Source organism: Winogradskyella tangerina, from assembly GCF_003260205.1.
Classification (GTDB): Bacteria; Bacteroidota; Bacteroidia; order Flavobacteriales; family Flavobacteriaceae; genus Winogradskyella; species Winogradskyella tangerina.
In genome coordinates this window covers 173,015-230,685 of record NZ_QERF01000001.1, presented here as the reverse complement: position 1 = coordinate 230,685, position 57,671 = coordinate 173,015, and the positions used below count along the sequence as shown (strand labels likewise).

The window sequence follows — 57,671 nt, the reverse complement described above, 5'->3', positions numbered from 1 at the left end:
AACATTAAACCTTAGTGGAGAAGCCTTTTTCGATGTAGAAAAAGGAATGCGATTTGATGTAAATACAGACTTTGGAAAAGTTAGTGTTCTGGGCACTGAGTTTAATGTTCTCTCAAGAGACAGTGTTTTTAAAGTCTCTTGCTATGAAGGTTTGGTTCAAGTTATTTATGATAATGGCGAAGTGAAATTACCAGCTGGCACTGAGTTTATTTTGTCTTCTGGCGAGGGTAAAAAGTCAAATATCACAGTTGCAGAACCCTATTGGCTTAAAAACATGAGTGTTTTTGAAAATGCACCTATTATTGATGTTGTCAAAGAATTGATAAAACAATATAATGTTGTTGTCAGTTATCCTTCAGAAATGAATTTACGTTTTACAGGTGCCTTTGAGCACAATAATCTTGAAAATGCCCTTGAATCTATCACAAAACCCCTTAATTTGACCTATACTGTCCAAAATAATAAAAAGGTCATAATAAGGAATGGACAGAACTAAATTTTACATACTTTTCCTGGTTTTGAGCATTTCGTTCTTGAAGCTCCATGGGCAAACTGAAGTTCAAAAAATTCCAATAGCAGAAGTTTTAAAAGATGTCGAAAAACAGCATTCAATTATATTCAATTATGAGAGTAATGTCGTAAATAATGTAATGGTAAACCCTATACCAAAAAACTTGAGTTTATCATTAATACTAAAAAATCTTGAAAGACAAACTGGTTTAGTTATTGAGAGGCTGAGTGATTTAGTTTATTCTATTTCTAACACCGTTAAGTTATGTGGCTATATTAAAGATTCTGACTTGCAAGAACCTCTTTCGGGAGCAACCATTAATGGCAAGCTTGCATATGCTGTTACTGATGACGAAGGGTACTTTGAAATTGAACTGAGATCCTTAGATGAGCTATTGACTATTAGACATATTGGACTAAAAACCATAGAGAGACAAGTAAAGTATTTCAATTTGGATAATTGTGAGACAATAATAATGCTAGTAGAACAAGAAATCATCGCTCCTGTGCTCATCGAAACATATCTCGTTCGTGGGATTGACAGAAGACAAGATTGGACAACTTCAATAGATTATAAGCGATTTAGTCTTTTGCCTGGTCTTATTGAATCTGATGTACTTCAGACTGTCCAGGCATTACCAAGTGTTTTAAGTGTTGATGAAACTGTTTCGAATATTAATATTAGAGGTGGTTCCAACGATCAAAATTTAATTCTTTGGGATGATATCAAAATGTATCAGACTGGACACTTTTTTGGGTTAATTTCTAGTTTTAATCCTCTTATGACACAGAATGCCAGTGTTATAAATAATGGTTCTGATGTGTCTTTAACAGATGGAGTTTCGGGAACGATACATATGAAGACCGACAAACAAATCGACTCAAAAGTCAATAGTATTTTTGGGCTAAACTTCATAAATGCAGAACTATTTTCAAATATTCCTATCGGCAATAAATCATCCCTTCAGATTGCATCTAGAAAATCCTTAGATGATTTTGTTAGAACACCTACTTATGAAGTTTATTTCGATAGAGTAACTCAAGATACGGAAGCGGAAAATAATGTTGCGAATGTGACAAATTCTGATCAGGAGTTTAACTTTTATGATGCTTCTTTACGTTGGCTATACCAACCTTCAGATAAAGATTTTATTCGATTAAATTTTTTATTGATAAATAATGATTTAGGATTCAATGAAACTGCTGATATTAATGGTGCATTAAGAACAAGACGTAGTAACATCTCTCAAAACAGTCTTGCTGTTGGTTTAAACTATAAAAGACAATGGAATGATAAATTATCATCAACTTTGAACGTTTATGATAATGAATATAAACTTGAAGCCCTTAATGCAGATGTCTTGAGCAATCAGTTACAATTGCAAGAAAACGTGGTTTCAGAAACAAGCATTCAATTAAAAAACTCATACAAGCTAAATCAATGGCATTTTGATCTTGGTTATCAATTTACAGAAACTGAAGTGATTAATCTAAATGACATTGACCTACCAAGATTTGTAAGAAGAGACGAAGAGGTATTAAGAGAGCATGTAGCTTTCGGTCAGGCTTGGTATAAGAGTTTAAATAATGATTTTTCGATTAGAGGCGGTTTCAGAGCAAATTACTTAACCAGATTTCAAGAATTAATTATCGAGCCAAGATTAAGTATAAGACAATCCATTGGTGAAAACATTGAAATTGAAGCACAAGGAGAATTTAAGCATCAAAGTACCTCTCAGATAGTTAATTTCCAGAATGATTTTCTTGGTATTGAAAAAAGACGATGGCAATTAACTGATAACGACAGTATTCCAATTTTGAAGAGCAAACAGGCTTCAATTGGAATTTTATATAAGAACAGTGGTTGGCTATTAGATGCAAAGGGATATTATAAAGCAGTTGATGGAATAACCACCCAAAGTCAAAGTTTCACTACTAAATATGAATTTACGAAGGAAAAAGGCAGCTATAATGCCTATGGATTTGAGTTCTTGTGCCGAAAGACAACCGGAAATTTCAATAGCTGGTTAAGTTATTCATATATAAATAATACTTACACTTTTGAAGCACTGAATGAAATTGAGTTTCCAAGTAATTTTGATATTACGCATTCGGTAACATTGGGAACAACATTTAGCAATGAATCATGGAACATTTCCGCAGGAGTCAATTATAGAAAAGGGCAACCCACGTCAATTCCTCTACTTGGTAATGAAATAGCTGATGATAATGTAAATTTTGACGAAGCCAATAATGAACGATTATTAGATTATTTAAGGGTAGATGCTTCTGCTATTTATAAATTCAAGATAAGTAATACATTCAGGTCAGAAGTTGGAGCATCAGTCTGGAATGTTTCTAACAGGGAAAATGCCATTAATGATTATTATAGAGTTGACCAAAATGATGTAGTAAATAAGTTTTCGCGATTTTCTCTTGGTTTAACTACGAATGCTGTATTTAGACTGTATTTTTAAACGTAAGATTTCAAATAGTATGTTAAAATGGATTTTGATAGAAGTATATTATCATTTTTAAAGCAACCACTATTGGATAAGGTACTTGCAGAATCTTCAATAAAAGTATTTCCAAAAGGTGCTGAGATTTTAAGGGAAGAGCAATACGTTAAAGTTTTACCTATTGTGCTTGAAGGAATCGTCAAAGTCTATTCTAGATTCAACGATAAAGAACTACTACTTTACTACATACAACCATCTCAAAGTTGTGTAATGACCTTTTACGCATCTTTGAAAAATACCCCTAGTAAAGTTTATGCATCAATTGAAGAAGAAGCAAAAATTCTACTAGTTCCAGTCCGATTACTTCCTAAATGGTTAAAAGACTTTCCAGATTTAAATCAACTTTTTTATGACCAATTTAATCTACGCTATTCAGAATTACTAGATACTATTGGTCATTTGTTGACGGATAGAATGGACAAAAGACTTTATGAACATCTAAAAAATAAAGTAGAGATTATGAATGGTGAGTCTATAAAAATGAGTCATAATCAAATAGCTAATGAATTAGGAACTGTAAGAGAAGTAGTTACGAGGGTATTAAAAAAATTAGAGATAGAAGGTAAGATAAGGCAAGACTCAGGAGAAATAAAACTTATTTAGTTGTGACTAAAGTCACTGGATAGCTAATATTGATTAGCAATCTTTGTATTATAAATTTAAAACTAAATAAGATGACAAAAAATATGGGAACAGCAGATAGAATTATTAGGATTATAATCGCTGCTATAGTGGGAGTATTATATTTTAACGAGGTGATTTCTGGAACTTTGGGAATTATCCTATTAATAGTGGCAGGTATATTTGTGTTAACCAGTTTTATTAGTTTCTGCCCTTTGTACGCTCCATTTGGAATAAAGACTTGTTCTTTGAAAAATAAACAATGATTTAAGATTTTATTACTCAGTGGTTTAATTTATAGTATAAAGCCTTTATTAATCTGCCATAATTTTTTTCTTAACCAATTAATTGTGACAATAGTGGAGTTGAATCGATTAGCAAGTCGAGTTATTAGAAGCAACAAAAATAAGTTGCAAATAGTCGTACTCAACAAGTATAATTTGAAAAATAGATTCGATTGTAGGTTGTCCCTGTAATTGTCTCTTAAAAACCAAAAAACCCTGATAATCAAAAGATTACAGGGTTTTAAAGTGGTGCCTCCAGGAATCGAACCAGGGACACAAGGATTTTCAGTCCTTTGCTCTACCAACTGAGCTAAGGCACCAGTTGCTTAATTAAGCGGATGCAAATATAAATTCATTTTTAGTATTACCAAAAAGAAATTTGTAAAAATTGATTTTATAAATTTGTGCAATTGCATGGCTTATGAACCTTATTGTTGATGTTGGAAATACCTTTGTGAAGTTTGCTGTTTTTGATAATGACGAACTTATACATAAGGTCAGTTTTAAAATTGAAGATTTCAAAAAGCACTATAAAAGCCTGAGAAAGGAGTTTTCAGATATTGAGTCGGCTATTATTTCTTCAGTAGGCCGATTAACTAAAAAACAACGCGAGATCATCGAAGAAGATCTCAATGTTCTTGAGTTAAACCATAAAACAAAGCTTCCTTTTGAAAACAAATACAAGACACCAAAAACACTCGGTGTTGACAGAATTGCTCTGGCAAGCGCATCTGTAAAGCAGTTTCCAGATCGTAATGTACTTATTATAGATGCCGGAACCTGTATTACCTATGATTTTGTAACCAAAAAAAATTCGTATCTTGGTGGAGCTATTTCGCCAGGAATACGCATAAGATACCAAGCATTACATAATTTAACGGCGAACCTTCCGTTATTAGAAAAAAACCAGCCAAAAACTATCATTGGCAACACAACAGAATCTTCTATCCATTCTGGTGTTATCATTGGCGCAATCAAGGAAATAGATGGTGTTATAGATCAATATAGGTCTAAATACCAAGATTTAACAGTTATTTTAACAGGTGGCGACGCCAATTTTTTGTCAAACCAATTAAAAAATAGCATATTTGCGAACTCGAATTTTCTGTTAGAAGGTTTGAATTTTATTCTGGAATTTAATTCGAAGTAATGATTAAACAAATCATTGTAATTTGTATTGCGTTATTTAGCCTTAGCGCATATTCTCAACAAGGAACGACTTCACCGTATTCATTTTATGGTATTGGAAGCCTGAAATTTAAAGGTACCGTTGAAAACCGTTCAATGGGTGGTATTAGCGTATACTTAGATAGTATCCATGTGAACTTAAGAAATCCGGCAGCCTATGTTGGAAAGAATGTTGAGGCCATCCCATTTGATAATGAAAGCCGACCTGTAAAGTTTGCTGTAGCTGGTACTGCAACAAGTTCTACCTTAAAAAGTAGCTCTGGTGAAGCAGAGGCAAATAGCTCAATTTTTGATTATATAGCGATATCTATTCCTGTTGGAAAGTTCGGATTTGGATTCGGATTATTGCCATTTACTTCTGTAGGTTATCGTTTGGAAAATATAAACGACAATAATGAACTAGTTAATAGATTTGATGGTGAAGGTGGTGTGAATAAGGTGTTTGCAGGTTTTGGATATCAATTAACTGATAAACTAAGTCTAGGAGTTGATGTCAATTACAACTTCGGAAATATTCAGAATACGGCAATAGACCTTGAGTATACACCAGAAGGCGAATTAGTTCAATATCAAACACGTGAAGAAAACCGCTCTGATCTCAGTGGTCTCAATGTAAATTTCGGTTTAGCTTTTAAAACCATGTTAAATGACAAACTCGAGTTGTCTTTAACAACAACCTATTCGCCAAAAAGTACATTAAGTTCGCAAAATGAAAGATCATTTTCAACGGTTTCGTTAGAAGCGAATTCATTAGATGTCATAAGAGTTTGGCAAACTGAAGAGGCAAACCTAGCAGAACAGAATTTAGAAAAAACAGAACTCACTTTACCATCACGTTTCTCATTTGGAGGAGGTATTGGTAGGCCAAAATCATGGTTTGTAGGTGCAGAATACACTTTACAAACTACTAGCGATTTTTCAAATCCGGTGTTCACAAACTCGGTGACCCGTTATGAAAATTCATCTCAAATTTCTGTTGGAGGATTCTTTATTCCTAATTATAATGCCTTTTCTGGCTACTTTAAACGTGTGGTTTACAGGGCGGGATTCAATTATTCTAATACCGGATTGGTTATAAAAGATCAACCAATAAATGAGTTTGGCATATCTTTTGGGTTAGGATTACCAGTTGGTAGCCGAAGTTTATTTTCTAACGCAAATATTGGCGTAGAATACGGACAGAGAGGAACAACTAACGAAAACTTAATCCAAGAGAATTTTATAAACTTTAACTTAAGTTTATCTTTGAACTCTAGATGGTTTAAACAAAGAAAGTACAACTAACAATAATAATTAACAAGATGAAGACGAAAATAACCATATTATTAGCAGCTCTTTTTGTGAGTTTCAACATTGGTTTCGCTCAGCAAGATGAAGAGTGCATGAATAATCTATCAATATTTGATAGTTATGTAAAAAGCAAGAAGTACGATGATGCTTATGGACCTTGGAATATTGTTCGTAATAAGTGTCCTAAGTTCAATAGAGCTATTTATGCATACGGTGAAAAAATTCTAATGCATAAAATAGAAAACTCTACAGGTGCCGATCAAGTAGCACATATCAATGATCTAATGTTACTTTATGATCAAAGTAGAGAAAATTTTCAGTCTAAATATGATTTAGGTGAAATTTTAGAAGACAAAGCTAATTTGGCTTATAAGTATCAAAAGGAGTTAGGTAAAAATCAGCAAGACCTATACAATATGTTCGATGCTGCTTTTACTAAAGACGCTAAGAACTTTACAAATCCAAAAGCTCTATATACTTATTTTTCTTTAGCAGTAGACCTTTTTGATGCAGGTAAAATGCCAGCACAATCAATGTTTGATAAGTACGATGATGTTATCGAGATTATTGAAGGTATCGTTGGTACAAACACTGTTAAATTGAATAAATTGGCAGCAAGAGAAGAAGCTGGTGAAACGCTAAGCAAGAAAGATGCTAAACGTAAATCGAGTTACGAATCTTATATCGATGCTTTTGAAACTAAGATCATTCCAAGTATGGATAAAAAATTAGGTGATAGAGCAACTTGTGAAGTGTTAGTGCCATTATATGAAAAGAGTTTCGAGGAAAAGAAAGACGATAAGCTTTGGTTGCAACGTGCTATGAACCGTATGTATGCCAAAGGTTGTAAAGAGGATCCTTTATTCTTAAAGTTAGTAGAGCAGAAGAATAGCATTCAGCCAACAGCTGATACAGCATATTACTTATATCTATTGACTGGAGAGCAAAAGTATTTTGATCAATCATTAGAACTAGAGCCAGATCCATTAAGAAAGGCAAAACTTTACAAAAAGTTAGCTAATGATTTAAAAGATAAAGGAAGCTATGGTAGAGCTAGACAGTACTACCAAGAGTCAATGAGTCTTAACCCTTCTGATGGTTCACCATACTTGGCAATTGCAGCAATGTATGCTAAGAGTGCAAATAACTGTGGTAGCGACAACTTCTCTAAAAGAGCAGTGTTCTGGTTGGCAGCTAGTACAGCAGAAAGAGCAGGACGAGTTGATGGTCGTTTAAAATCAGCAGCAGCGAAGTCTGCAGCAAGCTACAGAGCAAGCGCACCGTCAAAATCTGATATCTTTACAAAAGGAAATGCTGGTGAAACCATCAACATTGGTTGTTGGATCAGCCGTTCGGTTAAAGTACCAAGCATTTAATGAGAAGTAAATTTTCACATAATATATTAAGCATAGTCACAGCATTAGTTGTGACTTTGTTTTTTTCGTGTGAAAATGATTTCAGTGAGGTTCAGAAAGTAGGAGTACTTCAAAATCAACCTATAGGAGAAGCTGAAAAAATCGACCTTAAATACACAGAGATCGTTGAAGATTCTGTTCATTTGAAAGCGAATCTCATCAGCCCGAGAATGTTAGATTACTCCAATCGTGATTTTTCTTTCTCAGAATTTCCCGAAGGTATTTTGTTGAAAGTCTACGACGATGCTGGTAAAATTACTACTATCACCTCCGAATATGCCATTTTTTATTCAGACACGGATATCATTGATCTAAGAGAAAATGTCACCATAACTACGCATGATGGTGAGGTCTTAAAAACAGATCAATTATATTACAATGAAAAGTTAGAGTGGGTGTTCACCAATCAACCTTGGGTATTTACGAGAGCTGCCGGACCGATGCATGGTGTAGGTTTTGATTCTGATAAGGATTTCAAAAACTTCCAGATGTTAGAAATGGGTGGTGACTTCGAACTCGATAATTAACTATCTTTGTACCATTAATTCCTTCATTAGCACACGGATGAAAATCTTCAAACTCTTTCAATACGCTTATATCGTATTTGCCATTTTATTCCTTTGGGATGCAATTTCAAATTGGTCTGTAGATAGAGACCGATCTTATATGTCATTGTTCTTTGTGGCATTGGCCCTATTTATGTTCTTTTTTAGAAAGCGTTTCTCTAAAAAGTTTCAGGATAGAAATAAAGAATAATCTATGGCTGTTGACATAGCTATTATTATCGTCACCTTAATACTTTCAGCCTTTTTCTCGGGGATGGAGATTGCTTATGTTTCCTCCAATAAAATTCATATTGAATTAGAAAAAAAGCAAGAAGACTTTCTAGGTAAGATCTTAACCAAGTTAACAGCAAAACCTTCAAAATACATAGCGACCATGCTAATTGGCAATAACATTGCCTTAGTAATTTATGGTCTTAAAATGGGTGATGTTTTGGTAGCGTGGTTTCAGTCCATTTTGCCTTCAGACAACGCTACATTAACCTATTTGTTAACCGATTTTCAGCTACTTACAAAAACGGTGATCTCAACTATTGTGATATTAATTACGGCTGAGTTTTTGCCAAAAGTAATTTTTCAGATTTATGCCAATACCTTACTCAAGATATTGGCATTGCCGACCTATATTTTCTATCTCATTTTTAATTGGATTTCAGATTTCGTTCTTTGGATCTCAGATGCTGTTCTGAAACATATTTTTAAAGCGAAGGGCGAAGATGTTGTATTAGCCATGACAAAGGTTGAACTTGGAAATTATATCAGTGAGCAGATGGAATCCTTTGAAGACCATGAAGAAGTTGATAGCGAGATACAAATATTTCAGAATGCTCTCGAATTTTCAGATGTGAAAGCCAGAGAAGTTATGGTGCCTAGAACAGAAATTACAGCAGTTGATATTTCTGAAACCATTGAGAATCTAAGACAATTATTTATTGAAACAGGTCGAACAAAAATTCTGGTTTACAAGGAAACGATCGACGATATTTTGGGTTATGTACATTCTTTCGAACTTTTCAAAAAGCCAAAAAATATCAAGTCTATTATTATTCCGGTGAGTTTCGTGCCTGAAACTATTCTTATTAAAGATGTGCTTAATTTACTTACTAAAAAGCGTCAGAGTCTAGCTGTGGTAATTGATGAATATGGCGGCACCTCTGGTATAATGTCTGTGGAAGATATTATTGAAGAACTCTTTGGTGAAATTGAAGATGAGCACGATTCACTAGATATGACCGAAGAACAAATCGATGAACATACGTATAGATTTTCGGCCCGTCTTGAGGTAGACTACATCAACGAAACCTATAAATTAAACCTTCCAGAAAGTGAAACCTACGAAACACTCGGTGGTTTAATTGTGAATAAAACTGAGGGCATTCCTAAAGAAAACGAAGCCATTCAGATCGATAATTTCAAGTTTACGATTGAAGAAGTCTCCTCTACAAAAATTGATATTGTTCAGCTAAAAATAATTGAACAAGATTAACACTTAAATCGCTTATAAAAACAGCGCTCAGCCTTTTATAATTTATTAGAAAACATTATTTTCGCGAACTTATTTACTTGAAATATTAGACTATGGCAATTTTAAATAAAATCAGACAACGTTCACTTATCCTAATATTGGTGATTGCATTAGCATTATTTGCTTTTGTTATTCAAGGTGTAATTGATAATCCGAATGCATTTTCAGACACTCAAGGTGTAGTAGCAACGGTAAATGGAACGGACATTGAAAGAAATGATTTTCAGCAAAAAGTAAAGAACTATCAAGATAGAGCTGGTGGTAGAATAACTTCAACACAGGCAATGAACGCTATCTATAATGAAGAGGTTCGCAAGATCATTATGGATGGTGAATATGAAGCTTTAGGTTTAGATGTTGAGAAAGATGAAATGAGAGACTTACTAAAGAATAGTCTTCAGTCGTATCCTGAGTTTCAAGATGAAAACGGCAACTTTGACGCTAATCGTTTAAATGCATTTATTGCTAACCTAAAAGATCTTAATGGCGAAACTGCGCCACTAGGTAATTCGCTTGTGAATTATGAAAGTTGGGCTATCTATGAAGACAATATCGCCGCAGGCGCAATTCAGCAATCATACTACAATATGATTAGAGCTGGTATTGGTACTACTATTGCCGAGGCTGAAGATGAGTATATGGCTGATGCCAAAAACGTTGATATTCGTTTTGTGCAAATTCCTTACACAACAGTTGCTGATAGTCTAGTAGAAGTAACTTCTGCTGATGTTAAGGCTTACATGAAAGATCACGAAGATAAATTTCAAGCAGATGCAAATCGTGAAGTGATTTATGTTGAATTTAAAGAGGAAGCTTCTGCTGCGGATGAAGAGGCATTTAAAGCAGAGCTCATCAAATTAAAAACCAACATCACAGAATATAACGAGAGTAGTGGAAACTATGATACTATTCCTGGTTTTGATACCGCAGATAATATCGAAGAGTTTATTAATTCAAATTCAGACATCAACTATAATGACACCTTTTTACGTGCTGCACAATTGCCAGCTACTGCCAAAGACAGTTTGATGAATTTGAACGTTGGTGAGTATTTTGGTCCTTATAAAGATGGTGAGTATTTCAAGCTATCGAAAATGATTGCCAAAGAGCAAATGCCAGATACTGTAAACGTAAGACACATACTAATTCCGTTTATTGGTGGCCAAAGAGCAGACGCTTCGGTAACGAAAACGCCTGAAGAAGCTAAAAAGACAGCAGATAGTATTTTAGCAAAAATTAAATCTGGGACCAAGTTTATGGACTTGATAGAATTATCTTCTGACAAGGTAAGTAATGAAAATGATGGTGAGATCGAATTCGCTTACAACGCAGGAATGGCTCCAGAATTTAAAGAGTTCTCATTCGAAAATAATGTAGGTGATGTTGATGTAGTAGGGACTTCTTTCGGATATCATGTAATTGAGATCCTCGAGCAAAAAAGTATGAACGACACCTATAAAATTGCCACCTTGGCAAGAAAAATTGAGCCTTCAGATCAAACGTTGCAGGATGTGTTCAATAAGATGTCTAAGTTCGAAATTGCTGCTAAAGATGGTGATTTCCAAGAATTGGCTAAGGAGCGTGAATTAACCGTGAAGCCAATCACATTCAAAGAATTAGACGAAAATATGCCAGGTTTAGGAAGCCAGAGACAGGTTGTGCGTTGGGCTTTTGACGAAACTACTGATGTAGGTGATTATAAGAATTTCCCAATCTCTGGATTTGGATTCATCGTTGCTAAATTAGTTGAAAAGAATGAGGAAGGTTTAATGAGCGTTGAAAATGCTTCAATTACTGCGGCAGGTGACATTAGAAGAGAGAAGAAGGCTAAAATGATCCGTGAGAGAATCACAGGTTCTACTATTGATGAGATCGCAAAAAATCAAAGTCAGCCTGTTAAAACAGCTGCAGCATTAACCTTAAAGAATACTACTCTAGCTGGCGCTGGAACAGAGCCTAAAGTAATAGGTGCAGCATTTGGTTTAGAACAAGGAAAAGCTTCAAAACCTATCGACGGAGAGAAAGGTGTTTATATTATCGAAGTGACTAAGGTTACGGAAGCTACGCCAATCGATAATTACACGGCTATTGTAAACCGTTTAAATACGACACTTAGAAATACCGTTCAAAGTAAAGTATATCAGGCATTAGAAAAAGCTGCTGAGATTGAAGACAACAGAGCTAAAACGGTTTACTAAGACATTAAAATAAAATATAAGAGAAGGCTTTGCAGAAATGTAAAGCCTTTTTTAGTTCAGTACCATTTCTTTGTAAGGAATAATGGTTTCGAAGCCTTTGGAATTAAAATATTCTGTTGGGTCAGATGCTGACGCTACCAAGATGAAATCACCTCCCCAAGCGCCTAGACTCTTTATGGTTCCTTCAAAATCATTAAACCATTTCGATTGAATTGTAGGCTGTTGTATTAATTTTGAAATAATACGTTCATGAGTTTTGATCAAAGCTTCAAATTCTGAAAGTGTTGTTGCAGCAATGATCGCCTTTGTGATCTCATTTATACTTTCGATGGTTTGATTATCAATATTGGCAAGTGACTTATAGGCCTTAATCCCATCTCTACTATTTTGCTTCTGATTGAGATAAACAAAATATAAATTGCTCTTAAATGACGGATTGAATTTTATTGGCGCCACCTTACGATCCTTCAAACTTAAAAGTTGATAGGTAATTGGCGTATCATATTGCGCACAAGCAATGTCATAACCGCTACCACCAAATGTTTTATCTAATAGCTCATAAGCATCAACATTAGCCCATCGAGCTATATTATTTATTAAGGTTGAAGATGTTCCTAAACCCCATTTTCTATTGAAGTCGAGTTTAGTGTTGATCGTATAACCTGTATGTGTATTTAAGAATTTTGGATTTAATAATTGGGCAGCTTTCAAAATTTGTTGAAGTCTCGTAGCCACTTCATCTTCATTTCTCGGAGCCTTTAGTTCACCTGAATCATCAATGTTAAATGTGCCCTCAAACCACAAAGTGCCCTGCTCGTCGTAGCTTTTCCAAATGATACTTTCTGAATCATTTTTTTCAACGTTTAGTCTTTGACTATATTTAGTAGGTATAGCTAAGGCCAGTGCACCATCAAGCACAACGTATTCACCCGTCAATAAAAGTTTGCCATTACTTTTGAAGGACTCCATCAATTTCTCATTTTTTCAATCGCTTCAACTACGGCGCTGTGGGTTACCACATTTGTTTTGAAATGTTCAATGAGCGCTGTCTTTTCATCAGTAGTAGCTTCAAACTGATTAAGAATGTTCATCAGGTGCATTTTCATATGACCTTCCTGAATCCCTGTTGTGGTTAGAGATTTTACTGCGGCAAAATTTTGAGCTAGTCCTGCAACGGCTACAATTTGCATAAGTTCTCTCGCTGAAGGTTTTTCAAGCATTTCAAGTGAAAATTTCACCAACGGATGTAAACTTGTCAGTCCACCTACAGTACCTAGGGCTAATGGGATTTCAATCCAGAATTTAAAAATGTCATTATCAATAGAGCAATGTGTTAAACTCGAATATCTACCACTTCTCGAGGCGTAGGCATGAACCCCAGCTTCAACGGCTCTAAAATCGTTGCCTGTAGCTAAAACCACGGCGTCAATACCATTCATAACGCCTTTGTTGTGGGTGACAGCTCTATAGGGCTCGATCTCTGCAATTTGAATGGCTTGCTTAAATTTCTTTGCAAATAATTCAGGATTAGAAATATCCTTACTTGCCAATTCCGAAATTTTACAAGAAACCTCAGCCTTAACCAAACAGTTAGGAACATAGTTCGACAAAATACTCATTACAACATCGAGATCACCCGACAGTTGTTGTTGTGCTTCGCTTTTAAAGGTTTTTGCAAATGCTTCAAGACACGAATTAATAAAATTCGCTCCCATAGCATCGAGGGTTTCAAAAGTAGCGTGCAACTGGTAATAATTGTTGAGGTCTTGTGATTTGTCTCTCAGTTCAATATCTAATATACCACCACCACGGCGTTCCATATTTTTTGTAATATCTGAAGTCGATGTATAAAGCTTCGGTTTCACGCCTTCAAAAAACATTTGAAGCTCTTCAAAACTGCCAGAGTAGGTAAAATGAACTTGCCCTATTTTTTCAGTGGAGATCACTTCAGTTTTAAACCCACCACGATCTAACCAAAATTTGGCCGATTTACTTGCGGCTGCAACCACTGAACTTTCTTCAATAGCCATTGGAATCGTAAAAAGCTTGTCATTAACTAGAAAGTTAGGTGCTACACCTAAAGGTAAATAGAAGTTAGTAATGGTATTCTCTATAAACTCATCGTGCAATTTTTGAAGTTTTTTATCTGTATTCCAATAGTTTTTTACGAGTGATCTAGCGGCTTCCTTATCAGTAAAATAAGTATCTAAGAGCCATTCGATCTTTTCAGATTTTGAAAGTTTAGAAAAGCCAGAAATAGCGTTTGGCATAAGGTTATCAGTTTAAAAAAGCAAAGATACTTAGGATTGGCATAAAATATGTGCGTAATCACGTATAATTGCCGATTTACTGTTAATAATAGCAATTTTTTGCATAATTTTTAGTAAACTTGGCATTGCTTTATTAAACTATGAAAGACGCAAAAATGAGATTATTCATTGCAATTATCGGGTTTCTAACCACTTCTTTAATTTATTGTCAAAACAAGCAAATCACACTCGAAGAAATTTGGAGTGGCGCCTTTAGAACCGAAGGAATGCAAGCCCTGCATTCTATGAAAAATGGGAAGCAATATTCGGTATTAAATTTCGATAGAACAAGTAGAGCATCTACAATCGATATTTACGATTACAAAACCTTAGAAAAAGTGAAAACCTTGGTATCTTCTGCGGACATTGCAGAAATTCAAGGTTTTTTTGATTATACCTTTAGTGAAGACGAAACCAAAGTGGTTTTAACCACGAATGAAGTCCCTGTTTACCGACGATCTAGGCTTGGAGAATATTACGTTTACGATATTGAAAATAAATCTGTGACTAAGGTTTCGAATGACCTAGTTCAAGAACCCACATTATCTCCAGATGGAACAAAGATTGCCTATGGATTTGAAAATAATCTTTATGTAAAAGATCTGAGTTCAGGTGATGTAACCCAGATCACTTTCGATGGTGAAAAAAACAAGATCATCAACGGAATTACCGATTGGGTGTATGAGGAAGAATTCAGTTTTGTAAGAGCATTCGATTGGAACGCAGATAGTAACCTTATTGCATTTATTCGATTCGATGAGACCAACGTTCCGGAGTTTTCGATGGATGTGTTTGGTTCGGGATTGTATCAAACTCAGCAAGTCTTTAAATACCCGAAGGCTGGTGAAGAAAATTCAAAGGTAACACTACATTTATACGATCTCAATTCTGAGAAACTTCAGGAGATAAAAGTGAATAAATCTTACGAAGACTTCTATATTCCAAGGATAAAATGGACGAAAGATGCTAATATTTTAAGCACACAATTTATGAACCGTCATCAAAATGAGCTCGATCTTTGGATGATCGATGCAAAAGCAATGACTTCGGAATTGGTTCTTGCTGAAAAAGATGATGCATATATTGATGTGACTTTCGATCTTACTTTTTTAAAAGACAACAGTTTTATCTGGACAAGCGAGAAAAACGGATTTAATCATATATACCATTACTCAAAGAATGGAGATCTTATCAACCAAGTAACTGATGGAAATTGGGAGGTAACGGACTATTATGGTTTCAACGAAAAAGAGAATACAATTTATTATCAATCTGTAGAAAATGGGTCTATCAATAGAGACGTGTATTCTATAAAACTGAATGGTAAAAATAAAAAGCGTCTCACAAAGACCGAAGGCACCAATAACGCTTCGTTTAGTGCAGATTTCAGTTACTTTATCAATACACATTCTAGTGCTACTTCGCCACCAGAATACACTTTGAATAGTGCAAAATCTGGTAATCTAATCAAAGGCATAGTTGACAACGATCGACTGGCACAAAAGGTTGGCACTTATGTGACTACGAAAAAGGAATTTAGCACTATAAATGTAAATGGTAACGATCTGAATATGTGGATGATTAAACCGGCAGATTTCGACGAGACTAAGGAGTATCCCTTATTCATGTATCAATATTCTGGTCCGGGTTCGCAGTCGGTGGCTAATCGCTGGAATGGCGCAAATGATTATTGGTATCAAATGTTGGCACAACAAGGCTATATCGTTGTTTGTGTAGACGGAAGAGGAACGGGCTTCAAAGGAGCAGCGTTTAAAAAAGTTACTCAAAACGAATTAGGAAAGTACGAAGTAGAAGACCAGATTGCAGCTGCGAAAAAATTAGGTGAGCGTTCGTATATCGATGCTTCTCGAATTGGTATCTGGGGTTGGAGCTATGGAGGCTTTATGAGCAGTAATGCGCTATTTAAAGGTAATGATGTGTTTCAGATGGCAATTGCCGTGGCACCAGTAACCAGCTGGAGATTTTATGACACCATCTATACCGAGCGTTACATGACCACACCTGCTGAAAATCCGAGTGGATACGATGAAAATTCACCAATCAATCATGTCGATAAATTAGAAGGAGATTTCTTATTAATTCATGGGTCGGGAGATGATAATGTGCATTTACAGAATACCATGAGAATGGTGGAAGCATTAGTCCAAGCCGATAAGCAGTTTGAATGGATGATCTATCCTGATAAAAATCACGGTATTTACGGCGGAAATACAAGATTGCATTTGTATAAGAAGATGACTAGTTTCATCAATAGAACCTTAGGAGACAAGCTGAAGAAGGAGGAAATGAAAGAAGAGGAGACTTCTAAGATCAAAGGCTAACAAAATAACTAACTAAATTAAATTATATGTCAGATTCAGTTTTAGCTAATCAGAAAAAACTATTTGGACATCCAGTAGGATTGTACATCTTGTTCTTAACAGAAATGTGGGAACGTTTTTCGTACTACGGAATGCGTGCCATATTGGTATTATATCTTGTTGCCGAAACGGCAGCGGATAATCCAGGTTTAGGCTGGGCTAACGATAGTGCTATCGCATTGTACGGTTGGTATACGATGTTCGTTTATGTAGCGTCAATTCCTGGCGGAATTATCGCAGATAAAATTCTCGGACAGCGAAAATCGGTATATGTTGGTGGTTTACTCTTAGTAGCTGGGCACAGTGTTTTAGCCATAGAACAAATGTGGGCGTTCTACACAGGTCTTGTACTCATCGTGATGGGTGTAGGTATGTTAAAGCCGAATATCTCCACAATGGTTGGTGGATTGTATCCAAAGAATGAGCAGAACAAGCGCGATATGGGTTTCTATATTTTCTATATGGGAATCAACTTAGGAGCTGCGGCCGCTGCACTTGCAGTAGGTTATGTTGGTGAAAATATTGGATGGCATTGGGGCTTTGGTATGGCAGGTGTAGGAATGTTAATAGGTCAGTTGACCTACGCATTCGGGCAAAAGCATATTAAACACGTTGGTAATTTGGTAGTAGATGATAGATCTGATAATGAAAAAAAAGAAAGTGGAAACCTATTGGTTTCTATTTTCAAACACACAAATTCAATCATTGGATTTGTAATCATGGTACTTTTGGGCCTATTTGTCTGGTTCTATTATGATTCATGGGACTATGGTCTTCTGATTATTGGTTTGGCTTTTGCTGTAGGTGTTGGTATCGTTGTATATAACGACGGAAATAAAATTGAAAAAGACCGAATTCTAGTAACCTATCTATCGTTTTTAATTATCATTATTTTCTGGGGTGCCTTTGAGCAAGCCGGCGGATTAATGAATGTTTATGCGAAGCAAAAAACCAATTTAGCTTTAACCAGTGATTTCAGTGTGCCGGCAAGTTGGTTCCAATCGGTAAACGCAATTTTCATATTGATTTTTGCCACTATTGTGGGAAGCTTCTGGGTTTGGTGGAAGAACCGCAAAAAGGAATCATCTTCACTATTTAAAATGGCCATTGGTGTGATCATCATGGGATGGGGATTTTTCTTTATGTCGATCGCAAGTAAAGAAGTAGGCTATGATGCTGCTGGCGAAGTTGTTGCCAAATCTGGTATGCAGTGGCTGGTATTAGCGTATTTATTCCACACATTAGGTGAACTTTGTGCGTCACCAGTAGCTCTTTCTTTTATTACCAAACTAGCTCCAGAACGTTGGATGGCATTCATGATGGGTGCTTATTTTGCTGCTACGGGATTAGGTAATAAGGTAGCCGGATTATTAGGAGAATCGGCGACAGAATTAGGTGAGTTTACCATCTTCACGGGTATCGCTATGTTCTGTACAGTAATGGGATTATTAGTTATCGCTATTTTGAAACCATTAAAGCGACTAACCCATGGTGCCGAAGATCTTGAAGGAAAAGATGCTGATGAAACAGAAGGTTTTGAATTAGCTGATCCTGAAATTAACGACTAACTTCAATATATAACCCTCGCAGACTTATGGTTGGTGAGGGTTTTCTATACTAACTAAATAAGACTACGATTTATGAATTCATCATCCGAAAATTTTTTCGCGACCAAAGTTATGGGACATCCGGCAGGATTGTTCGTGCTCTTTTTTACAGAAATGTGGGAACGTTTTTCCTATTACGGAATGCGTGCCATTCTGGTGATTTTCCTTACTGGTGCCTTAACTGGTGATAACCCAGGTTGGGGTTGGGATAAACCAGCCGCATTATCGCTATTAGGAACCTACGCCATGTTTGTTTACCTAACACCTATCGTTGGTGGTTGGCTAGCCGATAATAAGATTGGTTATAGAATGGCCGTTGTGATCGGTGCACTACTAATGACCTTGGGGCATGCTTCAATGGCAATAGAAACACCAACATTCCTATATATTGGGATTACCTTACTTATCCTTGGAAATGGATTCTTTAAGCCAAATATGACCTCGATTATTTCAAAAATGTATGAAGGTCACGATGATAAAAAAGATGGCGCATATAATATCTTCTATATGGGTGTGAATGCTGGAGCATTTCTGGGAATAATGCTATGTGGATGGTTAGGTGAAAATGTTGGATGGAGCTACGGTTTTGGATTGGCAGGTATATTCATGTTATTAGGAATGCTGCAGTTCTACTATGCACAACCTTTATTTGGCGACGTTGGTGCTAAACCAAAGGATGAAGAAAAAGGGATCATTGATACTTTGACAGATAATCTAGAATCTACCAAAGAAAAGATCAGCGGTAAATTGAATCGTTTTGTGACCGTTGATTACCTACTCATAGGGATCTTTATAATTTCAGCATTGATATTCATAATTAATGATCCATTAAGTAAAATTGGTAATATCAACACTTTGAATTTCACTATTGCAGGCATGACAGATTCACTGTTTTTTGCCCTGCTTGCGGCTATAGTATTCATTCTGATTTTAGTTGTGAGAATTCCGCGTTATGAGCGCGTTGTTAGAGACAGAATGATCGCCTTTACCATCTTCTGTATTTTTACTATTTTCTTTTGGGCTGCTTTTGAACAGGCTGCGGGATCGTTGCCACTTTACACTAGAGACTACACAGACAGAGTTCTTGAAGGAAATGCTGCAATAACTTTTAAAATTATTGACCTAATTGTCACCATTGTACCAATAGGAATTATTACCTATGTGTTAATCAGTTTATTCAGAAAAACCTTTAGCAGAATCGGATTATCAAATATAATTCTAGCAATAAGTTTTGTCTTAGTATGGGGATTAGTTATCTATAAATTATACATCAATTTTAGTGCTGAAGCTAAGGAAGTTGAAATCACATGGTTCGCCATTCTTAATTCGCTATTCATAATCATTTTTGCACCACTATTCACCAAATGGTGGGATAGCAAGTATAATCCGCCAGCATCTGTAAAGTACGGTTTAGGCTTAATTGTTATGGCAATTGGTTTTGGTCTGTTGGCATTCGCAACTAGAAATGTACCATTAGGGGCTGAATCTGCAAAATTGAGCATGGCGTGGCTGGTATTAGCCTATTTATTCCACACCTTAGGGGAATTATGCTTATCGCCTATGGGACTTTCATACTTGAGTAAGCTAGTACCAGCACGTATGGTTGCATTTATGTTTGGTGTGTATTATTTGGCAATTGCAATAGGGAACAAAATGGCGCATTATGTTGGTGGTGATATTGAAAAGATCACAAAAGAGGACGGCCTGTCTTATTTCTTTCTGATCTTTACGATAGTACCAGTTGGACTAGGATTATTATCCTTCGCGCTTCATCCGTTATTAAAACGTTTAATGCACGGTGTACGTTAACAGAATCCGTTAAAAAAACCTAAAATGCGCTTTAATAAGCGCATTTTTTGTAAGTTGGGCATACCATTTGCAACAAATCAGACATGAAGAAGTTAAAATTTATTATTGCTTTTATAGCTTTCGGAACCTTAGTTTCGTTTCAAAATTTAGAAGAAGAATCTGAGAAAGAAATCAACTGGATTACGCTTGAAGAGGCTATAGAACTTCAGAAGGAAGAACCTAAAAAGATCATTATGGATGTCTACACTAATTGGTGTGGCCCATGCAAAATGCTCGATAAATACACTTTTCACAACGAAGATGTTGTCGATTATATCAATGCGCATTATTACGCTGTAAAGTTTAATGCTGAAGGCAATTCTTCGGTGACGTATAAGGAACGAACATTTACAAACCCTGGTTACGATCCAGCGAAGGCTAATCGCCGCAATAGTTCGCACGAATTTGCACGTTATTTAAGGGTAAGAGCGTTTCCTACTATGGTGTTTTTTGATGAAGAGGCCAATTACATAACGCCTATATCGGGTTATTTAAAACCACGTCAGATCGAATTGTATTTAAAGTTATTTAAGACCGATAAATACAAAGAAATGGACACGCAGGAAAAGTTCAATGAATACTACAAATCATTCGAACCGACCTTCAAAGAGTAAAAGAATTATTTCAAAATAAATGCTCCCTTTTCATTCGTATAATGGAAAGGGATTTTTTTATGCGTGCAAGTCAATTTCCAACGAGAAACATAGGTTTTGAAATTGCTGGCATCTGCAATGATCATTTTAGGATGAATACTATCTATAAGCCGTGTAAGGTTGATCTTTGGTGAATTCCGAAGTAAAATATAATCAGGCTTAAAGCTTAAACCATGATAAATACCTAGGCTATCAATTAAATAGATGGTTTCATTTTTAAATTGATATATACTTTTTAACAAGTCCTTTTGAACGCTTCTAACGGATGTGCCTATTTTGAAATTTCTAATAATTTGATCAGAGGCTAACTTGATAGAATCTAAGTTATGATGTATCGTCAGATGTTTTTTATTCTGAATACCAATAATAGAATGTCGACTTTTATTAAATACAATGAATGCATTTTCATCGGCATAATATTTACCGTAAATAAAAGAGCTTTGAAATAGAAGTATACCAATTACGCAAACTAATGACCACTGAAAAGTTTTAGTCTTGATAGTATGCCATAAGGCGTATATAGTGATATAAAAGCTGAATGTTTGTGACAGCGTAAAAGGGATGTCTCTGAATAGAAACTCTTCAAACTGAGCAATAAATGCAATGAATTCATTTAAACAATTTATAATAAAACTGAATACATGAACAAGATAAGGGTGAAGCAAATTTACTAGAGCCAAGACAATGGTTAATACACCAATTCCAAGGATGAGTCCTAGAAATGGAATAATGACCAGATTAGAAATAAAGAACAGTCCAGGGAATTGATGGAAGTAATAAAGACTAACAGGAAATACCCCAATCTGCGCTGCTAGAGTTACAGTGAAAATTTGCCAAAGTTTATCGATGATTAAGTATTTCGGTGACCAGATTTTATATATAACAGGTTGGAAACTCACAATACCAATAACAGCCAAGTAACTCATTTGAAATCCGACTTCAAAGAGAAACATGGGTTTAAAAAGGAGAATAAAAAATGCTGAAATGGCCAGTGAATTATAAATATTACTTGGTCGCTTTAAGTGCCAACCGATGGTCACAATACTAAACATAGCAACGGCTCTAGTTACAGACGGCGAAAGACCAGCAACTATAGCAAACAGCCAAAGTAGGGCTAAAATAAGGGTTGGTTTCAAAAGGCCACCATACTTTAAGTATTGTAATGGTCTGAATAGAAAATTCAGAATAAGTGTAAGAATACCAACATGTAATCCGGATACAGCGAGAATATGTATGGTGCCTGAATTCACATAATTATTATAAATTTCCTTATCAATACTTTGTTTCTGTCCCAAAAGCAAAGCATTGATAATGCTCATCACATCTTTTGAAAAACCAGCTTCATTGAGTTTTGAATTTATTGTGGCTCTAAATTGGTCTGCAAATCCATAGACAGTTCTTGGCGCCGTAGAAATAATTGAAATTTCATTTGAATTTAGGTATAACTGCCGATAGACATATTTACGCTCTAAATAGCTTGCATAGTCAAATTGATAAGGGTTTAAGGGATTTGGAATTTTTTGAAATTTCGAAGACGCATAAATAACGGCATCTATGGGCATGGTTTGAATGATAGAATCCTTTTTCAGATTGATAAGGACTTTACCTGAAACTTCATGATTGTCCATAGAAATTATTGTTGCGATATACTTATGATTGAATAAATCAGGTTTTAGTCGTTGTCTTATTTTTAGGACTACTTTATTAGGAATATCACCTTTGGTTAAGTGTAGGTAATGGTCAGGGCGTAATTTTTCATCATGAACATTATAGGCATTAACACCAAGGGAGATCATGGATAAATAGACCAAAACAGAAAAGTATAAGGAACGATTTAATTGTCCTCGCAAGATCAACCAATAAAGGCTTGTCAATAAAATCAATCCAAGTGAAGTATATATTGAAGCAAAAAAATCAATTATGCAGAAATGCCCGATTATTATGCCTGTAATGAGGCACAACGTGAACTTGATAATTGGAAATTTTAGTAACGCCATTGATTTGGGTTACTAAATATATGAATTAATTTACAAAAGTAAGAAAAAGACTACAATATTCTCCTTGCCTGTACAAAAGCAAAATACCAATACTTTTCGGCTAATGAGGAGATCATTACACCTTTACTACTAGACGCATGAATAAACTCTACATTTCCGGTGCGTACATTAGTAACAATACCAACATGGTTAACTTTGCGGCTGTTTTTTTTGGTGGCGAAAAAGACGAGATCCCCCACATTTACTTGTTTAATATCTACCCAATCCCCATAACTAGAAAGGTCTTTGGTGGTTCTTGGTACAGTAATATCATGGTTGCCAAAAGAGGTATATACCAATCCTGAGCAGTCCATGCCGCGTTTTGTAGTACCACCATATTTGTAGCGGGTTCCATTAAATGTTTTTGCAGTTTTTACGATAGATTCTGCCTCTTTTGAAGGCTCCGTACTCGTATTAACTTTTATGGTGTGCGTTTGCTTTTTTTGAGAGGTGTAGTTTTTCTTGGATTTACAACTACTGACGAGTAAAACTATAAGAAGAATGGGGAGTAAGCGTTTCATGCCTTGAATATAGCACATTTAATTTATTAATGACTCGTAAATTAATTTCGCGGTAGTTTCACTAGCACCTTTACCACCGAGTTTTTGTTCCAACTCATAATAATCCAAGAAAAGTGCTTCGCGCTTCTTCTCATCTAGAATGGCGTTGAGTTCGGCTTTAAGTCGTTTTTTATTAAGATCACCTTGAATTAACTCCGTAACCACCTCACGATCCATAATTAAATTAACCAAAGAAATAAACTTTAAAGTAATAATTCGTTTCGCAATATGATAAGAGATGGCATTGGCTTTGTAGCACACTACCTGCGGAACTTTGTAGAGTGCAGTCTCTAAAGTCGCCGTGCCAGATGTTACCAAGGCCGCGTTAGAAATACTCAGCAGATCATAGGTTTTATTAGAAATAAAACTCACATTATCTTGCTTTATAAACTGTTGATAAAACTCAAAATCCTGACTAGGAGCACCTGCGATTACAAACTGATAGTCTTCAAAATCATCCACCAGACTTAGCATAACACCAAGCATTTTTGAGATTTCCTGCTTACGGCTGCCGGGTAGGAGAGCAATAATGGGTTTGGCACCTAGTTGATGCGCTTCTCTAAATTCGTTTTCATCGATCTGAGGGCGATCGGCAATGGCATCAATTAAGGGATGACCCACAAAATTGACCTCATAATTATACTTCTGATAAAATGCTTTTTCGAACGGGAGAATACAATACATAGCATCGATATCGCGCTTTATCTTTTCAACTCTACCCGCACGAGACGCCCAAACTTGAGGTGAGATATAATACTGCGTTCTGTAATTTTGCTCTTTAGCCCATTTAGCAATTCGTAGATTAAATCCGGAGTTGTCAATAAAAATCACGACATCGGGCTTAAATTTGGCAATGTCCTTTTTACAGAATTTTATATGACCAGAGATTTTTCTGAGGTTAAGAACCACTTCTATGAAACCCATAAATTGGCGTTCCTTGTAGTGCATTACCAATTCACCGCCAGCAGCCTGCATAAGATCGCCACCCCAAAATCTAATTTGGGCATCTGTATCTTGTTTTTTTAAGGCTTTCATGAGATTAGAACCGTGTAGATCTCCTGAAGCTTCACCAGCAATGATGTAATATTTCATATGTATTTGCCCATTTTGGGCTTTCTTTAATTAAAGAATTTAATAATCATCGTTATTATAAAAACGAGCAAAGTCGCTATCAAGACGCCTTTGGCTCTTTCATCCTGATTTTTTTTCAGAAATAGAAAAAAGGCACCAAGATTCAAAAGTGCACCAATGCTCAATAGTTTGGTTAAAAACCCTTCATTGATGGCCTGATTGATAACCTGTCCCCAGTCATCAGACTTTCCAAATATTTGAATGGCTAAAATTAAACCAAAAGCCGTAGCAATCAGTCCGACAACAAATCCAATTAAAATCTCTTTTTTCATTGATATGCGCTGTAATTTCGAAATAATTTTAGTTGAGTTTCCAGGTATTTAATCGCTGAATGGTATGATGTGCGGTCAGATCGAACTGAACAGGTACTATAGAAACATAGCCATTCGCCAATGCCCATTCATCTGTATCCTCACCATTGTCATTGTTTACAAATTTTCCTGCTAACCAATAATATTCGCGCCCCATCGGATTGGTACGTTTATCAAATTCTTCAACCCAATTAGCTCTTGCTTGTCGACACACCTTAATACCCTTAATATCTTTTTTATCAAGGTTGGGTAAATTCACATTCAGAACAACACCGTCAGGTAAACCGTGCTCCAAAACTTGTCTGGTAATAGTTTCAACAAAAGATTTACAATGTTCAAAATTAGCATTCCAGTTGTAATCTAATAAGGAAAAACCGATAGCCGGAATGCCCTCAATACCTGCTTCTAAAGCAGCACTCATTGTACCAGAATAGATCACATTAATAGAGGAATTTGAGCCATGATTTATACCAGAAACACAAATATCGGGCTTCTTATGAAGGATTTCACGTACAGCCAGTTTAACGCAGTCTGCAGGTGTACCGGAGCAGCTATACTCTGGCTGTTTGCCATCAATATCAACATTCTCGAGATACAGTGTCGAATTAACGGTAATTGCATGCCCCATGCCGCTTTGTGGGCTGTCTGGCGCTACAACCACAACATCACCAATACTGTGCATTATGCTAATTAAAGTGCGTATTCCAGGTGCTGTAATTCCATCATCGTTGGTAACTAAAATTAAAGGGCGTTTTGCCATATTTTCGTTGAGTTTTGGATAGTGTAAAAATACTAAAAACCGCAAAAACTAAAGTATTTGTACCTTTAACAAAAAATTAGTGCCACGATTTTTTATGGCACGGTTTTTTCGTCTATTTTAGTACATTATAGAAACCTACTTGGTAAAAATTCAAAAATTGAAAGAATGAAAGGGAATTATAAGTTTTTACTTTTGGCACTCCTTATTGCGTTTGCCTCATGCAGTTTTACAAGCAAAAAATTCGACGATCCAGATAAAGATAAGTTATTAATTCAGTTGATCACTTATGTTTTGGATAATGGACATTTCGATCCTCAAGAACTCAACGATAGCTTTTCTGAAAATGTATTCGAAGATTATTTAAATCAACTAGATCCATTTAAGCGTTATTTCTATGCTTCGGATATTGAGGAATTTGCAGAATATAAATCTGAATTAGATGATCAGATCAAGGCCTATGACGTGTCCTTTTTCAACTTAACACACGATCGTTTATTAAAACGAATTGAGGAGTCGAAGAAGTTATATGCTGAAATTTTAGATAAGCCGTTCGACTTTGATAAACAAGAATCTTATTCAGCCGATTACGAGAAATTAACTTATGTGAAGAGTAAACGCGAAATGAAAGAGCGTTGGAGACAACAATTGAAGTTTTCTACCATAGCCAACTATGACGATGCTATTTCTCAGCGCGATTCAGGTCAAAATGAAACACTTCCTGAAGGTACATTTTCAGCTCAAAATGAGAAATCTAATTCTAGCGGTGAAAAATCATTGGCCGATCTAGAAAAAGAGGCAAGAGAGGCTACTAAGCGTTCTCTAGATGAGCTTTACGATTTTATTGAGGACAGACAACGTAAGGATTGGTTTGCCGTTTATGTAAACGCGATCGTGGAAGAGTTTGATCCGCATACTTTCTATTTTGCACCAGAAGATAAAGACCGTTTTGATGTCGCAATGTCTGGTAATTTTGAAGGCATTGGTGCACGTCTTCAAAAACGTATGGACGCCATCATGGTAAATGAGATCATTAGTGGTGGGCCTGCTTGGAGAGCCAATGAGCTTGAAGTAGGTGATCAAATTTTAAAAGTGAGACAAGCGGAAGAAGAAGAGCCTGTGAATATCGTAGGGATGCGTCTAGATGATGCCATCAAACTAATCAAAGGCCCAAAGGGTACAACCGTAGTGTTAACGCTTAAAAAGGTTGACGGAACAATCGAGGATATTTCAATTACTAGAGATATTGTAGAGTTAGAGGAAACGTACGCTAAATCTTCAACCGTAATTAAAGACGAAAAGAAGTTTGGTGTTATCAATCTTCCTAAGTTTTATGTAGATTTTGAAAACTATAACAAGCGCAATGCCGCTTCAGATATCAAACAAGAAATTATACGTTTAAAGAAAGAAGGTGTTGAAGGCCTAGTTTTAGATTTAAGAAATAACGGTGGTGGATCACTTCAAACGGTTGTTGATATCGCCGGATTATTCATTGAAGAGGGTCCAGTAGTTCAGGTGAAAGAAACCGGGCAGCCAAAAGAAGTATTGAAAGACCGAGACAAAGCAATTATTTGGGATGGTCCATTGGTGATTTTGGTCAATGAATTATCTGCTTCTGCTTCTGAGATATTAGCAGCCGCGATGCAAGATTACAAGCGTGCCATTATCATTGGAAGTAAGCAAACTTACGGAAAGGGTACTGTTCAAAATGTACTGGATCTTAACCGTCTAGTTCGAAATAATTCAAACGGTGATCTTGGTGCATTGAAATTTACTACCCAAAAATTCTATAGAGTTAACGGTGGTTCTACACAGCTTGAAGGTGTAAAAAGTGATGTTATTGTACCAGACCGTTACAGCTATATCGATATTGGAGAAAAAGATCAAGAAAATCCATTGCCATGGGATAAGATCGATGCTGTTGACTACGAACTGTGGGGTAATTATTTTGATTACGATACCACGATTGAACGCAGCAAAGCACGAATGGCAGCCAACGAGCAATTGAAATTAATTGATGCAAATGCGCAATGGGTGAAGAAAATTAGAGATCGAGAAATTTACTCGCTCAACTATGATGACTATAAAAAGCAGATGGAATTAAATGAAGAGGAGGCCAAGCGTTTTGAGAAGCTTTCAGAATACACTACTAATCTAACTTTTAATTCATTGCCTTACGAAATTGAATTGATGGAGCAAGATTCTGTACTCAAAGAAAAGCGCAAACGTTGGCATCAGAGTTTAGCTAAAGATGTTTACATTGAGGAGGCATTAAACGTGCTCAACGACCTTAAAATGACTTACGCTATAAAGAACAAAGTGGCGAATGTGAAGAATTAATAATTGAATGGGAAACCAAAACAATTCACTATCAAGCTTAGCGCTTCAGAAGTTTAAAAAGAACTTTTGGGGCGTTTTTAGTTTAGGATTAATTGCTTGCATTGGGTTAATTTCAATCTTCGCCTACGCATTTGCGCCAGATGCTTCAAAAAATGCCAATCAGATGCATTTGTCTATTCATTCTGAATCTCCTGGTTTTGAAGTGCAGATGTTAACCATTCCTTCAGGTATTGAATCTGAACAGAATTTTTTCTCCAAGTTTTTCTTCGGAAGAAATAATACAGATACTGAAGTTCCTATTCAATCTTATGAAGTTAAAGGCGATCAATTACACTTTGTAGAATATGCTTCAGATGGATTGAAAGGTTTAGAAAAGCAAGTGGCGTTAAGTCAGTTTCCTGGTTCAAACTACAAAAATTACATAGATAATCGCAGTTTCATTTTTGGCACCGACAAATACGGAAGAGATTATTTGAGCCGCATTTTAATAGGATCTCGAATTTCATTTTTTATAGGTTTTGTGGCCGTATTTATATCACTGGTTGTTGGTCTTCTCATGGGAAGTCTTGCAGGTTATTACGGCGGAAAGGTTGATGCCTTCATTATGTGGATCATCAATATTACCTGGTCAATTCCGACACTTTTATTAGTAATCGCAATCACCCTTGCATTAGGAAAAGGCTTCTGGCAAGTGTTTATTGCTGTTGGTCTTACCATGTGGGTAGAAGTTGCTAGAGTGGTGAGAGGGCAAATTATTAGCGCCAAAGAAATGCAATACGTTACTGCAGCAAGAGCATTGGGATTTGGTGATTATAGAATTATAACGAAACATATTCTACCTAACATATTTGGACCTTTGATCGTAATTTCCGCTGCAAATTTTGCAGCAGCTATACTTATAGAAAGTGGACTTAGTTTCTTAGGGATTGGAGCACAACCTCCAATGGCAAGTTGGGGAGCAATGATTAAAGATCATTACAATTATATTATTCTAGGAAAGCCTTATCTGGCAATGATTCCGGGGATTTGTATAATGTTATTAGTTATGGCTTTTATGCTTGTTGGTAACGCGCTAAGAGACGCGTTAGATGTAAAAGCTTAAGTCACTCTATTACTGGTTTCTGAGTTGTTCAATTTCTTCATTTGTAGCCTCAATAAAATCGAGTAATTCATCCTGACCGATCTTTTTTGAAGATGAGGTTATAAAGTAGGGTGGAAGTTCTTCCCAGGTTTCTAAAAGTACGTTGCCATATTTTTCAACATTTCGGTCTATGGCATTTGGTTTAAGTTTATCAGCCTTGGTAAAGATAATTCCAAATGGAATGCCGTTTTCGCCCAAATATTCCATAAACTCTAGATCTATTTTCTGTGGCTCATGTCTAATATCAACTAATACAAATGCCGAAACTAACTGCTGGCGCTGTTCAAAATAATTAGTAATAAACTTTTGAAAGGTCTTTTTAGAAGTCTTTGAAACTCGTGCATAACCATAGCCAGGTAAATCCACAAGAAACCAATTGTTGTTAATTATAAAGTGATTGATCAATTGTGTTTTTCCAGGACGCCCAGAAGTTTTTGCTAGACTTTTGCGATTGGTCAGCATATTAATCAATGAGGATTTTCCAACATTACTACGTCCAATGAAAGCATATTCAGGAATAGGATTCTTAGGGCATTTGGCCACATCAGAATTACTCATTACAAATTCAGCGGAAGTTATTTTCATGATATAATCGTTGGATTAGAAATCCTTAATTTAAAGAAAGTTGAAATCTAAAGCCCTTTAGATTCAAGCCATTTATTGAGAATGGTATTAAATTCATCTGGATGTTCCATCATTGCAGCATGTCCGCATTTATCTATCCAAAACAAATCAGAATCTGGTAAAAGTTCATGAAATTCTTCTGCAACTTCTGGAGGTGTAACCGTGTCATTTTTACCCCAGATAATACAAGTTGGTGTATGCATTTTTGGCAAGTCATTCGCCATATTATGACGAATAGCACTTTTAGCGATAGCAAGTGTTTTTACAAGCTTGTTTCGGTCATTTACTGTTTCGTAAACTTCATCTACTATTTCCTTCGTAGCAACTGCAGGATCATAGAACACGTCTTGGGCTTTCTTTTTTATAACTTCATAGTCACTTCGTTTCGTGTAACCTCCACCCATGGCACTTTCATAAAGACCAGAACTTCCAGTTATTATGAGAGCTTTTACTTTTTCAGGATATAATTTTGTGTGATAAAGACCAATATGTCCACCGAGTGAATTACCTAATAAAATTACATTATCAAAGCCTTTGAAATCGATAAAATCCTTTAGGTAATTAGCAAAACTTTTAACGTTCGTCTTAATAAGCGACATGGTGTAGATAGGCAATTCAGGAATGATGATCTTATACCCATTATTGCTAAAAAAGTTGGTTACTGAATCAAAATTACTCAGTCCACCCATTAAACCGTGGAGCACTATGATTGGTGTGCCTTCTCCTACTTCAATATATCTATAATCCTTTTCTTTTTTTAAAAGGTGTGCCATCTATAAAAGTTAGTGCTTGTCTAAAAACAAATATAACTAAATCCTTTTTAAAACAAATACAATAATTGGCTTTCAATGCACTTAATCATTTCAGGATATCAACCGAAATGTTGAAAATTACCACGCCTCTTGATCGCCCTAACCTCACATTCTTATTGAATTACCAGAGCATTGAGATAGTAAAAATTAAAACTTATCAACAAAAGTGGGAAAGAGTGGTAAAATGTGGTAATTTTTTCAATATATTTGAAACTAATTCGTTAAAGTGGGAAATCTAGAACGTTGAATTCTTTTATCGGAACATACGAGTGTAAAGCAGATGCCAAAGGCAGACTAATGATACCAGCAGTTTTGAAGAAACAGCTATCAGCAGCTCTGAAGGATGGCTTTGTTTTGAAGCGTGCTGTTTTTCAGCCTTGCTTAGAGTTGTATCCGATGTCTGAGTGGAACACACTTATGGCTAAGGTTAATAAGCTCAATCGATTCAAAAAAAAGAACAACGATTTCATTAGAAGATTCACAGCAGGCGTAAAGGTTGTTGAGGTAGATAATGCTGGGCGATTACTAATTCCGAAAGACCTTATTGTGTTTTCAGGGATTACTAAAGAAGTCGTATTGGCTTCTGCGGTAAATATCATTGAGATCTGGGATAAAGAGAAATATGAACAAGCCATTGATGATGCCACTCTAGATTTTGCGGATTTAGCGGAAGAAGTGATGGGACAAGATGATGATGACAATGGAGTATCATAATGCGGTTCTGCTCAAAGAAACAGTAGATGGTTTAAATATAAAACCAGATGGAATTTATGTAGATGTCACCTTCGGCGGCGGCGGGCATAGTAGAGAGATTTTATCGCGTTTGGGACCAGAAGGTAAGTTGTATGCCTTCGATCAGGATAAGGATGCTCTCAATAATGTTATTGAAGATGATCGGTTTGTTCTCATTAATGAGAATTTCAGATATATAAAAAGGTTCTTAAGATTTTATGGCGTAAAAGAAGTTGATGGTGTATTAGCAGATTTTGGTGTTTCGTCGCATCAGTTTGATGTTGCTGAACGCGGATTTTCAACACGGTTCGAAGCGAAGCTAGATATGCGAATGAATCAGGAAAGCAAGCTGTCTGCTTATGAAGTAATCAATGAATATGAAGAAGAGCAACTAAGGGCGGTCTTGTTGCAATATGGCGAATTAAGACAAGCTCCTGTTATGGCAAGAGTGATTGTTTCAGAACGAAAAATTGCACCCATTGAAACCACACAGCAACTAAAATTAGTGCTTAAGCGCTTTCTGAACCATAGAAAAGAAAATAAGGTATTGGCTCAAATTTATCAGGCGATCCGAATTGAGGTAAATCAGGAAATAGAGGTGCTCAAGGAGTTGTTAGTTCAAATGCCAGAAATATTGAAAGTAGGCGGTAGGTTAAGCTTTATTTCTTACCACTCTTTAGAAGATCGATTAGTGAAGCGGTTTATTAGGAATGGACTATTTGAAGGTGAACCTGAACGTGATGTATTTGGAAATTTTGAAGTGCCGTTGAAAAAAGTAGGAGGACTTATAGTACCATCAGAATCAGAAATAAAAGTGAATAGTAGAGCACGAAGCGCAAAGCTTCGGATTGCTGAAAAAATATGAAGAAAAACATCTACAGCATATTACGTGGAAAGTTTCTAATCAGTGATGATTCGTTTAAAAATTGGCGCATCATCATTTTTATTTCGTTTCTGGCCGTAATTATGATAGCGAGCTCTCATAGTGCTGACAACAAGGTGCACGAGATCGCAAGATTAACAAATGAGGTAAAGGAATTGAGGTCGGCCTTTGTAGATGGACGTTCAAAATTAATGCGATTAAAAATGGAATCGACCATAACAAATAAAATGGCAGAAAAGGGTATTAAAATTTCAGAGAACCCGCCAACCAAAATAAAAGTGAAAAGCGCAAAGGAAGACTAGTGACTCTTTGGTGCACCATATAAAAACTAATTAATAAAGTAGTAGATAGGTTAAGATTGGCTACAACAGAAACTAACATATTAAATCGATTGTATTTTGTTGCAGGATGCATGTTTGTATTTGCACTTGCTGTAGTCTTTAAGCTATGTGCAATTCAGTTTATTCAAGGTGACGAATACCGTGCCCTTGCGCAAAAAAGAACAGTTAAAGATTTCGATATCGAGCCCAATCGTGGAAATGTATATTCATCCGATGGTAGTCTTCTGGCAACTTCAATTCCTAAATATGACATTAGAATAGATGCCATTCAAGCTAAAGATGCTGTATTTGAAGAGCATATAGATGGGCTGGCAGATTCACTTTCGGCCTACAAAGGAAAATCATCCTCTTACTACAAAGACATCATTCGCAAAGCGCGAAGAAATAAGAACCGATATTTTTTATTGGCAAGAAATATTAGCTATTCAGATTATATCCGAATGCGCAATTTCCCATTGCTAAATAAAGGGGCTATTGGCGGCGGATTAATTGTAGAGCAAACTACAAGACGCGAACATCCTATGGGTGAAATTGCTGAACGAACCATTGGATATGAGCGTATTGATGAAAATAATTATGCAACCAGAGTAGGTATTGACGGCGCTTTTGGGGTGCAATATTTGCGTGGAAAGAAAGGAAAACGCTTAAAACAAAAGATTGGCAATGGGCAATGGAAGCCTATTGCAGATTTCGATCAGGTAGAACCACAAGATGGTTTGGATGTTTATACAACTATCGATGTTAACATTCAGGATATAGCCCATCATTCCTTAAAATCACAATTAGATAAATACCAAGCCGAACATGGCTGTGTGGTGGTTATGGATGTTAAGACTGGTGAAATTAAAGCTATTTCAAATCTTGCAAAAACGTCTAGCGGTGCCTATTATGAGCGGTTAAATTATGCAGTTGGCGAGAGCCATGAGCCTGGATCTACCTTCAAAACAATGGCTTTGATGGCTGCTTTAGAAGATAAGGTGATTGACACGTCTACTATAGTTGATACTAAAAATGGAATCAAATATTTCTATGGTAGAACCATTAGCGATTCACGTACTGGTGGATTTGGTAAAATTTCCGCAGCTCAGGCATTAGAGTTATCATCAAATATTGGTTTAGCTACCATAGTAGATGATCATTATTCAAAAAATCCTGAAAAATTCTTAGATCGTTTGAGTAAATGGAAATTGAATCAGCCCTTAGGTGTTTCAATTATAGGTGAAGGAACACCAGATATACCTAGACCTGGTGCTCCTAATTGGAGTAGAAATGCATTGCCTTCTATGGCCTATGGGTACAATTTAACAATGACTCCTTTACAAACTTTAGCGTTTTACAATGCTATTGCCAATAACGGCGAACTTATTAAACCGCGTTTTATTAGGTCGGTTAAATCTTTTGATAAGGAGGTGGAAGTGTTTGAGAAAGAAATTCTGGTTAAAAAGATTTGTTCTGATAAAACCTTGGCTGAGATTAGGGATATCCTCAAAAATGTTGTGATTCGTGGAACGGGAAAAGGCATGTATTCTGAAACCTTTTCAATGGCAGGGAAAACGGGTACTGCGCGTACCAAATATGCCAACTTTGATGTGTGGATTAAAGACAAGAAATACATCTCATCTTTTGCAGGTTATTTCCCAGCTGACAATCCAAAGTATTCGTGCATTGTAGTCATTCATGAGCCAAGTACAAAAGTCGGCTACTACGGTGCTGACGTTTCGGGTCCGGTTTTTAAGAGAATTGCTCAGAAGATATATACAGATACACCAATTATTGACGATGTTAAAACTTTAGATTTTGAAAATAATCTGGTAAATGAAGACTACGAACAGTTTTTCGAAAACTCACGGAAATATAAGCAGTTAATGCCAGGTGTTATAGGGATGCCTGCCATGGATGCTATCGCCCTACTCGAAAACTTAGAGGTTAATGTGAAAGTAACCCTAAAAGGTACCGGCACAATAACATCACAGTCAGTAGCACGTCACCAAAAACTAAAACCCAACCAAACAATAGTCTTAGAAGCTTTATGAATGTATTAAAAGACATATTGTACAAGGTTACGATCAATGCTGTTGTGGGTAGCACGAGTATTTCGATCAATAAAATTGAATTCGACTCCCGAAAAGTTGAATCAGATGATGTCTTTGTTGCCATTACTGGAACTGTAACAGACGGTCATCGATTTATAGAAAAGGCCATCGAGCTTGGAGCAAAAACAATCATTTGCGAAACGCTTCCTGAAATGCTTGAAGATGGTATAACCTATATTGAAGTTGCTAATTCTAATCAGGCTCTAGCTTATATGGCTGCTAATTATTATGAGCATCCTTCAGAGAATTTGAAGTTAGTTGGGGTTACTGGAACGAACGGAAAAACTACGGTTACGAGTTTGCTGTATCAACTCTTTAAAAAGGCCGGGTACAAGGTAGGCCTGTTGTCTACCGTGAAAATTATGGTCGACGATACGGTTTATCCTGCAACGCATACGACCCCAGATTCATTAACCATCAATAAATACCTAAAGTTAATGAATGATGAAGGTGTTGAATTTTGTTTCATGGAAGCAAGTTCTCATGGAATTCATCAAAGTAGAACTGAAGGTCTGAAGTTTACAGGTGGCATATTCACCAACTTATCACACGACCATTTAGATTACCACAATACTTTCGCGGAGTATCGCGATGTCAAAAAATCGTTCTTCGATTATCTGCCTAAAGATGCCTTTGCGCTTTCTAATATGGATGATAAGAATGGTTTGGTTATGCTTCAAAATACACAAGCGAAGAAATACACCTATGCCCTAAAGAACTATGCAGATTATAGAGCGCAAATCCTAGAAAATGAATTTGGTGGTTTGTTATTAAAAGTGAACGACAATGAATTATGGACACGCCTCATTGGAAGTTTCAACGCATACAACATTCTAGCAATCTTCGGAGCAGCTGAACTTTTAGGACTTCAAAAAGACGAAATACTTAGGCTAATTAGTGAACTCGATAATGTCTCAGGTCGTTTTCAATATTTCGTTTCAGATGAGAAGATTACGGCTATAGTTGACTATGCACACACTCCAGATGCCCTAAAAAATGTATTGGAAACCATCAATAGTATCAGAACTAAAAATGAAGAACTGATAACAGTTGTGGGCTGTGGTGGTGATCGTGATAAGGCTAAACGCCCAAAAATGGGACATATCGCTTCGGCATTAAGTACTAAGGTCATTTTCACAAGCGATAATCCACGAAGTGAAGTACCCGAAGCTATCATCGAAGATATGGAAAAGGGCGTGGAGCCACAAAATTTCAAAAAGACTTTATCAATAACCGATAGAAAACAAGCGATCAAAACAGCCTGTCAGATGGCAGACTCTAAAGATATCATATTAATTGCTGGCAAAGGTCATGAGACCTACCAAGAGATCAAAGGTGAGCGATTTGATTTTGATGATTATAAAACCGTACAAGAATTTTTAAAACAACTGCAAAAGTAGATGCTGTATTATTTATTTGAATATCTCGAGCAACAATTCCAGTTTCCTGGAGCTTCACTTTTTGGGTTCTTAACCTTTAGAGCAGCTATGGCAATTATTTTGTCGTTGTTGATTTCAACCATTTATGGAAAGCGAATTATCAATTTTTTACGCAGGAAGCAAGTTGGCGAAACTATTAGAGATCTTGGTTTAGAAGGTCAGGTTGAAAAAGCCGGAACACCAACAATGGGTGGTATTATCATCATTTTAGCAACATTGCTGCCTGTTTTATTATTAGCCAAGCTCGAAAATATATACATCATCCTTCTGATAATTACCACACTTTGGATGGGTACTATCGGTTTTATCGATGATTACATCAAGAAGTTTAAAAATGACAAACAAGGGCTTAAGGGGAAATTTAAAGTGCTTGGGCAAGTTGGTTTGGGACTAATCGTCGGACTAACACTTTATTTCCATGAAGACGTCACGATAAAAGAAGAATTACCTATTCAGGAGCAACGTGCTCTTTTAGCTGAAAACCCAAATCTACCAGAAACTCAACTTTTTGACGAGGCCATCAAATCTACCAAAACAACCATTCCATTTGTGAAGAATAATGAGTTCGATTACTCTGATCTTATTACGTGGATCAGTCCGGATTTAGAAAGCTACGCATGGGTCATTTTCATATTGGTGAGTATCGTCATTGTAACAGCAGTTTCAAACGGTGCCAATCTAACGGACGGAATTGACGGTTTGGCCGCAGGAACTTCGGCCATTGTGGTGCTTACACTAGGAATTTTTGCGTGGGTTTCGGGTAATATCATCTTCTCAAAGTACCTCGATATAATGTATATCCCGCAGGTTGAAGAGATCACGATATACATCGCAGCATTCGTAGGAGCATTAGTTGGATTTTTATGGTACAATGCTTATCCGGCTCAAGTATTTATGGGTGATACGGGTAGTTTAACTATTGGTGGCATCATTGCAGTAATTGCAATAGCTGTAAGAAAAGAATGGCTTATTCCATTATTGTGTGGAATCTTCTTGGCTGAAAATTTATCGGTCATGTTACAGGTGAGCTATTTCAAATATACACGGAAGAAATATGGTGAGGGCCGGCGAATTTTCAAAATGTCGCCATTGCATCATCACTATCAGAAATCAGGATATCACGAGAGTAAAATTGTAACACGATTTTGGATCATAGGAATACTATTGGCCATCATATCAATCGTGACCTTGAAGATTAGATAATGAAAAAGTTAGTCGTACTCGGTGGTGGAGAAAGTGGTGTAGGTACAGCACTACTGGGGAAAGCAAAAGGATATAAGGTTTTTGTTTCAGATAACGGAAAAATTAAGAAAACCTACAAGGACGTTCTTTTAAATAATGAGATTGAATTTGAAGATGAACAGCATACAGAGTCGAAGATTCTGAACGCTGATCTCGTAATGAAAAGCCCTGGCATACCTGATAAGGTGGCCTTGGTAAAAAAAATTCGAGAAGCTGGAATAAAAGTGGTTTCAGAGATTGAATTTGCTTCAAACTATACCGACGCAACGCTTGTTGCTATCACGGGTAGTAATGGTAAAACTACTACTGCAACCTTAACGCATCACTTGCTTAAGCAAGAACTCGATGTTGGTTTAGCAGGGAATATTGGAGATAGTTTCGCAAAGCAAATTCTTGAAAAAGACCATCAGAATTACGTCTTAGAAGTGAGCAGTTTTCAACTTGATGATATAGATCTATTTCAACCAAAAATTGCGATTCTCACTAATATCACACCAGATCATTTAGATCGCTACGATTATAAGTTTGAAAATTATATCGCTTCAAAATTCAGAATAGTTGAAAACCAAACGCCTGATGATTATTTCATATATGATGCAGACGATGAGGTTATTTCAAACTGGCTAGATCAGCATCAAATTCAATCCAAAAAATTGCCCTTTTCATTAACAAAAGTTATTGAAGAAGGCGCCTATTACAACAATAAAGAAATAATAATAACCATAGATAACAACAAAATAATTATGCCAACAGAGAACATTACATTAGAAGGTAAACACAACATTAAGAATGCAATGGCGGCCTCAACTGTGGCACACTTACTAAAAATTAGAAAACAAACCATACGTGAGAGTTTAGAAAATTTCCAGGGAGTAGAACACAGATTAGAACATGTCCTAAGAATCAACAAAGTTCAATACATCAATGACTCTAAGGCTACCAATGTTAATGCTACTTATTTCGCGTTAGAAAGCATGGATGCCCCAACGGTATGGATTGTTGGTGGAGTTGATAAAGGCAACGACTACAACGAGCTTTATCCGTTTGTGAATGAAAAAGTAAAGGCTATTGTATGTCTTGGCGTAGACAATAAAAAGCTTTTTGAAGCCTTCGGAAATTTAGTAGATATCATCGTTGAAACACAATATATGAGTGAAGCTGTAAAAATCGCTTATAAGGTGGCAGAAGCTGGTGACAACGTTTTATTATCACCTGCTTGCGCAAGCTTCGATCTATTTGAAAATTATGAAGATAGAGGACGTCAATTTAAAGATGCCGTGCGTAATTTATAAAGTATAGTTAACTAGTTTTGTAGATAAAAAAGATACAATGCAAAACATATTTTCACAGATAAAAGGAGATAGAGCCATTTGGGCAATAGCCACCTTATTGGCTATTTTTTCCTTTCTACCTGTGTATAGTGCTGCGAGTAATTTGGCAGATTATGGCGAAAGCGGAAATACCTTCTCATTTTTCGTGAAACATTTTGTGCATTTGTCGTTAGGATTTGCTATTATGTTTGCTGTTCATAAGATTCCTTATCGATACTTCAAGGGGCTTTCTATGATTTTGATTCCTGTGGTTTTAGTATTGTTACTCATTACGATACTGCAAGGGTCAACCAATACAGAAGGCACCAACACGAGTCGATGGATCAATATTCCTGTGGTAAATATGTCTTTCCAAACATCAACGCTCGCCGCAGTAGTTTTAATGGTTTATGTTGCACGTTATCTATCAAAAATAAGAGACAAGGCCATTTCATTTAATGAGACCATCTTACCACTTTGGGTTCCGGTGTTTCTTGTTTTAATTCTCATTCTACCTGCCAACTTTTCAACAACAGCGATCATTTTTACCATGGTGATGATGCTGACCTTTATTGGGGGCTATCCTATAAAATATTTAACCATTATTATCGGTGCAGGAATAATATCTCTCGTAATGTTTGTCTTAGTTGCAAAGGCTTTTCCAGAAGCTATGCCTAACCGTGTAGACACTTGGATGAGCCGAATAGAAAATTTTTCTAATGCTGAAGATACTGAAGCCGATTATCAGATTGAGCGTTCAAAAACAGCCATTGCCTCAGGTGGGGTTTTCGGATTAGGGCCTGGTAAGAGTCCGACGAAATATCTATTACCTCAGTCGTCTTCAGATTTCATTTTTGCTATAATTATAGAGGAGTACGGATTGCTAGGTGGAATGTTCTTATTGGTGCTCTATTCATGGTTGCTATTCAGAATTGTCATTGTCTCACAAAAGTCAGATACGGTCTTTGGTAGACTATTGGTGCTAGGTGTAGGCTTGCCGATTGTTTTTCAAGCATTAATTAATATGGCTGTTGCGGTGGAATTGTTCCCCGTAACCGGACAAACATTACCGCTTATTAGTAGTGGTGGAACCTCCATTTGGATGACTTGCCTAGCCATAGGAATCATATTGAGTGTAAGTGCCAAACGCCAAGAAATCAAAGATCAAGAATCAACGGATGAAGTAAATCCATTAGACATTTTAAGCGAAACTATTTGATGAGTAACTATAAATTCATATTGTCGGGCGGCGGAACAGGAGGTCATATTTATCCTGCAATCGCTATCGCAGATGAATTGAAATCGCGTTATCCGGATGCGGAGTTTCTGTTTGTAGGAGCATCTGATCGCATGGAAATGGATAAGGTACCACAGGCAGGTTACAAAATTGAAGGCCTTTGGATCTCTGGTATTCAAAGAAAACTAAGTTTAAAGAATTTAGCATTTCCGTTCAAACTGCTGTCTAGCTTATTGCGTTCAAGAAAAATTATAAGATCATTCAGTCCAGATGCTGTAATCGGAACAGGAGGATTTGCAAGTGGACCATTATTACAAGTCGCATCGTCAAAAAATATTCCTAGCCTTATTCAAGAGCAAAACTCCTATCCAGGAATTACGAATAAGCTACTTGGCAAAAAAGTAGATACGATTTGTGTTGCATATGAAGGATTGGAAAAATTCTTTCCTAAAGATAAAATTAGACTCACCGGAAACCCAATCCGAAAAGATCTGCTTGAAGTAAAAAGTAAACACATTGAAGGTAAAGATGCCTTTACTTTAATTCATAGCAAGCATACATTACTGGTTTTAGGTGGAAGCTTAGGAGCAAGACGAATTAATGAATTGATTGAAGACAACCTAGAGTTCTTCGAAGCCAATAACGTTCAATTGATATGGCAATGTGGTAAGTTGTATTATCAGCAATATAAAAGACATAACGAATTAAAGCATGTTCAGGTGCACGCTTTTTTAAACAATATGGACATGGCTTATGCTGCGGCAGATGTTATTATCTCCAGAGCAGGAGCCATCTCAGTTTCAGAATTATGTATTGTGGGAAAACCTACAATTTTTATTCCGTCGCCCAATGTTGCTGAGGATCATCAGACTAAAAATGCCAAGTCTATTGCTGATAAGAATGCGGCCATTTTAATAAGAGAGAATGATTTGGAATCGGAATTTCAGACTCAGTTTTCAGAATTAATAACCAATGACGAAAAACGAAAAACACTGAGCGAAAATATCGAAGCATTAGCACTGGTAAATGCCACCAATGACATTGTTGATGAAGTTGAAAAATTATTGAAGAAATAAGTGAATATAAAAGCTATAAATAACGTCTATTTTATTGGTATTGGAGGTATCGGTATGAGCGCGCTTGCACGGTATTTTGTGGCTAAAGGAAAGCATGTAGCGGGTTATGATAAAACGCCTTCAGATATTACCAAGGCATTGCAAGAATTAGGAGTTTATATTCATTTTACTGATGATATTATTGCGATTGATCCTAAATATCTCAATAAGGAAAACACCTTAGTTGTTTACACGCCGGCCATCCCTAAGTCGCATTCAGAATTGAACTATTTCTTAATGAACAATTTTGAAGTTCACAAACGTTCAAAGGTATTGGGTGAAATTACTAAACAAACCACATGTTTGGCAGTTGCTGGCACTCACGGGAAAACAACAACCACGAGTATTCTAGGGCATTTATTGTATGAATGCGATATACCTGTTACCGCGTTCTTGGGTGGCATTAGTGAAAATTACGACTCTAATCTCATTTTGAAAGGCACTGAAGTAACGGTTGTGGAGGCTGATGAATTTGACCGTTCATTTCTAACTCTATCACCAGATTTGGCATGTATTACCTCAATGGATGCTGATCATCTCGACATTTATGGTGATAGTTCAGAGCTTGCAAAAACCTTCAAGGAATTTTCAGAATGTATTAAACCTGAAGGACAATTATTTATAAAAAATGGATTGCCGCTCGAAGGAACAACCTACGGTATTGAGGACAATTCAGACTATAATGCAAAAAACGTAAGAATAGAAAATGGCAGTTATGTGTTTGACCTTCAAACACCAACTGAACTCTATAAAGACTTTCGATTTAACCTACCTGGTAGACATAATTTGTCGAATGCAACAATCGCCTTGGCGATGGCTGTTGACTTTGGTTGCCCTCACAACCAGCTCGCCAAGGCTTTAGCATCTTATAAAGGTGTTAAACGAAGATTCACATACCAGATCAAGACTAATGATTTTGTTTTCGTGGATGACTATGCGCATCACCCGGAAGAGATCAATGCCGTGCATCAGGCCGTTCGGGAAATGTATCCTAACACAAAGGTTCTTGCAATTTTTCAACCGCATTTGTACAGCAGAACAAGAGATTTCATTGAAGAATTTGCTCAGAGCCTTTCAAAATTCGATGAAATAATACTACTGGATATTTATCCGGCAAGAGAGCTGCCAATTGAAGGAGTAACCTCGGAATGGTTATTAGAAAAGATTCAAAATTCAAATAAAAAACTGGTTTCGAAGCCTGAATTGATCCAGGCCATAAAAATGTCAGACGCTCAAGTGGTTTTAACACTTGGTGCTGGCGATATTGGAGAAGAAGTTAAACATATAAAAGACGCATTTAGCATTGCGAATTAATTATAACTACATAAAAATCATTGGGTTACTGATTCTTGTCGGCGGATTATTTGCGTTTTCAAAATACCGAAATGACCATCGAAAAGTAGCAGAACCGAACATTGAATTCTTGGGAGAAAATAAATTGTTCGTGAGCGAATCAACTGTTAGTAAATTGTTAATACAAAATCAACAGACTGTTACGGGACAACCCAAAGATATTATAGATTTGAACGAGTTAGAAACCGCCCTAAATTCTAATCCAATGATAAAGAAAGCAGAAGTGTTTATGTCCGTAAACGGTGAGCTTTCGGCAGAAATTGAACAAAAACGACCTATTGCAAGAGTTCATACTAATGCGTCATATTATATCGATGATGAGGGTTCATACATGCCTTTGTCATCTAATTATGCAGCAAGAGTACCATTAGTTACTGGTAATGTTAAGAAGAATAATCTCGAAACAGTTTTTCAGTTTGCTAAAGCCGTTGATGAGGATGAATTCTTAAAAAAACATGTCATTGAAATTCGTCAGAATGACGATAAAACCATTGATTTTAAAATTAGAAAAAGCGATTTTATTGTTCATGTCGGAACTCTAAAAATGCTTGAAAAGAAGATAAATAATTTTAAAGCCTTTTATCAAAAGGCCTTAAAGGATAATATTTTGAATAATTACAAACGGGTTAATCTCAAATTTGATAAACAAGTTATTTGCACCAAAAGATAAACTATGGACAAGCAGAATATTTCGGTAGGTTTAGATATTGGAACTACAAAAATTGTGGCCATGATTGGGCGCAAAAATGAGTATGGAAAGTTAGAAATTCTGGGTGTAGGCAAGTCAAAAAGCCTAGGTGTACATCGTGGTGTAGTTAATAATATTACGCAAACTATTCAATCTATTCAACAGGCGGTACAAGAAGCTGAAGCTGCGGCGTCAGAAAAGATTGAAGAGGTAACCGTTGGTATCGCTGGTCAGCATATTAGAAGTTTACAACACAGCGATTATATCACCAGACCAAATTCTGAACTTGTGATCGATGAGATGGATATTGATCGATTGATCAATCAGGTTCATAAATTAGTGATGTTGCCAGGTGAAGAAATTATTCATGTCCTACCACAAGAGTTTAAAGTTGATGGGCAAGCCGAAATAAAAGAACCAATCGGCATGTATGGAGGAAGATTAGAGGCTAATTTCCATGTAGTTGTAGGTCAGGTGTCTTCTATCAGAAACATTGGAAGGTGCGTAAAGAGTGCCGGATTAGAATTAGAAGGCATCACTTTAGAACCTTTAGCATCTGCAAATGCTGTTTTAAGTCAGGAAGAAAAAGAGGCTGGAGTTGCTTTGATAGATATAGGAGGTGGAACAACAGATCTTGCGGTATTCAAGGATGGAATTATCCGTCATACAGCTGTGATTCCTTTCGGAGGAAACGTGATTACCGAAGATATCAAAGAAGGTTGTTCAATCATCGAAAAGCAAGCCGAACTATTGAAAATCAAGTTTGGTTCGGCATGGCCGGGAGAAAACAAGGATAACGAAATTGTATCTATACCTGGTTTAAGAGGTAGAGAGCCAAAAGAGATCACATTAAAAAACTTGTCTAAAATCATCCATGCAAGAGTGGTTGAGATTGTTGAACAAGTTTATGTAGAAATAAAGAATTACGGTCATGAGGAGCAAAAGAAGAAACTCATTGCCGGTATTGTTTTAACAGGTGGCGGAAGTCAACTAAAGCACTTAAAACAACTTGTGGAATATATCACAGGAATGGATACCAGAATTGGTTATCCTAACGAGCATTTAGCAGGAGATAGTGATGAAGATATTGCCAGTCCTTTATATGCTACGGCAGTTGGTTTGGTGATGGATGGCTTAAAACGACAAGAACGAAAAAAGGCAGAGGAGATAGAAGAAACTATTCAGAATGCAGCAGAATTGGAAGTTTCTGAAACCGAAGAGCAAGAAGAAATTGTTGAAGAGCCAAGAAAGGAAAGACGTTCATTCTTAGATAAATTGACCGAACGTGTTAAGGAATTTTTAGATAACGCAGAATAAAAGAATTAATTAATCAAGATATATAAAATCCCATAATCTCAAAAAATATGAGTAACAACAACGAATTTGGAAGTATCTCATTTGATTTGCCTAAGAATCAGTCAAACGTCATTAAAGTCATTGGTGTTGGCGGTGGCGGTAGCAACGCTATCAATCACATGTTTCAACAAGGAATTAAAGGCGTTGATTTTGTGATCTGTAACACAGATGCTCAAGCACTTCAAAATAGCGGTGTGCCTAATAAAATTCAATTAGGTGTTAACCTAACTGAAGGGTTAGGTGCAGGTGCCAACCCCGATGTTGGTGAGCAAGCTGCTGTAGAAAGTTTAGAAGACATCCGTAGAATGCTCGATACCAATACTAAAATGGTTTTTATCACCGCAGGTATGGGTGGAGGAACTGGTACTGGTGCGGCACCTATTATTGCTAAGATGGCTAAGGAACTTGATATTCTAACCGTTGGAATTGTTACTATGCCTTTTCAGTTTGAAGGTAAAATGCGTAACGAGCAAGCTCAACGAGGTATTGAAAACCTTAGACAGCATGTGGACTCATTAATTGTTATTAATAACAACAAACTTCGTGAGGTATATGGTAACCTTGGATTTAAAGCAGGCTTTTCAAAAGCAGACGAAGTATTATCTACTGCTTCGAGAGGTATTGCTGAAGTAATAACGCATCACTATACTCAGAATATTGACTTACGTGACGCTAAGACCGTTTTAAGTAATAGTGGTACTGCAATCATGGGATCAGCAACAGCTTCAGGTCAGACGAGAGCACAAGAAGCCATTATGAAAGCTTTGGATTCACCATTACTGAATGATAATAAGATTACGGGTGCTAAGAATGTATTATTATTAATTGTTTCTGGTTCGCAGGAAATAACCATCGATGAAATTGGCGAGATCAATGATCATATTCAGAATGAAGCAGGTCATGGTGCCAATATCATTATGGGTGTTGGTGAGGATGAGTCGTTACAAGAGGCAATTGCTGTAACTATTATTGCAACCGGATTTAATATTGATCAACAAAACGAAATCTCCAATACAGAAACTAAAAAAGTAATTCATGCCCTTGAAGAAGATGTTATTGAAGAAGTGAGTACTCAAGAAAAGGAACCAGCGATCATAACACCCGATATTGTTTTAGAGGAGAAGAAGGAAGATCCTATTGTACGTCATACTTTGATCGATGAAGATGATCTAGAATCTGAAGTAACTACAGATATGGATATCATTCCAACTACAGAATTATTGAAAAATATGGATGTGGTTTATGAGGAGGTTTTAGATTCGGTTTCTACTGAAGTCGATGCAGAAGAATTCATAATTACACCTATTGAAAATAAAGCTGAAACGATTGAATCAGAACCTGAAGAGCAGATTACTTTAACCTTCGATTTGCCACTTTCAAATAAAGAACCAGAAAAAGTTGAAGAGCCAGAGACTGCTGAAGAAAAGATGTTCTTTAGTTTAGATGATGAGGTAAAGGACATGAATGTCAATGAACCTGTTGAAATAATTGCTGTAACCGAAGTAAATGAGGAAGGCGAAAAACGTTATGCTTTAGATGATTTTGAAACCTTCGAATCATCAATGAATACAGGAACTAAAGATGTTGAGGTAAAAGAGGAAGTCGTTTTTGAGAAGAAGATTCTTCCAGCCGAAGAAACCGAAGAGGTAGCTGAAGATGAGATCGACCCAATGAATAGTCCAATTTCTGAACTTATTAAGGCGAGAGCCAATGAGCGCAGAAAACACATGAAAGATTTTAACTATAAGTTCAATAATGCCAAAATTGACGAAATAGAAAAAGAGCCTGCTTACAAGAGACAAGGTGTTAATTTAGAGGATGCACAGCATTCATCAGAAACCAATGCTTCTCGATTATCGGTTGGTACAGATGATAATGATGATGTTCAGTTGAGAAGTAACAATTCATTTTTACACGACAACGTAGATTAATAGCAAGTTTAAGTTAAGTGTTTACTCACCCTTGTCAAGCCCAAAAGGTCCCTCCAACTTTTTGGGCTTTTTGTTACCACTTAAAATTAATTTACGCTTAACTTTTTTAGTATCTTCGCAATTCAATTTAATTAAGACAGAAATGAGCTTACAACAGGACGTTATGGCTGCCATGAAAACAGCCATGAAAGAAAAAGATCAGGTGGCATTAGAAGCCTTAAGAGCGGTTAAATCGGCCATATTGTTAGCATTGACATCGTCAAGCGATAAAGACGAGTTAACGGAAGAAGAAGAGTTAAAATTACTTCAGAAGTTAGTAAAACAACGCAAGGACAGTGCGGCAATTTATTTAGAGCAAGATCGAAAAGATTTGGCTTTACCCGAATTAGACCAAGCTGAAGTGATCAGTCAGTTTTTACCTGAAGCGTTAAGCGAAGAAGAAATTGAAAAGGTAGTAGTGATGACCATCGACGAGATCGGAGCTTCTGGTATGAAAGATATGGGTAAGGTGATGGGAATTGTTAATAAGGAATTAGCAGGTAGAGCAGATGGTAAGACTATCTCTACCATTGTAAAGGCTAAATTAATGGCTTAGGCACAAAATAATGGCCACGTAGCTCAGCTGAATAGAGCACTGGATTTCGGCTCCAGCGGTCGTAGGTTTGAATCCTACCGTGGTCACGAATAAATAGCCCAATAAGAAAAAACGCCAAGCTCGCTTGAGCGTTTTTTTGTTTGTGCTATTTTCAAGGCGGAGCGCAATTAGGAGCTATACTCCTACAGTGGTCAAAACGATAAAATTTATTCTTCATCAGTAAGGTTTTTTAATTTATACTATATTTAGCCATGATGAACCTACCGGAGACCCAACTTCCTGAAATTGACCCTACATTATATATGGAGTTTCCCTACATTTTGATGGTAGCCCTAGCTTTGTTCGTTCTCGCACGAATAATGATATATGTTGAGCAATTATATGCTTATATGTATAGAAAGCCCTTCTTTTTAAACTTTCCTTTGTCTAATAGAAAAATATCTATAAATCAGTCAAGTATACTTCGCAAAGAGTTTAGTTTTTATAATAAGTTAAGCTTGAAGGATAAGGAGATATTCCATCATCGACTGGCCACTTTCATAGAAAGTAAAAACTTTATAGGAAGAGATGGGCAAGATGTTAGTGAAAAAATGGCAACTCTTATATCAGCTACTGCAGTGATGCTAACCTTTGGGTTTAGAAAGTATAAATTAGAATTATTTGATAAGATCATCATTTACCCCGAGGCTTATTATTCAAGATTAAATGATGCTTATCATCAAGGAGAAACCAATCCTCAACATGGTGCAATTGTATTTTCGTGGGAAGACTTCAAAAAGGGATATCATGTTGGAGACGATAATTTAAACCTTGGAATCCATGAGTTTGGCCATGCTATTCACTTGAATGCATTTAGTAATGATGATATAAGTAGTGAAATTTTCAAGAGAGGCTTTAAGGAGATCATTTCTTATTTAGAGAATAATCCAGACGTCAGACAAGAACTTATATCCTCTAAGTACTTCAGAGCCTATGCCTATACAAATCACTATGAATTTTTCGCGGTGATATTAGAAAATTTCATCGAAACACCGACGGAGTTTAGGTCGAGGTTTCCTGAGCTGTATAAGTATGTAAGACAAATGCTGAATTTTAGATTTGCAGGATACTGAAGTGTAAGAAATAAGCGTTATTTTTGGTTAATTAATCATTTGAACCAATGAAAAAAATATTGATAACAGGAGGTGCCGGATTTGTAGGCTCTCACCTTTGCGAACGACTACTAAACGAAGGCAATGAAGTTATCTGTTTAGACAATTATTTTACAGGTTCTAAACGTAATATCGAGCATTTGATGGATCATCATTATTTTGAATTGGTGCGTCACGATATTACAAATCCTTATATGGTTGAAGTTGATGAGATTTATAACCTTGCTTGTCCGGCTTCACCAGTTCATTATCAATATAACCCAATAAAAACGGTGAAGACCTCTGTAATGGGTGCAATTAATATGTTAGGGCTTGCCAAACGTGTAAAAGCAAAGATATTACAGGCATCTACGAGTGAGGTATATGGTGATCCTACGGTGCATCCACAACCAGAAAGTTACTGGGGCAATGTAAACCCTATTGGGCTTAGATCTTGTTATGATGAAGGTAAACGCTGTGCTGAAACTTTGTTTATGGATTACCATAATCAGAATGATGTAAAAATAAAGATCATTAGAATTTTTAATACTTATGGTCCTAGAATGCATCCTCAAGATGGTAGAGTAGTGTCGAACTTTATAGTTCAGGCATTAAGGGGAGATGATATAACCATATTTGGAGATGGTACTCAGACCAGGAGTTTTCAGTATGTTGATGATCTAATTGAAGGAACTGTCCGTATGATGGATACTCGAGATGAATTTATAGGACCTGTTAACATAGGTAATCCTAGTGAATTCACCATGCTTAAATTAGCTGATGAGGTAATTGAATTAACCGGTTCAAAATCAAAAATCACCTATTTGCCGTTACCAAAAGATGATCCTATGCAACGCCGACCAGATATTAGTTTGGCAAAACAAGAACTCAATGGTTGGGAGCCTAAGGTGAATCTACGCGAAGGCTTACAACATACCATTCAGTATTTTGATAATCTATTGAGCGAGTCTTAATAAGAAGCTATACAACAATAAAAAAGGCGCTTTAATGAGCGCCTTTTTCTATATAGATTCTAAGTATTATAATGCAAATATCGCCTGAAGATGGGTTTGGAAATGGTTATTGTCAAATCCGCTTTCAGAATGGTCTAAAGCAAATTTACCAATTACCTGTGCTCTGATACCAATGGTTTGTCTTCTATTGAGCCAAAACAATACACCACCACCTAAATTAAGCGAGACGTTTGTTTCATCAATATTAAAAAATCCAACTCCGGCATTACCATAAAAATCAATCCAATCTACTTGAGGGAAAATATGCTTACCAAAATAATATTTGGCATGTGTATCGAATGAAAAGTATGTAAAATCTTCTCTTAAAACACCATTATCAATGATGTCACCTTCTGAAAAGGAATTAATAGTAAACGACTGTTCGATAGATAGGCCAGAAGTCCAAGCAACTTCTACTGCAAGTGAAATGGGGATATTAATAGCCCATTCATCCATTTTGCCTACCGGAGATCGCGTTCCTTGACTATTAATCGCGTTGAGACCAACGCTTGCGAACCACTCCTTGTCGCTTCTACTGGCTTGTCCATTTGAATTAAATGAAAACGCCAATAATAAAGTTAAAAGTAAAACTAATTTTCTCATTAAACGTGCTATTTTGATTATCAAAGTTAAACTTTATGGTTTATAAAACAAATAATGGAGTAAAGTTATTTATTGAATTTTGTTTTAGGTCTTTAAGAATTTCCGAAAACAGACTTAAAATGACCGAAAATACGTTTTCTATCCTTTAAAAGTGCGGCTCTATATGCGCTATTAGTGAAGAAATGAGGGAGTCTACCCAATACAACACCAAAAAAATGAATGAACGACAAAAATCGATGCCAAATTTTATAAAACCTAATATGTTTCAATTTGAAACGATAAAATGTAGTAATGAAGGTTTGGTTGGTTTTGATATGCCTAGCCGATATATCCTCAAAGAATAAGGCGATTAGGTTAAAGTATCTTTTTGTGTATTTATTTGAATTAATATCTGAAAATAAGCCTTCAGATTGTAAAAGTGACACTGTATCGAACGCAGATCTGAAACTAATTGCATTGAAAAAATAACCATTATCGTTAATTTGATAATTAAGAATATTGTGTTCAATAAGATGCCTTTTAGACGGTACGAAAACCTTATTAATACGCTCCTTTTGAGACAATACTTCTTCTATGGATAAGTGATTATTTTTTTTAAAAAGCTTGCCATGCAATTCTATGGCACAAATAAACTGATCGGTTTTTAGTCTGGGTAAATGCCTATGTTCAAAATGGATTTCTTTTAGCGTCTGCTTAGAAGGGTAATAGCCCTCTTTAATTAGTAATTCAAAGGATTCTTTTAAATGATTTGTATTTACTAAAATATCAATATCATTTAGCATTCGTTCAGAGATATCGCCATATGTTTCAGACATTAGCAATGCTGTACCTTTAATAAATACGTAGTCAATTAGATGATTATTAAACAACTCGGATACCTCTTTAATCTGGCGAATAATAGCAAGGTTTCTATCCTTATTAAGTTGTGTAATTTCTTTTAAGTAGTCTTTAAGGTCAATGGGTAAAAGATGTGTCAATTCTTTTTGCTTCAACCTACAATAAATGGCAGGGAGCATTAAATGCCTGCTTCCTTCAACAACAATATCATCCCAGTTAAATTTTGAATCACTGAGTTTTGATTCCAGTGCACTCGAAGAATTTTCGAAACTAAGGATATCGGCAATATGCTGGTATATAGTAGCTAGATTAGCCATTTTGTGTTTTTAATTACTGAAGGTAAAAACAAAACTAATTGCGATCTGATTCTTCAAAAAGGGAAACCATTTTGTCAATAACAGATTCAGTTTCACTGTACGTTAGTTTATAAAAGTAGACACTTTTTAACCAATCTAAAAATTGTTTAGAATGTTGTGGACGATGTGATATCCAGGATTCTGGAATTAAGGTTTCCAAAAGTTCTTTTACTGTGATTGATTCTAAAACAGTTTCAGCACTTTTTTCATAATTAACCATTACGATAGCTTTGCAAGGATAGCTGATGTTTGAAGGTTGTTTACAAGGGAGATATTTGAGTTTTCCTTTAGTCTTATTGAAAACTGTTTCTGGCAGTTGATCAAATTGAGCGATGATTGGATTTAAAATATCAAAAGAGCCCTCTTTAATCGAAATTGCTGAAGGGTTATAATAGATGTTTCCATCTTCAGATAACATTGGTGAAACATCATCTGCAACCAGTTCAAAACCATGGACAGAAAGTAACGCACATAGGGTACTTTTTCCTTTACCCGAGGCACCAACTAGTAAGATTGAGCTGTTACCATTTGAAATTGTTGACCCGTGAAAAGTCCCTAACCATTCACTTTCCTTCTTATTATGAATTAAGGATAAAAGATTCATTATGAATTTACCCTGTAATAAATGGTATTGGCGCTTTGGAACCGCAGTTATAAGTTTATTATTCTTAAATAGACAAAGGTGTTCTTTATCTAAATAAACATCAAAAATTGCATTGGTTGGTTGAATTTCAGATCGTTCTAAATAGGCAATTGAAGGGTGAATCGTTTTTTCTACGAGTTCCGAGTCGTAGTTAATTTGAATGATTTGATCTCGAATGCTATAAAATCTCTTGATTTTAGCTTTTGAATTTTCAAATTCAAAGTTTAGGTCTTTCTTTTCCGAATCTTGCAGATTACACTGTTCTAAATATACATGCAGGCTTTCTGAAATATTACGAGGATCCGAGACGGTGTCGAATTCAGGTAATTCTAAGGAAAAGGCTTCAACAGAAGTTGCATTTAAATATGCTTCCAATAGCATTTTGAATTCGTTGTCAACAACACTATAATTATTTGATGAGGAATACCACAATATCCAATAACCACCGAACTGAACTTGATATGTTGGTGCTAAATGGTTATTCAAAATAAATTAAGAATTAATCAAATGGATTCCCTCCCGGATCTGGAGGTGAAGACGATTGTGCTTTAAGTGGATTTAAAATCACGAAAGTACCTACTGCAGTCAATGCAGCATACTTGCCCATTTTCTTAATAGCATCTTTGCGTGTTAGTTTATCAGTGGTGTTGTTGTGTTTCATGGCCAAGCCTAGATTTGGTTCAAAAATAATAAAATTATTTATTTAACGATATAAATATAATAAGGTTTATTAAAAATAAATTGTTTATAAATTATTGAGTGAGTTGACGCCACGATTTTGACTAAAACAGGTCCGCTAGCAAACCCACTCAATAATTATTCATATAATTATTTGATTCTATTTTAAAATTATTTTCTCTACTTTCTTTTGGTTTCCATTAGACAATTCTACCACGTAAATACCAGTACCTAATGACTGTGCATCAATACTTTGTGATCTTAGGTCGCTGTCTAATGCTTTACTCAATATTAATCGACCTTGGATGTCATAAACATTGGCAATAGTGTTGTCTAATATTTGACCCGCTACATGAATTGATCGACTACCTTGATCTGTATAAATTGACAAACTTTCAAGGGAATTCTCTGGTGTAGATAATGAATTATCAACAAATCTCAGGAAAAATCGTCCGGTGCCATTCAAATTCGATGATGGCGTTATAACATAATCTGACGAATTTAATAATGTTGATGTGCTTTCAACATTATCATCAAGATAGACTTCTACATTAGCCGGAAGTGAAAAGAAAGACATGTCGAAAGTAAGTTCTTCTCCTGCATTGGAATTGACGCCCAATGGGATAGTTACATTGGTTACGTCTGTTAGACCAACGGCTTGTAATGCAATAGGAATACCTGTATTATCTTGAACTAGATGTGAGTAAATTGAGAAAGCTGGTGCAGAGCCACCAAAAATTGCAGCATCATATCCAGGGTCTAAACCTAAAGTTGCATTGGCGTCGAAGTAAACTTCTGTGTTATATGAACTCGTAGCCGTACTAATATTGATTTTAGAGAATGTTAAGTTACTACTGCTATTTCTTCCTAAAATAAAGTCATCGCTACTACCTGTAGAACGCATAGCGTTCGTAAACTCAAGGTCGTAATCGGCAATCAGCGTTCCTGAACCATCCGCAGCTACGAAGAAGCCTTGACCAGGAGCAAATAGTTGAGCGCCAGCATTGGCTAAAGTAATCACTGTCCAGCCGTCGGAAGCATCGCCATCATAACCATAAATTCCAGATGCACTCTCCAATAAGTCTATGTTTCTAACACCCGTATCAACTTCATGATTTAAGAAATCTAGCATACTAACATAGGAAGGGTATGGATTTCCAATAAGATTCCAGTCAGCAAAACTACTACCAGTATCAACTATATTAACGGATTGAGTTCCATTTAATGGTGTACCGGTAAATCTTAAGGTTGTACCGGCATCAGTGGCAACTCGATATCCAGTACCTAAACCTAATGATGCAGTAGTGTTTTCATCGAAATTGACATAATCAGAAGCAGATTTGTCAAATGGCGCAAAGGCATAAGTTTTAGTTGGCACTCCTCCATCGTCTAATAAATCGACTTCGTTAGTACCTGAAAGTAAAAAATCGGCCCAGTCTTCACCAGGTAATGGTGATGAAATTAGATCATTACCATTAGCACTAGAATTTACAAATCGATTGTAACTTACAGTTCCGCTTCCAGATACATTATCTACAATTAAACTTGAATAATTGTTGCTAACTGAATTCATTGTTAAACTACCTGAGCCTCCTAATTCTAAATCTGTTGCCACTAAATTTTGATCTTCAGCTACAGTTACATCATGATTAATAATTACTCGGCCTTGACCGTCTGGAATATCACCATTTTCCCAAGTCGCTCCATCATTGAAACTACCATTTGCAATAGTTGTAAAAGTCGGACGCTGGATACTCAGATTATTAATACCAAAGTTTTCACCAGGCCCTTGATTAATATCAAAAAATCTTACACCATCAATGTTAGTAACAGTACCATTGAAGGTGAAATTACTTCCTGATGCACTACCAAAAGAATAAGAATATTGATTGTTTCCTTCGTAGGTAAATGTAAAAGTTAGACTTGTATTTGCACTAAATCCTTGGGCGATTGCAAAATCGCTACCACCATCGTTTAAAACCCAACTAGCCGCAAATTGAACGTACTTTAGCGTTAAAACAACAGTACTACCATCTAATAAAACTAGTCCAAGTTCTCCATTTATTGTTGATGTATGTCCAATTACCACAGAGAATATATCTCCGGGCTGCATACTTTGGCTAAAACCGCGTTGCGCCAAAGATTCAGCGGCAGCATTATTTCCTGAAAATAATCCAAATGCTGGATCTCCAATAGCTGTTGAACCGACATAACGACCTGCAAAACCTCCGTTTGGATTATCAGTGAGTACCCAAGGCTGAAAACCTGTGCCATTGTTGTCACCGTTATTCCATGTGCCTCCGTAGTTACTTGCGTTGTCCTCGGAAATTGTTGTTAAAGTTTGGCTTAAACCAATAAATGGTGCTGTAAAAAGTAAAATAAAAAGAATGTAGAACTGTCTCATAAGCTTAAAATAGATATGGTTTATGGTAAATATATATAATCAAATATAAAGTTTTTTCACTGATTTAAGAATGCAAATGTTTGAGAATTAATTAATTATTCTAGGATTGAAACATTTAAGGGATTACCTAAAGATATAAAAAAAACGTATTCTGAACAAGAATACGTTTTTTCAAACTCTTTAAATCACTACTATTTAGCGTATTATGATCTTTTGTGAAATACTTTGAATTTCATTGTTCAGTTGGATAATATAGACTCCAGAGCTAAACTGGTTCGTTTCAATACGTTGTTCTCTACTAGTAATATCTAAAGTTTTTGTCATTACTACACGGCCTTGTAAATCATACATTTTGGCTGTAGTAGGCTGAAGCAATTCACCAGCAATGACAATGGCTCTGTCACCATCGTTATAAATACTGATATCAGTTAGATCGCTATCATCAATTGACAGAACATTTGCTGAGAATCTAAGATAGAAACGACCTGTACCATTCAAACTATTTAGTGGTGTGAAAATATAATCACTGTCATTAAGTAGTGTAAAAGTATTGGTTACATTATCTTCTAAGTAGACGTTAATATCACTTGGTAAAGTGTTTTCAGTAATACTGAAGGTTAATTCTTCACCGGCATTAGCATTAACACCTAAAGGAATGATTACATCATTATAATCAGTGTCGCTTAAAGCTTGTAAAGCCATTGGTAAACCTGTATTATTTTGAACCAAATGAGAGTAAAGTGCAAATTCTGGAGCAGATCCACCCCATAATTTTGCATCGTAACCTTGATCTAGTCCTTGACTTGCATTTTCATTAAAGTAAAACTCAGTTCTGTAATTTTTATCAATAGTTGAAGCATTTAATTTAAGGAATGTCAATGGGCTACTATTTCTACCAATTATGAAATCATCAGAGGTGCCAGCGGCTCTCATAGATGCTCTAAATTCGATGTCGTGGTCAGCGATTAATGTTCCCGTTCCGTTTGCAGCAACGAAGAATCCTTGTCCAGGTGCAAAGAATTCACCATCATCATTTGCCAAGGTGATCACTGTCCATCCATCAGAGGCATCTCCATCATAACCATAAATCCCAGATCCAGCTTCTAAAAGGTCAAAATTAGTAATCCCAGTGGTTACTTCGTGTTCTAAGAAAGCTTGTATGTCAACATATGAAGGATAAGGGTTTCCAATTAAATTCCATTCTGAAAAAGTAGCATCTGTACCAATTGTAATATTTTTATCGACATCACCTGTGTTTACAGTTCCCGTAAAGGTTAATGTGCCACCATCTGTCGTTGCTGTTCTATAACCAGTTGCGGCGTCTAATGTTGTACCAGCGTTAGTGGTAGTGTCAAAGTTATCATATGCTCCAGTATCGTTGTTGAATGTTGCAAAAGCTCTTAAAGTCGTAACCGTCGTGGAGGCTAATAAATTTGTATTTGCACCATCAAATAAACTAAATGCTTGCCCAGTTAAAGGTGCAGATATCAAATCGTTATCGTTATTGGTTGCATCATCAGTAAACGAATTTACTGATCTATTGTAATTTACAGTTCCAGTAATGGTACCGTCTAAGATTAAGCTAGAGTAACTATCAGATTCTGATTCTAAAGTAACACTACTAGCGGTTAAAGTTACTGCTGTATCTACTTGTAAAGCAGCACCAGGATAAACAGATACATCATTTAAGGAGGCATCTGCAGCAAAAACAGCTGTACCATCTACAATAATGGCATCAGAAGCACCAGTAGAACCATCAGGAGCACTTGGCGACCAAGAACCTCCAGAGTAAGTTAGACCAGAAAATATTCCTGTTATTTTAAAATTATCAAATTCAATAACGTCACTTCCACCATTTAGGGTTCCAGTTAAAATAAGACCAACAGTGCTAGTGCCATTTGCTACAGGAATCGTTATTGTACCATTCACACCAGGTGAAGTATCAGGGTCATTAAAATATTCTACAGATCCTTGTCCTACACCATCGATTACTATTTCATAATCACCAGTTTCAGCATTCGCAAATGCATGATAATCGAAACTTACCATTATTGAAGTGTAGTCTGAAACGTCTACTGAAGAGAATGTAAAAGTGTATGGGGATAAAGATGGTTCTCCGGATTCTCCATCCAAATCACGTCCAAAGGCAGTATTTCCTGAAAAATTAGCATTATTTGAAGAGGCCGCCTGAATAAATAATCCTTCAGAAGGTGTTGTTGGATCAACAAAAAGCTGTGATTCAATGTCATTACTCCAATTTGGAAAAGTACCATCAAAATCTTCAATGAAAATAGTTATTGATGGATCGGGGTCGTTGTCTTCGATAGTCAAATCAAACTGATCATCAGTTCCAGCGGCAGCACTATTGCCACCAGCAACATTTTGTATTTCGAAAGAAATAGTTTCATCACCTTCAAAAATACTATCATCGGTTACGGTTATTGTAACTGTTTGATTGGCAGAACTTCCGGCTGGGAAGGTTACCATTTGGGTTGTATAACTATCAACATCCGCTGCATCACCAGAAATAATTACAACATCGCATGTCGTTGCATTTGAGCCATCCTCATCCGTGATGGCTAAAGTTAAATCTACTGTTCCTACACTTTCTAAAACAGAAGCTGAAGTTGAGGTGAATTGGACACTTGTGGTTGCGCCACCACCACCGGTATCGGTTACGGTAAACTCACTTACGTCATATCCATCTCCACTACCATTTTCACTAAATTCAAATCCTACTTCTAATGTTGTTGCTCCAGAAACATCTAAGCCCATAATGGAATAATTTATAGGATCTCCATTGTTGGTTACTCCAATGACGGTTTCTACCCTACTTCCACCATCTAATATGTAGAAATATGTAAAATCGTCATCATTGGCACCAGAATTAACACCTGTTGCTGAAATGTCAACTGTAGAAACTCCAGAAACATCTATTGTCTGACTTGTAAAAATTCCTTGTCCACCCCAATCATCACTCTGTAATTCACCACTAACTACTTTAAAACTATTGGCGGTTCCATCAGTAAGCGGAGTTGATGTATATGATAAAGTCCAAGCATTTGGGGC

Annotated in this window: 48 protein-coding genes and 2 tRNA genes (2 of these 50 running past the window's edge); 34 read left to right on the top strand and 16 right to left on the bottom strand. The window is 36.2% G+C overall.

All coding sequences use genetic code 11. The annotated features are described in order from the left end of the window. The 4 genes from DDY94_RS01075 to DDY94_RS01060 form a co-directional block, all read left to right on the top strand. A protein-coding gene (locus DDY94_RS01075) for a FecR family protein (protein ID WP_111682177.1) crosses the window boundary here: on the top strand, positions 1–496 show its 3' portion. Its footprint begins 407 nt before the window's first position; only the last 496 of its 903 coding nucleotides appear in the window; its start codon lies off the left edge, out of view; it ends in the stop codon at positions 494–496. Further along, the gene (locus DDY94_RS01070) at positions 483–2,987 is read left to right on the top strand and encodes a TonB-dependent receptor (RefSeq protein WP_111682176.1); all 2,505 of its coding nucleotides are present in this window, start codon (positions 483–485) and stop codon (positions 2,985–2,987) included. Before DDY94_RS01075 ends, DDY94_RS01070 begins: the two co-directional genes overlap by 14 nt. Positions 2,988–3,014: 27 nt before the next feature. Further along, positions 3,015–3,632, top strand: a complete 618-nt coding sequence (locus DDY94_RS01065) for a Crp/Fnr family transcriptional regulator (RefSeq protein WP_111682175.1) — start codon at positions 3,015–3,017, stop codon at positions 3,630–3,632. 71 nt (positions 3,633–3,703) lie between these two features. Next, the gene (locus DDY94_RS01060) at positions 3,704–3,916 is read left to right on the top strand and encodes a YgaP family membrane protein (protein ID WP_111682174.1); all 213 of its coding nucleotides are present in this window, start codon (positions 3,704–3,706) and stop codon (positions 3,914–3,916) included. A gap of 265 nt (positions 3,917–4,181) precedes the next feature. On the opposite strand, the gene DDY94_RS01055 is transcribed toward DDY94_RS01060, so the two are convergent. Continuing rightward, a tRNA-Phe gene (locus DDY94_RS01055) sits at positions 4,182–4,254 on the bottom strand. Between the two features lie 101 nt (positions 4,255–4,355). On the opposite strand from DDY94_RS01055, the gene DDY94_RS01050 reads away from it, so the two are divergent. From DDY94_RS01050 to DDY94_RS01020, 7 genes are all read left to right on the top strand, one after another. After that, entirely contained in the window at positions 4,356–5,084 is a 729-nt protein-coding gene (locus DDY94_RS01050; protein ID WP_111682173.1) for a type III pantothenate kinase, read from the top strand. Then, on the top strand, positions 5,084–6,406 hold the full coding sequence (locus DDY94_RS01045; protein WP_111682172.1) for a hypothetical protein: 1,323 nt from the start codon (positions 5,084–5,086) through the stop codon (positions 6,404–6,406). The genes DDY94_RS01050 and DDY94_RS01045 overlap by 1 nt, the downstream gene beginning before the upstream one ends. A gap of 17 nt (positions 6,407–6,423) precedes the next feature. Further along, the gene (locus DDY94_RS01040) at positions 6,424–7,788 is read left to right on the top strand and encodes a tetratricopeptide repeat protein (protein WP_111682171.1); all 1,365 of its coding nucleotides are present in this window, start codon (positions 6,424–6,426) and stop codon (positions 7,786–7,788) included. Then, complete coding sequence (lptC, locus tag DDY94_RS01035) at positions 7,788–8,354, top strand: LPS export ABC transporter periplasmic protein LptC (protein ID WP_111682170.1); 567 nt, start codon at positions 7,788–7,790, stop codon at positions 8,352–8,354. The genes DDY94_RS01040 and lptC overlap by 1 nt, the downstream gene beginning before the upstream one ends. A 37-nt stretch (positions 8,355–8,391) precedes the next feature. Further along, positions 8,392–8,583 carry a hypothetical protein gene (locus DDY94_RS01030; protein ID WP_111682169.1) on the top strand — a complete coding sequence of 64 codons (192 nt, stop codon included), beginning with the start codon at positions 8,392–8,394 and terminating at the stop codon, positions 8,581–8,583. A gap of 3 nt (positions 8,584–8,586) precedes the next feature. Then, on the top strand, positions 8,587–9,876 hold the full coding sequence (locus tag DDY94_RS01025; protein WP_111682168.1) for a hemolysin family protein: 1,290 nt from the start codon (positions 8,587–8,589) through the stop codon (positions 9,874–9,876). A gap of 92 nt (positions 9,877–9,968) precedes the next feature. After that, positions 9,969–12,113, top strand: coding sequence for a peptidylprolyl isomerase (locus DDY94_RS01020; RefSeq protein WP_111682167.1), 2,145 nt, complete (start codon positions 9,969–9,971; stop codon positions 12,111–12,113). Between the two features lie 51 nt (positions 12,114–12,164). On the opposite strand, the gene DDY94_RS01015 is transcribed toward DDY94_RS01020, so the two are convergent. Continuing rightward, positions 12,165–13,082, bottom strand: a complete 918-nt coding sequence (locus DDY94_RS01015) for a GYDIA family GHMP kinase (protein ID WP_111682166.1) — start codon at positions 13,080–13,082, stop codon at positions 12,165–12,167. Next, positions 13,082–14,383 carry a hydroxymethylglutaryl-CoA reductase, degradative gene (locus DDY94_RS01010; RefSeq protein ID WP_111682165.1) on the bottom strand — a complete coding sequence of 434 codons (1,302 nt, stop codon included), beginning with the start codon at positions 14,381–14,383 and terminating at the stop codon, positions 13,082–13,084. Before DDY94_RS01010 ends, DDY94_RS01015 begins: the two co-directional genes overlap by 1 nt. Before the next feature lie 140 nt (positions 14,384–14,523). On the opposite strand from DDY94_RS01010, the gene DDY94_RS01005 reads away from it, so the two are divergent. From DDY94_RS01005 to DDY94_RS00990, 4 genes are all read left to right on the top strand, one after another. Then, positions 14,524–16,764, top strand: coding sequence for a S9 family peptidase (locus DDY94_RS01005; protein WP_111682164.1), 2,241 nt, complete (start codon positions 14,524–14,526; stop codon positions 16,762–16,764). A gap of 26 nt (positions 16,765–16,790) precedes the next feature. Then, positions 16,791–18,371, top strand: a complete 1,581-nt coding sequence (locus tag DDY94_RS01000) for a peptide MFS transporter (protein ID WP_111682163.1) — start codon at positions 16,791–16,793, stop codon at positions 18,369–18,371. Positions 18,372–18,443: 72 nt separating this feature from the next. Then, the gene (locus DDY94_RS00995; RefSeq protein WP_111682162.1) at positions 18,444–20,219 is read left to right on the top strand and encodes a peptide MFS transporter; all 1,776 of its coding nucleotides are present in this window, start codon (positions 18,444–18,446) and stop codon (positions 20,217–20,219) included. Positions 20,220–20,302: 83 nt separating this feature from the next. Then, entirely contained in the window at positions 20,303–20,872 is a 570-nt protein-coding gene (locus tag DDY94_RS00990) for a thioredoxin family protein (RefSeq protein ID WP_111682161.1), read from the top strand. A 5-nt stretch (positions 20,873–20,877) separates the two neighbouring features. On the opposite strand, the gene DDY94_RS00985 is transcribed toward DDY94_RS00990, so the two are convergent. Genes DDY94_RS00985 through surE form a run of 5 tightly spaced genes read right to left on the bottom strand, consistent with a single transcriptional unit; the run spans position 20,878 to position 25,709 of the window. Further along, positions 20,878–22,908, bottom strand: a complete 2,031-nt coding sequence (locus tag DDY94_RS00985) for a ComEC/Rec2 family competence protein (protein WP_111682160.1) — start codon at positions 22,906–22,908, stop codon at positions 20,878–20,880. Between the two features lie 50 nt (positions 22,909–22,958). Beyond that, positions 22,959–23,468 (bottom strand): C40 family peptidase, encoded by a 510-nt coding sequence (locus DDY94_RS00980; RefSeq protein ID WP_111682499.1) that lies wholly within the window; start codon positions 23,466–23,468, stop codon positions 22,959–22,961. An 18-nt stretch (positions 23,469–23,486) separates the two neighbouring features. Beyond that, positions 23,487–24,599, bottom strand: a complete 1,113-nt coding sequence (gene lpxB, locus DDY94_RS00975) for a lipid-A-disaccharide synthase (protein WP_111682159.1) — start codon at positions 24,597–24,599, stop codon at positions 23,487–23,489. Positions 24,600–24,625: 26 nt separating this feature from the next. Next, a complete protein-coding gene (locus DDY94_RS00970; RefSeq protein ID WP_198658895.1) occupies positions 24,626–24,910 on the bottom strand; it encodes a hypothetical protein in 285 nt (94 codons plus the stop codon). A gap of 28 nt (positions 24,911–24,938) precedes the next feature. Continuing rightward, positions 24,939–25,709 (bottom strand): 5'/3'-nucleotidase SurE, encoded by a 771-nt coding sequence (gene surE / locus DDY94_RS00965; protein WP_111682157.1) that lies wholly within the window; start codon positions 25,707–25,709, stop codon positions 24,939–24,941. Positions 25,710–25,874: 165 nt separating this feature from the next. Between surE and DDY94_RS00960 the strand changes: the two genes are divergently transcribed. After that, entirely contained in the window at positions 25,875–28,046 is a 2,172-nt protein-coding gene (locus DDY94_RS00960) for a carboxy terminal-processing peptidase (protein WP_111682156.1), read from the top strand. 7 nt (positions 28,047–28,053) lie between these two features. After that, positions 28,054–29,148, top strand: coding sequence for an ABC transporter permease (locus DDY94_RS00955; RefSeq protein WP_111682155.1), 1,095 nt, complete (start codon positions 28,054–28,056; stop codon positions 29,146–29,148). A gap of 9 nt (positions 29,149–29,157) precedes the next feature. Here DDY94_RS00955 and yihA read toward each other — a convergent pair whose 3' ends face one another. Both yihA and DDY94_RS00945 read right to left on the bottom strand, forming a co-directional pair. Beyond that, complete coding sequence (gene yihA, locus DDY94_RS00950) at positions 29,158–29,772, bottom strand: ribosome biogenesis GTP-binding protein YihA/YsxC (protein ID WP_111682154.1); 615 nt, start codon at positions 29,770–29,772, stop codon at positions 29,158–29,160. A gap of 47 nt (positions 29,773–29,819) precedes the next feature. Continuing rightward, a complete protein-coding gene (locus DDY94_RS00945) occupies positions 29,820–30,584 on the bottom strand; it encodes an alpha/beta fold hydrolase (RefSeq protein WP_111682153.1) in 765 nt (254 codons plus the stop codon). A gap of 282 nt (positions 30,585–30,866) precedes the next feature. Here DDY94_RS00945 and mraZ point away from each other — a divergent pair, with 282 nt between their 5' ends. The 17 genes from mraZ to DDY94_RS00860 all read left to right on the top strand — a co-directional run bounded on the left by mraZ (position 30,867) and on the right by DDY94_RS00860 (position 49,042). Continuing rightward, positions 30,867–31,337, top strand: coding sequence for a division/cell wall cluster transcriptional repressor MraZ (gene mraZ / locus DDY94_RS00940; protein ID WP_111682152.1), 471 nt, complete (start codon positions 30,867–30,869; stop codon positions 31,335–31,337). Continuing rightward, positions 31,324–32,220 (top strand): 16S rRNA (cytosine(1402)-N(4))-methyltransferase RsmH, encoded by an 897-nt coding sequence (gene rsmH / locus DDY94_RS00935; protein ID WP_111682498.1) that lies wholly within the window; start codon positions 31,324–31,326, stop codon positions 32,218–32,220. The genes mraZ and rsmH overlap by 14 nt, the downstream gene beginning before the upstream one ends. Further along, a complete protein-coding gene (locus DDY94_RS00930; protein WP_111682151.1) occupies positions 32,217–32,540 on the top strand; it encodes an FtsL-like putative cell division protein in 324 nt (107 codons plus the stop codon). The genes rsmH and DDY94_RS00930 overlap by 4 nt, the downstream gene beginning before the upstream one ends. Before the next feature lie 110 nt (positions 32,541–32,650). After that, a complete protein-coding gene (locus DDY94_RS00925) occupies positions 32,651–34,612 on the top strand; it encodes a penicillin-binding protein (RefSeq protein WP_111682150.1) in 1,962 nt (653 codons plus the stop codon). Further along, positions 34,609–36,072 carry a UDP-N-acetylmuramoyl-L-alanyl-D-glutamate--2,6-diaminopimelate ligase gene (locus DDY94_RS00920; RefSeq protein ID WP_111682149.1) on the top strand — a complete coding sequence of 488 codons (1,464 nt, stop codon included), beginning with the start codon at positions 34,609–34,611 and terminating at the stop codon, positions 36,070–36,072. The genes DDY94_RS00925 and DDY94_RS00920 overlap by 4 nt, the downstream gene beginning before the upstream one ends. Then, complete coding sequence (gene mraY / locus DDY94_RS00915; RefSeq protein WP_111682148.1) at positions 36,073–37,314, top strand: phospho-N-acetylmuramoyl-pentapeptide-transferase; 1,242 nt, start codon at positions 36,073–36,075, stop codon at positions 37,312–37,314. Next, positions 37,314–38,645, top strand: a complete 1,332-nt coding sequence (gene murD / locus DDY94_RS00910) for a UDP-N-acetylmuramoyl-L-alanine--D-glutamate ligase (protein ID WP_111682147.1) — start codon at positions 37,314–37,316, stop codon at positions 38,643–38,645. Before mraY ends, murD begins: the two co-directional genes overlap by 1 nt. A gap of 37 nt (positions 38,646–38,682) precedes the next feature. Then, positions 38,683–39,882, top strand: coding sequence for an FtsW/RodA/SpoVE family cell cycle protein (locus DDY94_RS00905; RefSeq protein ID WP_111682146.1), 1,200 nt, complete (start codon positions 38,683–38,685; stop codon positions 39,880–39,882). Beyond that, on the top strand, positions 39,882–40,976 hold the full coding sequence (gene murG, locus DDY94_RS00900; protein ID WP_111682145.1) for an undecaprenyldiphospho-muramoylpentapeptide beta-N-acetylglucosaminyltransferase: 1,095 nt from the start codon (positions 39,882–39,884) through the stop codon (positions 40,974–40,976). Before DDY94_RS00905 ends, murG begins: the two co-directional genes overlap by 1 nt. Further along, a complete protein-coding gene (gene murC, locus DDY94_RS00895; RefSeq protein ID WP_111682144.1) occupies positions 40,977–42,329 on the top strand; it encodes a UDP-N-acetylmuramate--L-alanine ligase in 1,353 nt (450 codons plus the stop codon). Next, positions 42,319–43,038, top strand: a complete 720-nt coding sequence (locus tag DDY94_RS00890) for a cell division protein FtsQ/DivIB (RefSeq protein ID WP_111682143.1) — start codon at positions 42,319–42,321, stop codon at positions 43,036–43,038. The genes murC and DDY94_RS00890 overlap by 11 nt, the downstream gene beginning before the upstream one ends. A gap of 3 nt (positions 43,039–43,041) precedes the next feature. Next, a complete protein-coding gene (ftsA, locus tag DDY94_RS00885; RefSeq protein WP_111682142.1) occupies positions 43,042–44,373 on the top strand; it encodes a cell division protein FtsA in 1,332 nt (443 codons plus the stop codon). A 47-nt stretch (positions 44,374–44,420) separates the two neighbouring features. Continuing rightward, complete coding sequence (gene ftsZ, locus DDY94_RS00880) at positions 44,421–46,343, top strand: cell division protein FtsZ (RefSeq protein WP_111682141.1); 1,923 nt, start codon at positions 44,421–44,423, stop codon at positions 46,341–46,343. 142 nt (positions 46,344–46,485) lie between these two features. Next, positions 46,486–46,938: a GatB/YqeY domain-containing protein gene (locus DDY94_RS00875; protein WP_111682497.1), complete on the top strand. Its 453-nt coding sequence runs from the start codon at positions 46,486–46,488 to the stop codon at positions 46,936–46,938. 12 nt (positions 46,939–46,950) lie between these two features. Beyond that, a tRNA-Arg gene (locus DDY94_RS00870) sits at positions 46,951–47,024 on the top strand. A gap of 165 nt (positions 47,025–47,189) precedes the next feature. After that, entirely contained in the window at positions 47,190–48,050 is an 861-nt protein-coding gene (locus DDY94_RS00865; protein ID WP_111682140.1) for a zinc-dependent peptidase, read from the top strand. Positions 48,051–48,097: 47 nt separating this feature from the next. Next, on the top strand, positions 48,098–49,042 hold the full coding sequence (locus tag DDY94_RS00860) for a UDP-glucuronic acid decarboxylase family protein (protein ID WP_111682139.1): 945 nt from the start codon (positions 48,098–48,100) through the stop codon (positions 49,040–49,042). A 66-nt stretch (positions 49,043–49,108) separates the two neighbouring features. Here DDY94_RS00860 and DDY94_RS00855 read toward each other — a convergent pair whose 3' ends face one another. From DDY94_RS00855 to DDY94_RS00835, 6 genes are all read right to left on the bottom strand, one after another. After that, positions 49,109–49,684, bottom strand: a complete 576-nt coding sequence (locus DDY94_RS00855) for a hypothetical protein (RefSeq protein ID WP_111682138.1) — start codon at positions 49,682–49,684, stop codon at positions 49,109–49,111. Positions 49,685–49,776: 92 nt separating this feature from the next. After that, positions 49,777–50,838: a nucleotidyltransferase family protein gene (locus tag DDY94_RS00850; RefSeq protein WP_111682137.1), complete on the bottom strand. Its 1,062-nt coding sequence runs from the start codon at positions 50,836–50,838 to the stop codon at positions 49,777–49,779. A 34-nt stretch (positions 50,839–50,872) separates the two neighbouring features. Further along, a complete protein-coding gene (locus tag DDY94_RS00845) occupies positions 50,873–52,006 on the bottom strand; it encodes a hypothetical protein (RefSeq protein ID WP_111682136.1) in 1,134 nt (377 codons plus the stop codon). Between the two features lie 13 nt (positions 52,007–52,019). Further along, positions 52,020–52,181 carry a hypothetical protein gene (locus DDY94_RS16170; protein ID WP_198658894.1) on the bottom strand — a complete coding sequence of 54 codons (162 nt, stop codon included), beginning with the start codon at positions 52,179–52,181 and terminating at the stop codon, positions 52,020–52,022. A gap of 177 nt (positions 52,182–52,358) precedes the next feature. Then, positions 52,359–54,602: a T9SS type A sorting domain-containing protein gene (locus DDY94_RS00840; RefSeq protein ID WP_111682135.1), complete on the bottom strand. Its 2,244-nt coding sequence runs from the start codon at positions 54,600–54,602 to the stop codon at positions 52,359–52,361. A gap of 195 nt (positions 54,603–54,797) precedes the next feature. Next, positions 54,798–57,671: the 3' portion of a T9SS type A sorting domain-containing protein gene (locus tag DDY94_RS00835; RefSeq protein WP_198658893.1), read on the bottom strand. It continues 117 nt past the right edge of the window; only the last 2,874 of its 2,991 coding nucleotides appear in the window; its start codon lies off the right edge, out of view; its stop codon occupies positions 54,798–54,800.

What these genes read in the sequence shown, in the direction of transcription:
- DDY94_RS01020 (WP_111682167.1), top strand. Translation starts at nt 9,969, where the DNA reads ATGGCAATTTTAAATAAAATCAGACAACGTTCACTTATCCTAATATTG.
- murD (WP_111682147.1), top strand. Translation starts at nt 37,314, where the DNA reads ATGAAAAAGTTAGTCGTACTCGGTGGTGGAGAAAGTGGTGTAGGTACA.
- DDY94_RS01050 (WP_111682173.1), top strand. Translation starts at nt 4,356, where the DNA reads ATGAACCTTATTGTTGATGTTGGAAATACCTTTGTGAAGTTTGCTGTT.
- DDY94_RS01065 (WP_111682175.1), top strand. Translation starts at nt 3,015, where the DNA reads ATGGATTTTGATAGAAGTATATTATCATTTTTAAAGCAACCACTATTG.
- DDY94_RS00875 (WP_111682497.1), top strand. Translation starts at nt 46,486, where the DNA reads ATGAGCTTACAACAGGACGTTATGGCTGCCATGAAAACAGCCATGAAA.
- DDY94_RS01030 (WP_111682169.1), top strand. Translation starts at nt 8,392, where the DNA reads ATGAAAATCTTCAAACTCTTTCAATACGCTTATATCGTATTTGCCATT.
- DDY94_RS00855 (WP_111682138.1), bottom strand. Translation starts at nt 49,684, where the DNA reads ATGAGAAAATTAGTTTTACTTTTAACTTTATTATTGGCGTTTTCATTT.
- DDY94_RS00865 (WP_111682140.1), top strand. Translation starts at nt 47,190, where the DNA reads ATGATGAACCTACCGGAGACCCAACTTCCTGAAATTGACCCTACATTA.
- surE (WP_111682157.1), bottom strand. Translation starts at nt 25,709, where the DNA reads ATGGCAAAACGCCCTTTAATTTTAGTTACCAACGATGATGGAATTACA.
- DDY94_RS01070 (WP_111682176.1), top strand. Translation starts at nt 483, where the DNA reads ATGGACAGAACTAAATTTTACATACTTTTCCTGGTTTTGAGCATTTCG.
- DDY94_RS00925 (WP_111682150.1), top strand. Translation starts at nt 32,651, where the DNA reads ATGTTTGTATTTGCACTTGCTGTAGTCTTTAAGCTATGTGCAATTCAG.
- lptC (WP_111682170.1), top strand. Translation starts at nt 7,788, where the DNA reads ATGAGAAGTAAATTTTCACATAATATATTAAGCATAGTCACAGCATTA.
- ftsZ (WP_111682141.1), top strand. Translation starts at nt 44,421, where the DNA reads ATGAGTAACAACAACGAATTTGGAAGTATCTCATTTGATTTGCCTAAG.
- lpxB (WP_111682159.1), bottom strand. Translation starts at nt 24,599, where the DNA reads ATGAAATATTACATCATTGCTGGTGAAGCTTCAGGAGATCTACACGGT.
- DDY94_RS01010 (WP_111682165.1), bottom strand. Translation starts at nt 14,383, where the DNA reads ATGCCAAACGCTATTTCTGGCTTTTCTAAACTTTCAAAATCTGAAAAG.
- DDY94_RS00995 (WP_111682162.1), top strand. Translation starts at nt 18,444, where the DNA reads ATGAATTCATCATCCGAAAATTTTTTCGCGACCAAAGTTATGGGACAT.
- DDY94_RS01060 (WP_111682174.1), top strand. Translation starts at nt 3,704, where the DNA reads ATGACAAAAAATATGGGAACAGCAGATAGAATTATTAGGATTATAATC.
- DDY94_RS01000 (WP_111682163.1), top strand. Translation starts at nt 16,791, where the DNA reads ATGTCAGATTCAGTTTTAGCTAATCAGAAAAAACTATTTGGACATCCA.
- DDY94_RS00970 (WP_198658895.1), bottom strand. Translation starts at nt 24,910, where the DNA reads ATGAAAAAAGAGATTTTAATTGGATTTGTTGTCGGACTGATTGCTACG.
- DDY94_RS16170 (WP_198658894.1), bottom strand. Translation starts at nt 52,181, where the DNA reads ATGAAACACAACAACACCACTGATAAACTAACACGCAAAGATGCTATT.
- DDY94_RS00960 (WP_111682156.1), top strand. Translation starts at nt 25,875, where the DNA reads ATGAAAGGGAATTATAAGTTTTTACTTTTGGCACTCCTTATTGCGTTT.
- DDY94_RS00985 (WP_111682160.1), bottom strand. Translation starts at nt 22,908, where the DNA reads ATGGCGTTACTAAAATTTCCAATTATCAAGTTCACGTTGTGCCTCATT.
- DDY94_RS00850 (WP_111682137.1), bottom strand. Translation starts at nt 50,838, where the DNA reads ATGGCTAATCTAGCTACTATATACCAGCATATTGCCGATATCCTTAGT.
- DDY94_RS01045 (WP_111682172.1), top strand. Translation starts at nt 5,084, where the DNA reads ATGATTAAACAAATCATTGTAATTTGTATTGCGTTATTTAGCCTTAGC.
- DDY94_RS01040 (WP_111682171.1), top strand. Translation starts at nt 6,424, where the DNA reads ATGAAGACGAAAATAACCATATTATTAGCAGCTCTTTTTGTGAGTTTC.
- rsmH (WP_111682498.1), top strand. Translation starts at nt 31,324, where the DNA reads ATGGAGTATCATAATGCGGTTCTGCTCAAAGAAACAGTAGATGGTTTA.
- DDY94_RS00920 (WP_111682149.1), top strand. Translation starts at nt 34,609, where the DNA reads ATGAATGTATTAAAAGACATATTGTACAAGGTTACGATCAATGCTGTT.
- DDY94_RS00905 (WP_111682146.1), top strand. Translation starts at nt 38,683, where the DNA reads ATGCAAAACATATTTTCACAGATAAAAGGAGATAGAGCCATTTGGGCA.
- DDY94_RS00860 (WP_111682139.1), top strand. Translation starts at nt 48,098, where the DNA reads ATGAAAAAAATATTGATAACAGGAGGTGCCGGATTTGTAGGCTCTCAC.
- yihA (WP_111682154.1), bottom strand. Translation starts at nt 29,772, where the DNA reads ATGAAAATAACTTCCGCTGAATTTGTAATGAGTAATTCTGATGTGGCC.
- DDY94_RS00990 (WP_111682161.1), top strand. Translation starts at nt 20,303, where the DNA reads ATGAAGAAGTTAAAATTTATTATTGCTTTTATAGCTTTCGGAACCTTA.
- DDY94_RS00945 (WP_111682153.1), bottom strand. Translation starts at nt 30,584, where the DNA reads ATGGCACACCTTTTAAAAAAAGAAAAGGATTATAGATATATTGAAGTA.
- DDY94_RS01005 (WP_111682164.1), top strand. Translation starts at nt 14,524, where the DNA reads ATGAAAGACGCAAAAATGAGATTATTCATTGCAATTATCGGGTTTCTA.
- ftsA (WP_111682142.1), top strand. Translation starts at nt 43,042, where the DNA reads ATGGACAAGCAGAATATTTCGGTAGGTTTAGATATTGGAACTACAAAA.
- mraY (WP_111682148.1), top strand. Translation starts at nt 36,073, where the DNA reads ATGCTGTATTATTTATTTGAATATCTCGAGCAACAATTCCAGTTTCCT.
- DDY94_RS00955 (WP_111682155.1), top strand. Translation starts at nt 28,054, where the DNA reads ATGGGAAACCAAAACAATTCACTATCAAGCTTAGCGCTTCAGAAGTTT.
- DDY94_RS00840 (WP_111682135.1), bottom strand. Translation starts at nt 54,602, where the DNA reads ATGAGACAGTTCTACATTCTTTTTATTTTACTTTTTACAGCACCATTT.
- murG (WP_111682145.1), top strand. Translation starts at nt 39,882, where the DNA reads ATGAGTAACTATAAATTCATATTGTCGGGCGGCGGAACAGGAGGTCAT.
- DDY94_RS00980 (WP_111682499.1), bottom strand. Translation starts at nt 23,468, where the DNA reads ATGAAACGCTTACTCCCCATTCTTCTTATAGTTTTACTCGTCAGTAGT.
- DDY94_RS01015 (WP_111682166.1), bottom strand. Translation starts at nt 13,082, where the DNA reads ATGGAGTCCTTCAAAAGTAATGGCAAACTTTTATTGACGGGTGAATAC.
- DDY94_RS01025 (WP_111682168.1), top strand. Translation starts at nt 8,587, where the DNA reads ATGGCTGTTGACATAGCTATTATTATCGTCACCTTAATACTTTCAGCC.
- DDY94_RS00930 (WP_111682151.1), top strand. Translation starts at nt 32,217, where the DNA reads ATGAAGAAAAACATCTACAGCATATTACGTGGAAAGTTTCTAATCAGT.